This window comes from Chitinophaga terrae (ex Kim and Jung 2007), assembly GCF_900107795.1.
GTDB lineage: Bacteria > Bacteroidota > Bacteroidia > Chitinophagales > Chitinophagaceae > Chitinophaga > Chitinophaga terrae.
In genome coordinates this window covers 1-57,671 of sequence record NZ_FNRL01000010.1, presented here as the reverse complement: position 1 = coordinate 57,671, position 57,671 = coordinate 1, and the positions used below count along the sequence as shown (strand labels likewise).

Annotated in this window: 37 protein-coding genes (1 of these 37 running past the window's edge); 20 read left to right on the top strand and 17 right to left on the bottom strand. The window is 46.8% G+C overall.

Features of this window, described 5'->3' with window-relative positions; translation table 11 throughout:
* The 3 genes from BLV62_RS12520 to BLV62_RS12510 all read right to left on the bottom strand — a co-directional run.
* Window positions 1-335 carry the 5' end (the start) of a hypothetical protein gene (locus tag BLV62_RS12520; RefSeq protein ID WP_089762100.1) on the bottom strand. The gene continues 1,054 nt to the left of window position 1, outside the view, so 335 of the gene's 1,389 nt are visible here — the first part of the coding sequence; it begins with the start codon at window positions 333-335; its stop codon lies off the left edge, out of view.
* Window positions 336-491: 156 nt separating this feature from the next.
* A complete protein-coding gene (locus BLV62_RS12515; RefSeq protein WP_089762098.1) occupies window positions 492-1,379 on the bottom strand; it encodes a beta-1,6-N-acetylglucosaminyltransferase in 888 nt (295 codons plus the stop codon).
* Entirely contained in the window at window positions 1,366-2,703 is a 1,338-nt protein-coding gene (locus BLV62_RS12510) for a lipopolysaccharide biosynthesis protein (RefSeq protein ID WP_089762097.1), read from the bottom strand. Before BLV62_RS12510 ends, BLV62_RS12515 begins: the two co-directional genes overlap by 14 nt.
* A gap of 388 nt (window positions 2,704-3,091) precedes the next feature.
* On the opposite strand from BLV62_RS12510, the gene BLV62_RS12505 reads away from it, so the two are divergent.
* Window positions 3,092-7,837, top strand: coding sequence for a PKD domain-containing protein (locus BLV62_RS12505; RefSeq protein WP_089762096.1), 4,746 nt, complete (start codon window positions 3,092-3,094; stop codon window positions 7,835-7,837).
* Here the strand turns inward: BLV62_RS12505 and BLV62_RS12500 are convergent, their stop codons facing one another.
* Entirely contained in the window at window positions 7,838-9,034 is a 1,197-nt protein-coding gene (locus tag BLV62_RS12500) for a glycosyltransferase (protein WP_089762094.1), read from the bottom strand. It abuts the gene before it with no gap.
* Window positions 9,035-9,164: 130 nt separating this feature from the next.
* Here BLV62_RS12500 and BLV62_RS12495 point away from each other — a divergent pair, with 130 nt between their 5' ends.
* On the top strand, window positions 9,165-10,688 hold the full coding sequence (locus tag BLV62_RS12495) for a bifunctional GNAT family N-acetyltransferase/carbon-nitrogen hydrolase family protein (protein WP_089762092.1): 1,524 nt from the start codon (window positions 9,165-9,167) through the stop codon (window positions 10,686-10,688).
* Window positions 10,689-11,003: 315 nt separating this feature from the next.
* Window positions 11,004-11,516: a PH domain-containing protein gene (locus BLV62_RS12490; protein ID WP_089762090.1), complete on the top strand. Its 513-nt coding sequence runs from the start codon at window positions 11,004-11,006 to the stop codon at window positions 11,514-11,516.
* 39 nt (window positions 11,517-11,555) lie between these two features.
* Here the strand turns inward: BLV62_RS12490 and BLV62_RS12485 are convergent, their stop codons facing one another.
* Window positions 11,556-12,788, bottom strand: coding sequence for a nucleoside recognition domain-containing protein (locus BLV62_RS12485; RefSeq protein ID WP_089762089.1), 1,233 nt, complete (start codon window positions 12,786-12,788; stop codon window positions 11,556-11,558).
* A 67-nt stretch (window positions 12,789-12,855) separates the two neighbouring features.
* Between BLV62_RS12485 and ychF the strand changes: the two genes are divergently transcribed.
* A complete protein-coding gene (gene ychF, locus BLV62_RS12480) occupies window positions 12,856-13,959 on the top strand; it encodes a redox-regulated ATPase YchF (RefSeq protein ID WP_089762087.1) in 1,104 nt (367 codons plus the stop codon).
* Between the two features lie 74 nt (window positions 13,960-14,033).
* On the opposite strand, the gene BLV62_RS12475 is transcribed toward ychF, so the two are convergent.
* Both BLV62_RS12475 and metX read right to left on the bottom strand, forming a co-directional pair.
* Window positions 14,034-16,916: a TonB-dependent receptor gene (locus tag BLV62_RS12475; RefSeq protein WP_089762085.1), complete on the bottom strand. Its 2,883-nt coding sequence runs from the start codon at window positions 16,914-16,916 to the stop codon at window positions 14,034-14,036.
* Between the two features lie 97 nt (window positions 16,917-17,013).
* Window positions 17,014-18,051 (bottom strand): homoserine O-acetyltransferase MetX, encoded by a 1,038-nt coding sequence (gene metX, locus BLV62_RS12470; protein WP_225889529.1) that lies wholly within the window; start codon window positions 18,049-18,051, stop codon window positions 17,014-17,016.
* Between the two features lie 126 nt (window positions 18,052-18,177).
* Here metX and BLV62_RS12465 point away from each other — a divergent pair, with 126 nt between their 5' ends.
* The 6 genes from BLV62_RS12465 to trhO all read left to right on the top strand — a co-directional run bounded on the left by BLV62_RS12465 (window position 18,178) and on the right by trhO (window position 24,824).
* Window positions 18,178-18,597 carry an OsmC family protein gene (locus tag BLV62_RS12465; RefSeq protein ID WP_089762081.1) on the top strand — a complete coding sequence of 140 codons (420 nt, stop codon included), beginning with the start codon at window positions 18,178-18,180 and terminating at the stop codon, window positions 18,595-18,597.
* 21 nt (window positions 18,598-18,618) lie between these two features.
* Entirely contained in the window at window positions 18,619-19,809 is a 1,191-nt protein-coding gene (locus BLV62_RS12460) for a trans-sulfuration enzyme family protein (RefSeq protein WP_089762079.1), read from the top strand.
* Window positions 19,810-20,134: 325 nt separating this feature from the next.
* Window positions 20,135-20,494 carry a hypothetical protein gene (locus BLV62_RS12455; RefSeq protein WP_089762076.1) on the top strand — a complete coding sequence of 120 codons (360 nt, stop codon included), beginning with the start codon at window positions 20,135-20,137 and terminating at the stop codon, window positions 20,492-20,494.
* Window positions 20,495-20,577: 83 nt separating this feature from the next.
* Window positions 20,578-23,103, top strand: coding sequence for a DUF5686 and carboxypeptidase regulatory-like domain-containing protein (locus tag BLV62_RS12450; RefSeq protein ID WP_089762075.1), 2,526 nt, complete (start codon window positions 20,578-20,580; stop codon window positions 23,101-23,103).
* Window positions 23,104-23,495: 392 nt separating this feature from the next.
* The gene (locus BLV62_RS12445; RefSeq protein ID WP_089762073.1) at window positions 23,496-23,702 is read left to right on the top strand and encodes a hypothetical protein; all 207 of its coding nucleotides are present in this window, start codon (window positions 23,496-23,498) and stop codon (window positions 23,700-23,702) included.
* 108 nt (window positions 23,703-23,810) lie between these two features.
* Window positions 23,811-24,824: an oxygen-dependent tRNA uridine(34) hydroxylase TrhO gene (gene trhO, locus BLV62_RS12440; protein WP_089762071.1), complete on the top strand. Its 1,014-nt coding sequence runs from the start codon at window positions 23,811-23,813 to the stop codon at window positions 24,822-24,824.
* Between the two features lie 358 nt (window positions 24,825-25,182).
* Here trhO and BLV62_RS12435 read toward each other — a convergent pair whose 3' ends face one another.
* The 6 genes from BLV62_RS12435 to BLV62_RS12410 form a co-directional block, all read right to left on the bottom strand.
* Window positions 25,183-28,281, bottom strand: a complete 3,099-nt coding sequence (locus BLV62_RS12435; protein WP_089762069.1) for an efflux RND transporter permease subunit — start codon at window positions 28,279-28,281, stop codon at window positions 25,183-25,185.
* Between the two features lie 112 nt (window positions 28,282-28,393).
* Window positions 28,394-29,485: an efflux RND transporter periplasmic adaptor subunit gene (locus BLV62_RS12430; protein ID WP_089762333.1), complete on the bottom strand. Its 1,092-nt coding sequence runs from the start codon at window positions 29,483-29,485 to the stop codon at window positions 28,394-28,396.
* A 4-nt stretch (window positions 29,486-29,489) separates the two neighbouring features.
* A complete protein-coding gene (locus BLV62_RS12425; RefSeq protein ID WP_089762067.1) occupies window positions 29,490-30,782 on the bottom strand; it encodes a TolC family protein in 1,293 nt (430 codons plus the stop codon).
* A gap of 99 nt (window positions 30,783-30,881) precedes the next feature.
* A complete protein-coding gene (locus tag BLV62_RS12420; RefSeq protein WP_139170133.1) occupies window positions 30,882-32,252 on the bottom strand; it encodes a HAMP domain-containing sensor histidine kinase in 1,371 nt (456 codons plus the stop codon).
* Between the two features lie 8 nt (window positions 32,253-32,260).
* Entirely contained in the window at window positions 32,261-32,947 is a 687-nt protein-coding gene (locus BLV62_RS12415; protein WP_089762064.1) for a response regulator, read from the bottom strand.
* 120 nt (window positions 32,948-33,067) lie between these two features.
* Window positions 33,068-35,044 (bottom strand): ABC-F family ATP-binding cassette domain-containing protein, encoded by a 1,977-nt coding sequence (locus tag BLV62_RS12410; RefSeq protein ID WP_089762061.1) that lies wholly within the window; start codon window positions 35,042-35,044, stop codon window positions 33,068-33,070.
* A gap of 136 nt (window positions 35,045-35,180) precedes the next feature.
* Between BLV62_RS12410 and BLV62_RS12405 the strand changes: the two genes are divergently transcribed.
* The 4 genes from BLV62_RS12405 (at window position 35,181) to infC (ending at window position 41,450) form a co-directional block, all read left to right on the top strand.
* Entirely contained in the window at window positions 35,181-35,768 is a 588-nt protein-coding gene (locus BLV62_RS12405; RefSeq protein WP_089762060.1) for a DUF3347 domain-containing protein, read from the top strand.
* A 62-nt stretch (window positions 35,769-35,830) separates the two neighbouring features.
* The gene (locus BLV62_RS12400) at window positions 35,831-38,191 is read left to right on the top strand and encodes a TonB-dependent receptor (protein WP_225889528.1); all 2,361 of its coding nucleotides are present in this window, start codon (window positions 35,831-35,833) and stop codon (window positions 38,189-38,191) included.
* Window positions 38,192-38,697: 506 nt separating this feature from the next.
* Complete coding sequence (gene thrS, locus BLV62_RS12395) at window positions 38,698-40,638, top strand: threonine--tRNA ligase (RefSeq protein WP_089762329.1); 1,941 nt, start codon at window positions 38,698-38,700, stop codon at window positions 40,636-40,638.
* A 161-nt stretch (window positions 40,639-40,799) separates the two neighbouring features.
* Window positions 40,800-41,450, top strand: a complete 651-nt coding sequence (gene infC / locus BLV62_RS12390) for a translation initiation factor IF-3 (RefSeq protein ID WP_089762058.1) — start codon at window positions 40,800-40,802, stop codon at window positions 41,448-41,450.
* Window positions 41,451-41,553: 103 nt separating this feature from the next.
* Here the strand turns inward: infC and BLV62_RS12385 are convergent, their stop codons facing one another.
* Window positions 41,554-42,153: an HD domain-containing protein gene (locus BLV62_RS12385; protein ID WP_089762056.1), complete on the bottom strand. Its 600-nt coding sequence runs from the start codon at window positions 42,151-42,153 to the stop codon at window positions 41,554-41,556.
* Window positions 42,154-42,259: 106 nt separating this feature from the next.
* Between BLV62_RS12385 and BLV62_RS12380 the strand changes: the two genes are divergently transcribed.
* Complete coding sequence (locus BLV62_RS12380; protein ID WP_225889527.1) at window positions 42,260-43,300, top strand: cation diffusion facilitator family transporter; 1,041 nt, start codon at window positions 42,260-42,262, stop codon at window positions 43,298-43,300.
* A gap of 66 nt (window positions 43,301-43,366) precedes the next feature.
* Here the strand turns inward: BLV62_RS12380 and BLV62_RS12375 are convergent, their stop codons facing one another.
* Window positions 43,367-44,581 (bottom strand): serine hydrolase domain-containing protein, encoded by a 1,215-nt coding sequence (locus BLV62_RS12375; protein ID WP_225889526.1) that lies wholly within the window; start codon window positions 44,579-44,581, stop codon window positions 43,367-43,369.
* A gap of 309 nt (window positions 44,582-44,890) precedes the next feature.
* Between BLV62_RS12375 and serA the strand changes: the two genes are divergently transcribed.
* From serA to BLV62_RS12350, 5 genes are all read left to right on the top strand, one after another.
* Window positions 44,891-46,126, top strand: a complete 1,236-nt coding sequence (gene serA, locus BLV62_RS12370) for a phosphoglycerate dehydrogenase (RefSeq protein ID WP_089762323.1) — start codon at window positions 44,891-44,893, stop codon at window positions 46,124-46,126.
* Between the two features lie 171 nt (window positions 46,127-46,297).
* Complete coding sequence (locus BLV62_RS12365) at window positions 46,298-47,056, top strand: hypothetical protein (RefSeq protein ID WP_089762055.1); 759 nt, start codon at window positions 46,298-46,300, stop codon at window positions 47,054-47,056.
* A 30-nt stretch (window positions 47,057-47,086) separates the two neighbouring features.
* On the top strand, window positions 47,087-48,679 hold the full coding sequence (locus tag BLV62_RS12360) for a S41 family peptidase (protein WP_168927748.1): 1,593 nt from the start codon (window positions 47,087-47,089) through the stop codon (window positions 48,677-48,679).
* Window positions 48,680-48,741: 62 nt separating this feature from the next.
* Window positions 48,742-49,494: a helix-turn-helix transcriptional regulator gene (locus tag BLV62_RS12355; protein WP_089762052.1), complete on the top strand. Its 753-nt coding sequence runs from the start codon at window positions 48,742-48,744 to the stop codon at window positions 49,492-49,494.
* A 57-nt stretch (window positions 49,495-49,551) separates the two neighbouring features.
* Window positions 49,552-50,730 (top strand): DUF4932 domain-containing protein, encoded by a 1,179-nt coding sequence (locus tag BLV62_RS12350; protein ID WP_139170131.1) that lies wholly within the window; start codon window positions 49,552-49,554, stop codon window positions 50,728-50,730.
* Window positions 50,731-50,770: 40 nt separating this feature from the next.
* Here the strand turns inward: BLV62_RS12350 and BLV62_RS12345 are convergent, their stop codons facing one another.
* Together BLV62_RS12345 and BLV62_RS12340 are read right to left on the bottom strand one after the other, a co-directional pair.
* A complete protein-coding gene (locus BLV62_RS12345) occupies window positions 50,771-51,061 on the bottom strand; it encodes a phosphoribosylpyrophosphate synthetase (protein ID WP_089762322.1) in 291 nt (96 codons plus the stop codon).
* A gap of 142 nt (window positions 51,062-51,203) precedes the next feature.
* Window positions 51,204-57,560 (bottom strand): gliding motility-associated C-terminal domain-containing protein, encoded by a 6,357-nt coding sequence (locus BLV62_RS12340; RefSeq protein ID WP_211118326.1) that lies wholly within the window; start codon window positions 57,558-57,560, stop codon window positions 51,204-51,206.
* Window positions 57,561-57,671: the final 111 nt, after the last annotated feature.

Sequence of the window (57,671 nt, the reverse complement as noted above, 5' to 3'; positions counted from 1 at the left end):
ATAGGTTCAGCAATAATAACCAGCAAATGTCCCTTAAAACCAGTCTGCGTTTTGGAAATAACAATCTTTCTGATGCTTTTACTACCATTGTTAAGGCCATTTTTGAAAGGATAGGAGACGGTAATAGTTAATGTATTACTGCTGTCTTTTAGAATTTTGGCTTGATCCCAATTCGGTTCGCCAGTTGTATGCGGTACTGCTGCGTACCATTTTTTTGCATCCTCGATCAGATCATCTTGGGCTTTCGGTAAAGAATATTCCTTTAAACAGGAAGATAGACAAGTGATGATTACACATAGGCCATAGGCCAACAAAGTTCGGTTAATCTTAAACATTCAAAATGAGGGTTTACGGGTTAAACCTATAAAAACGGAATCTGCTAACAAGATAGTTTAATTTATCGGAAGATTATATTTTTTGATTGAGAAATGAGCATTGAAAAAGGTCAATCTCTGGCTTCGGAACTTGCCCATATGCAACAAGCATCAGGATTAAGATGTTAAATGACACTGTTGCCTGTCCATCTCCGTATCCAACTTATCCATCAATTCTCCCGACAAATGAAAATCGAATTTCCTGGCAAATGGTTTTCCTGACTGTAATAAGGCATTATAGTCTTCCATCCGGAAAGTTTTCGGATTGGCAAGGCCGGCCGACCAGTCGATATAATGAAGATTGTCTTTAGTGATCTGTTCCCTGTATTTGCTGTTCATCAAAATAGTCTGGAAAATAAATTCATCAGCGCCCCAGGTCAGCTTGAAATAGCGGCGGAGTAAAGGATGTGATCTTTCGTATTGAATGCAATATTCCACGCAGTCCTGTGTCAGCGTCCACCAGGCGGAGCCGCAGTAGAGTTTCAGGCGGTAAGGCGCTTTTCTTCTGGGCAATAATTTAGTGAGAAGTTTACCGAATTTATATTTGCCGGGGAAGTTATATTCCACGAAATGATACTCGTTCATTTTAGTCATCATCGGAGCCAGGGCTTCATCGCTGATCACGTCCATGAACTGGGTATGAGAAGATACATTGCAAAGGAAGTCGTAGATCTCTTCTATTGGCTTCAGGGTATAGTCCTGGCCGCTCATCAAAGTGATGTAGGCGTATTGTTGCCCTGCTGCCAGCACCGCTTCCATGCTGTTAATGGATGCCTGTATGATACCCCAGCCAGCCCAGGTTACATTGGCCCTTTTTGGTACAATGAACACATTGGGCAAATGAAACAGGCTTTCCCAGTCTGCAATGTTGCACTTGGAATCGATATGCAGGAAGCAGTCGACCTGCGGATGATGAAGTTTATCGATCAGCCTCCTGACCTGTGCCGGGTGTTTATGCGCCTGGATGATAAAAGCTAATCTTTTCGGGGAACTATTCGGCTGCATAGTGTTTGTTTCTGAGTTTATTAATTAAGGTTATGCATTCCTGCCAGCCATATACACAGATTTCGCGAATGCTAACTTTCAGGTATTTCTTTATAAAATAATAACCGAAAGCGGCGGCAAATACTACGTTCAGGAGAGAAGAAAAAGCAACGGAACGGATGTCGTTGAAGAAATATACGAACAGCAGGTCGCACGCTACGTTGAGCACCAATTTAAGTATATTTTTATAAAGGTTCACTGCTGGTTTGTTGATCATATCCAGGGTTACGCCTATAAAACGGTCGATAGGCCAGAGGATGGCGGAGAAGAGGAAGATCCTCACTACATCTGTGGCGCCCAGGTAAGCCTTATCGGCCAGGATGATGATCAATGGTTTGGTAAGGATGATCAGTCCCAAAATGAATGGGATGATCAGGATGCTTACCGTTCCTGTATACCTGCAGAAAGCCCGGGCAACTGCCGCATAGTCTTTCCTGTTGGCGGCAGCCGAAAGGGTAGGTTGTGCAGTAGCAACAAAGCTCCTTAAAATGATCTCTATCACTTCCATGAATTTCTGAGGAATGCTGTAGATGGCTACAGCAGCGGGATTCATCATGGTCCTGATCACGAGGTTGTCTGAATAACTGATAAGGGAAGAAGAAACCATACTGCCAACTACCAGTCTTCCAAACCGGAAAAGCTCCATCCCATGTTCCTTGGTTTTAAATGCCAGGGAACGAACGCCCGTCCATTTTGCCAGCAGGGAATATATGCTTGCCAGCGCCATGGATGCGGCAAAAGCATAAAGCACCGACTGGATGGTTAAGGCATGCGCCAGGTATAACACACCAAGGAAGACAAGAAAAGAACCGTTCTGCACCAGGCGGATCTTCACAATATTATCAAAACGATGTTCGGCTTGCAAAACCCAGGTTGCAAAGTTCCAGGGTAACGACAATAAAGTAACGATGCCTATCCATTGCAGGAAGAAATGCCAGGTATCATTAAACTTTTCATAAGCGACAAAATATACCAAAGCGCCCAACACTACATAACTCAATGTCAGGATCAGGCTTATATACCAGGCGGCCCCAATTACTTTCTTTGCAGTAGGCATTTCCACGCCTGCGTAGAATTTGATGATACCTGACTGCAATAATCCTGTACGGATCTGGTCCAGTATATTATAGGTAGCAATGAACAATACCCACTCTCCAAAATCGGGTATGGATAGTACGCGAACCAGTAAGGCAAACGACAATACATTAAAGAATGCTGTCACCAGGTTACCCAGGAACGAATGAAAATGCCGGTTGCGAAACGTCGCCATGAAGTTTAAAGCCATGAATCAACAATTAATTCAAATCAAATTGCTAAATGTTGGTTCTTAAGAGGATATAGATAAAGTGAAGATGGCAGGGGTAAATTAAATTCTTTTACAGCCTGCGTGGCTTAGGTTAAAATTCGGCTGCAATATAGTTCTTTTGTCGTAATTATTTAACACCCTCCAGCTTTATATTATTAAATATTAAAAAATAGAGAGTTATGAATCTGTTTAAAAGATAATTTATTATTAAAAATAATACATATAAATTTTTTTCTTCATTTGTTTATTAAAAGTTTTCTATATTCGGGCATCTGATTATTGCTGACACATGAGCTGAAAGACCGTCTGAACGTCCCCTGGAAAACGCAATAAAAGAACCATTTTTTACGAAAAGCCTAGTCGTCTGGTGAAACAATTTTACACTCCTGTAAGGTTGCTCCTTGCATACCTTATAACCTTATTTATCACAATACCGGCCCTTGCTCAGCAGGTGCCCGTTACCTTACCGCCGAATACCGTTAATAATGTTGCCGGGTATTATGAAGCCCTCCAGCAGGGGTATAATGATAATACCAGCAAAACTTACCCGCTCATCGTGTTTATGCATGGAGTGGGAGAGCTGCAGTATGATGCCGACAACAAACCACCCAGGCCTATGTCTGTGGTGCTAAGGAACGGCATACCTAACCTGATAGAAAGGAACCTGTTTCCTGCTTCCTTTTCCTATAAAGGACAGGACTTTTCGTTTATAGTGATCAGTCCACAGTTTATCAGGTGGCCGGGCGCCGATGATGCCAATAAACTGGTAGCCTACCTGAAAACAAAATACAGGATCGATGAGAACAGGATCTATATCACCGGTTTAAGCATGGGTGGAGGAGTAGCCTGGGGCGCTATTTCCGAAAATGCTGAAAAAGCAAAACAATATGCCGCTGCGGCAATGGTTTGCGGGGCCTATAACCCCAACGACAGGCCCGAACTGGCAGGCGTGATCGCTGCTAACAATACTCCTGTCTGGGCTTTTCATAACAGGACAGATCCCACAGTAGACCCTAATTTCTCCATCACCTGGGTAAAGAAGATCAATTCTTCTGTTCCAGCCCCCAACCCGCTGGCGAAACTTACCCTTTTTCAGCAGGACGGGCACAATGCCTGGGATTCTGCCTATAATCCGAAATACAAAGATCCTGTTACAGGACTTAACGTATATGAGTGGATGTTATCCTACTCTAAAGGCGCCACCGTTCCGCCTCCGCCAACCGGTAATAAAAAGATCATCGTAAAACCCAGCAGCAATGGCAACCAGATCTACTACAACGATGCCATGAACCAACTGAAGGTTTCGCCCGGCGATACCCTTTGCATTCCGGCTGGCGACTACGATTACATACAGTTCGGCAAACTTGCCGGAACAGCGGATAAACCCATCGTGATCATGAACTGCGGAGGCCTGGTAAGGGTAGGCGTTAACAGCACCGCTACAGCCGCATCTTTCGTGTTTTCTACCTGTAGTTATTTCAAACTGGAAGGAACAGGCGATCCATCCCTTAAATACGGGTTCGATATCAACGGAACCAATAAACAGGGCGAAAAAATGTTCGGTCTTTTCTTCGGCGACGGCACCACCGATATGGAAGTACACCACGCTTTCGTTCACGATGCCAGCATGTTCGTACAGGCAAAAACGTTACAATCCTGCTCCCATCCCGAATGGTGGGAGGCTTCCTTCGTAATGCGGAACGTAAAGATCCACGACCTTTTATGCCGGAACTCTACCTGGGAAGGCTTTTATATCGGCAACACCCATTACCTGTACACCAATGGCGGGTGTACAGACATGAAATCCCATCACATCGAGAACCTGGAAGTTTATAATAATGACCTGGAAAACATGGGTAGCGATGGGATACAGATCGCCATGGCCGACCTGGGCGACAATAAAGTATACAATAACCGGGTAGTGAACTATGCGATCGCCAGGAATGGCCCCCATGGTTATGGTATCATGAGTGGCGGCGGCAGCACCCTGAAGATCTACAATAACCGGATCGACAAAGGCTATAACCCCGGCATCCAGATATTCGGAAGCGGTATCAACTACGTTTACAATAACGTGGTTTCCAACATCACTTACGAAGGTATCAACGTGATCGACAAACTTGTTTTTCAACCAGCTACAGGTTATATATATAATAATACCGTTTATAACACGGGTTCCAATGGTTTAAAGATCTATGCGGACCTCACCACGATAGGGCACAAGGTCTATAATAACATCGTGATTGCCCCCGGCACACAGTGGGACTACCCCCAATCCGGTTACTACATCAAAGGTTCGACCCCTGTTAAATTCGATTTCGCCAATAACCTCAGTTATAAAACCCCCGAGGAAGCCGGGCTTGCAGACGCTGCACACGGTAATTTCCGTTTGCTGTCAGGCAGTAAAGCGATCGATGCAGGCCGCGATATGTCGGATATGCCTATGGGTAAAGACCTGGACAATACCAGCAGACCTCAGAACGGCAAATACGATATAGGCGCTTATGAGTACCTGACAGGAAGCAGGAAAGATCCGGTTGCCAATGCCGGCGCCGATATCTACATTTCCGCTCCTGCATCATCCGCAACCCTGGATGGTTCCGGTTCTACCGGTACTGACGGAACCATAACCTCCTGGTCCTGGAAAATGCTTAGCGGTCCTTCAGGCAGCGCAATTGCAGACCCGGGCGGTAAACAAACCAGCCTTTCCGGCCTGGTTCCCGGCGCCTATGTATACCAGTTAACGGTTACAGACAGCAATGGAAAAACAGCGTCCGACGAAGTAAGCGTTTTTGTATTGCCGGGCGAGCCGCGTTTGCCTGTAGTGAAAATGCCATCCAATACTACTATTACTCTCCCTAATAATTCCTTCCAACTCGATGGCAGCAGCTCTTACGATCCTGATGGCGTGATCGTCAGCTACGAATGGACCAAGAAAAGTGGTCCGGTTGCCGCCAGCATCGGCGACCCGACTTCTGCCAACACTACTGTAAGCGGTCTGACAGAAGGCGTATATGTATTTGAGTTGACAGTGACCAACAGTGCAGGTACAAAAGCCAGTGCAACCGTGACCGTTACCGTACAGGACCCTGCCAGCGCCAACAAACCGCCGGTAGCCAATGCAGGGGTAAACATCACGATCACGCTTCCGGTTAATTCTGTGACCTTGGATGGCAGCGCCTCCACAGACCCTGATGGCACTATTGCTTCCTGGAGCTGGGCTAAAGTGAGCGGACCCGCTTCCGGCAACATCGTCAGCGCAACCACAGCAAAAACAAATGTCACCAATCTTATTGAGGGTACATATGTATACGAGTTAACAGTTACAGATAATAAAGGAGCCAAAGCGGCTGCCAGGGTTACCGTTACTGTGTTGCCCGCTCCTCCGAACAAGGCGCCTATCGCCAATGCAGGAAGCAACATCACTGTTACCCTGCCTTCGAACTCGGCAACCCTGGATGGAACGGCATCTAAAGACCAGGACGGAAGTATTGAAAAATGGAGTTGGGTGAAACTGAGCGGTCCAAACGGCGGCGATATCACCAATGCCGCTTCGAGCAAAACCACTATCACCAACCTGTCTGTAGGTACCTATGTTTACCAACTCACAGTAACCGATAATAACAATGCTACTTCCAGCGCAACGGTGAAGGTAACAGTACTGGCGCCGCCAAATAAACCGCCTGTTGCCAACGCAGGTTCCAATATCACCATCACCCTGCCTGTGAACACGGCGAACCTGGATGGTTCGGCATCTTCCGATCCTGATGGCAGCATCAGCAAATGGAGTTGGGTGAAGGTGAGCGGCCCGGCCGGCGGAAATATTTCCAGCGCCGGCTCAGCTAAAACAGCGATCACTGGTCTGCAACAAGGCGCCTATGTGTACCAACTAACGGTAACGGATAACAGTAATGAAAGTGCAAGCGCCACTGTAACGGTAACTGTATTGCCTGAAGCGCCTAAGAACCAGCCGCCTGTTGCCAACGCAGGAGCCGATATCACCATTACCCTGCCTGTGAACACTACGAACCTGGATGGTTCGGCATCTTCCGACCCTGATGGCAGCATCAGCAAATGGAGTTGGGTAAAGGTAAGCGGTCCGGCCGGCGGAAATATTTCCAGCGCCGGCTCAGCTAAAACAGCGATCACCGGTCTGCAACAAGGCGCCTATGTGTACCAGCTAACGGTAACGGATAACAGTAATGAAAGCGCAAGCGCCACTGTAACGGTAACTGTATTGCCTGAAGTACCTAAGAACCAGCCGCCTGTTGCCAATGCAGGAGCCGATATCACGATTACATTGCCTGTGAACACAGCGTCGTTGAACGGCAGCGCATCATCAGATCCTGATGGCAGCATCGCCACCTGGCAATGGACAAAAGTAAGCGGTCCGGCCGGCGGCGCTATAACTGCGGCCACTTCTTCCACGACTTCCATTACCGGCCTGGTAGAAGGAACATATATATATGAACTGAAAGTGGCGGACGATAAGGGAGCTACGGCAACTGCCCGTGTAACCGTTACCGTTTTAAAGGCCCCGGTAACAGGTAAACCACCGGTTGCTGTGGCGGGCGAGGATGTAGTTATCGACCTGCCTGTCAACATCGCCATATTGGATGGCGGACTGTCCTACGATCCCGATGGTACCATCGTTGGCTGGAAATGGAACCAGCTAAGCGGACCTGCAGACGCCAATATTATTGGCGGAACTAACCAGGTAGCTTCCGCGGGAGGTCTGAAGAAAGGAGAATATGTATTCCAGCTTACGGTAACAGACAACGACGGCATGACTGGATCGGCGACCAAGAGGGTGACAGTGAAAGATCCGACTGATGGACATGAAAGCCAGGATTCATTAAAAGTATCGCTTTATCCTAACCTGCTGGTAGGAGGGGCCAAAGCCCGCCTGGTGATCACCAACCGCGAACTGAAAACAGCACAGATAACCATCTATAACAGCCAGGGCGTATCGGTATCCGTACAACAGGTACCGCTGACCAGCGGCGTATATACTACCGATATTTCAGGCGCTCCGCTTGGCAATGGCATCTACTACGTGGAAGTACGGGGCGACGCCGGTTATAAATGGGTAGGAAGGTTAGTGAAAATGTAATTACCTGGATTCAAAAGCTTCAATTGCTTCATACAGCGCGGCAGCAGAACTTTCCCAGGTATGCGAAAGCGCAAACGCTCTTCTGTAAGCAGCCCGCTCAGGCGTTTGGTCGCCAAGCGCCAGGGTGAGCTGCTGCAGGTAGCTCTCCAGGTCTTCGGCCAGGTATACATGGTTCTCGAACAGCTGCATGGTTGGCGTACGTGTAGCCACTACCGGTTTCCCCATCGCCAGGTATTCATCTACTTTCAAAGGGTAATTGCCGATCGTCAGGTCATTCACCAGTTGCGGGTTAATGCAAACATCAAAGTGTTGCACAAAAGCAGGCAATTGTTGCATCGGTTTCCCACCGGTGAAACGGACATTCGATAGCCGGTGCAATTCCGATCCGCTGAAAGCCTCATCTTCATACCCTACAAACACAAACTGCCATTCTGGTCTGGCTTTTGCTAAATTTACGAGCAGAGGAATATCGAGCCGCCAACTTGTTAACGCCCCAACATACCCGATTATCGGAGCTGTAATATCGGCGATCTCGGCTGGCCGCTCCGCTTTCACTGAAGGATCAAACAACGCCAGGTTGCAACCCTGACCGATATAATAACTGTTAGGGTTATACTGTTTCAGGCGGTCTGCCAGGTAAATGGAATTGGCTACGCCAACATCAGCTTTGGCTATATGTTTGGGTTCAATAGCGGTACCGTGCTTCTTCCAGTAATCGACCGCCACAACATAATCCCGGCTGTAATAAACATATACATTGGGTTTCAGGTAGTCTTTAAGGTAAAAACTCCTGAATATATCGTTGTCGTTGAACAAGATGATATTGGAGAATCCCAGTTCCCGGATGGCCGTCCTGATATTGCTGGCAAACCGTTTACTGTTGATCTTATTAAAGAACCCGAAAAGCGGGGTGCTTGGCAACCAGTTGATAGATTCAATAACAGAAGTGGGATAGAGGTTCCACATATTGGGAGCTATCTGAACAAGGGAAGGCGATTCTCCCTTGATGATAGCTTTATGATGCAGGATATCTTCTTCTTTGTTCTGGAGCAATGTCCGCCTGTCGAGGGGCGTATTCACATACAATACGCGGTTATGTTTCGCAAACTCCAGGGCCAGGCTCTTGCAGTTGCTGCCTATTTTAGTATACCAGGGCTGTAAACCCACAATGACGATATCGCGGTCGTGAATTGACATAACAGATCAATAGGTGAACGAATGTGAGGTAGTTCGGTAGGAAGTGGGTAAAATTCGGCGGTGTAAAAGTAAGTGAAATAAACTTTATTATAGAGAAAAAGGTTAATTTATAAATAAAATAATCAGGTATATGTCCGAACCCGTTGAAATTGTAGAAGTCAGGCAGCTGACCGCTGAAGACTATCTGGATCTTAAAGAATCTATGGTTTCTGCTTACGCAGATATGGAAGGAAGTTATTGGAGAGAACCCACCATTCGCCGGTTGATCAGTCTTTTTCCCGAAGGACAGATAGCCGTAACGGTGAACGGAAGAGTGGTTGGTTGCGCTTTGTCTATTATCGTAGACTATGAAAAATTTGGAGATACCCATACCTACGAACAGATAACCGGTTACTATACTTTTAATACCCATAATCCCAAAGGGGATGTCCTGTACGGGATAGAGGTTTTCGTACGCCCCGATTTCAGGGGTAAACGGCTGGCCCGCCGCCTGTACGACGCCCGGAAAGTGCTCTGTGAGCAGCTAAACCTGCAGGGTATTGTTGCCGGCGGCCGTATTCCCAATTACGAAAAGTACTCGGATAAGATGTCGGTCAGGGAATATATAGAGAAAGTGCAGGACCGGGAGATCTATGACCCGACACTCACTTTCCAGTTTGCCAACGATTTTACCGTGAAAAAGATCCTGAGGAATTACCTGCCTAACGACGAGGCATCCAAAGGCTTTGCTACCTTATTGCAGTGGTTTAATATTTATTACGAAAAAGACCAGGACACCATCCGTTACAATAAAAGCACTGTTCGTATCGGACTGGTTCAGTGGCAGATGCGGGATTACGGGAATATAGACGGGTTCCTCCAGCAGGTCGAGTTCTTCATAGACGCAGTAAGCGACTATGGGTCCGACTTCGTGGTATTCCCTGAACTTTTCAATTCGCCGCTGATGAGCGAATTTAACCAGATGGACCCCGCCGGGGCGATCCGTGGGCTGGCAAAACATACGGAGTACCTGAGAGAGGAGATCCAGAAATATGCTGTTGCCTATAATGTAAACGTCATTGCGGGCAGTATGCCGATCGTAAGGGATGAAAGCCTGCACAACATCAGTTACCTGTGCCGCCGGGATGGTACCTACGAAGAATATATTAAAATCCATCCGACCCCGGGCGAGGTGCTGGCCTGGGGAATGAAAGGCGGAGACACCATTAAGGTATTTGACACCGACTGCGGGAAGATCGGTATCCAGATCTGTTATGATGTAGAATTTCCGGAGCCTAGCCGCATCCTGGCAGAGCAGGGGATGCAGATCCTGTTTGTTCCGTTCATGACCGATACCCAGCATGCTTATAACCGGGTAAGGTTTTGCGCGCAGGCGAGAGCGGTAGAAAACGAATGTTATGTAGCGATCGCCGGCTCTATCGGTAACCTCCCCAAGGTAAATAATATGGATTTGCAGTATGCACAATCTTGTGTATTTACCCCATCAGATTTCAACTTCCCGGTAACTGGCGTAAAGGCAGAATCCACACCTAACACTGAAATGGTCGTAATCGCAGATGTAGACTTGGTTTTATTGAAAGAGCTGCATGCATTTGGCAGTGTACAAACACTAAAAGATATACGTTCGGATCTTTACCAGGTAGTAAAAAAGTAAAGTATTAATTATTTGATATTAAGCATATTACGCCTACTTAACAAACCTGTTGCTTTAATAGTAAACAACCTGTTAATGAAGAAATAAGGGGGTAAATAGTAATATATTCTTCAATTAATACTTTAATTAGATTACATAAATAGTTGTTTTTCAATAAGAAATAGTAATTAATAATTACCGTTTTCTATTTAAAGCAAAATTTTAGGTAGAGATAATTTCGTCTATCATAAAAAAATATTACAATCATAAAAAAATTAAATTGGTAAAAGCTAATTATCTATTTTTCCGGTTCAATTAAAAGCGCGAAAGACCCATATGAGATACGATGCAGTTTTGGATGATAACTCGAAGCTTGTTACTCACCTGTCAATTGTTTTGACCCTGATCTTTGCCGTACGACAATTATCTGATGTATCAGGTCACCCCCTTAGTACAACTGCCTTATTGTTCATTTTGATCCCGGTACTGGCAGTTGCCTGGTGCCTCAGTCCCCGTTATTACCAGATAACCGAAACTGCCATCCTGATCAAACGTCCTTTGTTCAGCATTACTATTGGACTGGCGGATGTAGTGAGATTAAAAAGTGTGACGGAGGAAGACCTGGGAAGCAGTTCCCGGCTGATGGCGTTCGGAGGAATATTTGGTTACCTGGGTACTTACTGGTCCAGCGAAATAGGGAAGTACCAGGGTTGGTGCACCAACCGGGCTAACCTGGTGTTGATTGAATCGGCCAACCAGAAATGGCTGATAAGCCCTTCGGCTTCTGAAGAATTTGTAAAACAGGTTAACAGCCGGATCAACATACCAACTTTTTCTACCCAGGAGTAATTCCCGGGCAGAAAAAGCGGTTGTTGTTTTATTATTTAGTTAATGGAAGAAGAGATAACAGAGGAAGATGGCGCAGATCATACCACAGAAATCGGCTATCAGACCTGCTGCCAGGGCATAGCGGGTATGTTTGATGTTAACAGACCCAAAATACACAGCCAGTACATAGAACGTAGTTTCAGTAGTTCCCTGTATCACGCTGGCCAGTTTGCCCACAAAAGAATCCACTCCATGAGTTTTTAAAATATCCACCATCAACGCCCTGGCTCCGCCGCCGCTAAGGGGCTTCATGAACGCTACCGGTAATGCCGGTACGAAATCAGTATTGAATCCCAGCCAGGCAAAGAAGTAGCCGATCGCATTTACCACGTAGTCCAGGCACCCGGTTGTCCTGAACACGCTGATAGCTACCAACATGCCCACCAGGTAAGGAATGATCCGTACCGCTACCTGGAATCCTTCTTTAGCCCCCTCGATAAAAGCGTCGTATACATTTATCTTTTTTATCATCCCTGCAACCAGGAACGCTATAATAATGACAAATATAACCGCGCCGCCAAGGGAAGCTGTTTTAGGCCCGATCTCGTCGGCCGGCAAATGTTTTACCCAGAACCATAGCCCGGCTACAACAGCTGCAAAAGTAGCGAGGAATACCAGCACCGGTAATTTAAAAAGGTTGATACGCTGGTAGGCGGCCACGGTGAACATACCTATAATAAAGGCGATGAAAGTAGAGATAAGGGTCGGGATAAAGATATCGGCCGGGTTGGCCGCTCCCGCCGCTAAACGAATGGCGATAACGGAAGTAGGTATCAGCACCACGCCCGCTGTGTTCAATACCAGGAACATGATCTGCGGGTTGCTGGCTTCCTCCGGTTTAGGATTGATCTCCTGCAGCTCCTTCATAGCTTTCAGCCCCAAGGGAGTAGCCGCATTATCCAGCCCCAGCATAGTTGCGCTGAAGTTCATCATCATCGATCCCATTGCCGGATGCCCTTTAGGCACGTCGGGGAACAGTTTGGAAAAGAAGGGATTCACGAAACGGGAAAACCGGTTTATCATCCCCGCTACTTCCCCTATACGCATTATTCCCAGCCACAACGTCATAATACCCACCAGGCCCAGGGAGATCTCCGCCCCGGTCTTTGCACTGGCGAACATCCCGTTCATGATGTCGCCAAATACACTGGTATCATGTAAAACGATCGATTTAAATACTGCTACAACAAAAGCTATAAGAAAAAATCCTAGCCAAACGTAGTTTAACGCCATTATTAGATTATTGGTTTATATCAACAAATAAACTAAAATAAACCTATCTTTGCGCAAATTTTTAGAAATGGCTTTGCAAGTTGGAATTGTAGGATTGCCGAACGTAGGAAAATCGACTTTATTTAATGCGGTGAGCAACAGCGCTAAAGCGCAAGCCAGCAACTACCGCTTCTGTACTATAGAACCAAATGTTGGTCAGGTAGATGTACCAGACGAAAGATTACAGAAACTGGCAGACCTGGTAAAACCAGACCGCATCGTACCTACAACTATTGAGTTTGTAGACATTGCCGGATTGGTAAAAGGCGCCAGCAAAGGAGAAGGTTTGGGAAACAAGTTCCTGGCCAATATCCGTGAAGTAGACGCCATCGTACACGTGATCCGCTGCTTCGAAGATGATAACATCCTCCGCGAAGAAGGAGCTATCAACCCGGTTGGTGATAAAGAAATTATCGATACCGAACTGCAGTTGAAAGACCTGGAAAGCGTGGAACGCAAAGTTGCCCGCACCGAAAAGATGGCCAAAACAGGCGGCGACGCAAAAGCAAAAGCCGAGTTCGAAGTACTGAAAAGATGCCAGGAACACCTCGAAAAAGGCCGTAATATCAGGGAATTGGGTTTAAGCAAAGAAGAAAGGGTAGCCATCGCTGACCTCTTCCTGCTCACAGAAAAACCTGTGCTTTATGTAGCCAATGTCGACGAAGCCTCTATCCATACAGGAAATAAATTCTCTGAAGCGCTGAAAGAATCCGTAAAAGCCGAAAACGCTGAAGTGATCATCATGAACAACAGTATCGAAGCGCAGATCTCCGAAATGGAAGACCCGGCCGATAAAGAACTGTTCCTCGGCGAATACGGTTTATCTGAACCCGGCCTGAACAGGTTGATCCGCTCCGCCTACAACCTGCTGAGCCTCATCACTTATTTCACTGCCGGCGTACAGGAAGTGAGGGCATGGACCATTCACAAAGGCTGGAAAGCGCCGCAAGCCGCCAGCGTGATCCACACCGACTTTGAAAAAGGTTTCATCAAAGCGGAAGTGATCGCGTACGACGATTACGTAAAATATGGTTCCGAAGCTGCCGCCAGGGATAACGGACGACTGAGAATTGAAGGTAAAGAGTATATCGTTGCAGATGGGGATGTAATGCACTTCCGTTTCAACGTATAATCATAAACGTTTTAAAGCAAAAGGCTGTCTCTACCCGGTAGAGACAGCCTTTTGCTTTTCTTACGAACCCGTTGTTATAAGTTGTAGCCCAGGGATATATACCATTGGGAACCCATGGTAGGGTTGCCCCAGGACTGTATTACTTTCTTGTTCAGGATATTCACCCCTCCTAATTTTACAGTAGTTTTTGCCTTAGGAAAGAATTTGCTTACCATAGCGTCGAGCGTTCCGAATGCAGGGATCTCGCTCAGGGCAAGCGCGTTTACTTTTGGCCCCACAAACGACGACTGCCAGATGAATGACTGCTGCCATTTCCATAATATGTTGAACGCAAAATTGGAATTCGCAATGTTCCTATTTCCGAAATTCAGGCTGTAACGCACTTTTGGCGTATTGTACATCGCCAGGAAAGAACCCAGGCTGCTGGCGTTACTCAACTCGTTATACGAGATGTTGCCCCCGGCAGTAAAGTTGGCAGGCAGGCTGTAATCGACGCCCAGCGCCCAACCCCAGGATTTAACGGTTTCCGTTGCACTGACAGGGATAGAGTAGATGTCAGGATTTGACGGATCGGCGGTTGGTTTTACCAGTACCTGCGTACCATTCATATTTTTGAAATCATTTTTATAGATATACGCATCTATCAGCAATCGCTGGGCAATCAGAGCCTTGTAACCGATCTCGTAGGCCTGTATCCGTTCAGGCAGGAATTCCCTGAAAGTATATTGCTCCGGATGGCCGGCCAGGTACGACTGCAACGTATATACAGGCCCGTTATTCAGGCCATAACGTTCACGCAGGAACGGCAAACCGCCCAGCAGATGGGCCTGGGGCGTTACGAGGTCGATGTACTGGTCCTGGTTATGCGGGATCCTGAAACCAGTTTGGTAAGAAATGCGGATATTATGCGTATTCAGGAAGGTATAAACGGCCGATAAACGGGGGCTGAACTGTCCCTTGAAGTTCATGTTCTTGTCGTAACGGATAGATCCTGTCAGTTTCAGATGCTCATCCGCTACTTTCTTCATTACCTGTAAATATCCTCCGTATTCGTTGATCCGGAATTCGTTGCCGTTGTCATCTACCGCAAAAAGCGTCTTTTCAGAGTTAAGCGCATACCGGCGGTAGTTACCGCCAACTAATATTTCGGCAAAGTGGATCAGTTTATGGAAGTTATACATAAACTCGGCCTGGTACAGGTTAGTTTTATCCGTGAACTTGGCGCCAACGCCGGAAGCGTCTCCCGGTATGGCTTTGTTCTTTACCTTTTCTGCCGCTGCATCAAATTCAGGGGTGCCGGGCAACAACCTGCCTGTTTCAGCTTTGGCGCGGGCGGCCGATGTGTAACCGCCACGGCTCGCATCCAGCTTCGCTTTGGCTGCTGCCATGGCTTCATCAGGGGTTTTGCCGCTTTGAAGCGCGGCGCCGTAAGTGTTGGCAAAATCCAGGATCGCCAACCCGGCATAGGTGCTGAAATATTCCGGGAACCATTGCGTTCTGCTAGGCTTCCATGCCTCGTTGATGCCGGCTGCCAGCGTTCCGCCTGCATAGCTGTCGCCCGATCTCTCCTGGGTCGTATATAAACGAACATAGAAGTCAGGGCTTTTGATCTCCGCTTTATACTGCCCCATGTTAAAATTCCGGAGCGAATACCTGTCGGCCCCTGTATATACCGTAGTACCGTAACCGTAGCTTCCCTGGATGAGCGCTTCCAGGTCTTCCTTTATTTTATAATGGAGCGCTCCATTCAGTTTCAGGTTCTTTGTATTGTAATCCACTACGTCCGCTTCATTATAGCCTGTCCTGGTTACGTCCATATTTGGAATGGCAGCCCCGAGGATCTGCGCTGGCGTGACGAGGTTATTCAGCTTGGCGGCTACCGCCTGCAGCTGCTGGCTGAGTGCCGAAGCGGGGTTGGCTGCCTGGAGGGCCAGGGAGCTGTAGATGTTTGCAGAGTTCTCATCTCCATATATATTCACCCCATTATATCCCTCGTTATTAGCCCTGGTGCCGTCGGCCAGGGTATGGCCATTGGCGAGGCTCTGATCGCGGTGATCGTAGGCCTGCCAGTCCTTAGCCTGCAGGTAACCGATATTGAGCTTGAATGCAAACCTGTTATTAAAAGCCTGGGCATACCTGACAGATACATCGTAAAAGCCCGTGGTAGCGGTTGTACGGCCGTTATCGTTCAGTATACCGGTTTTAACCTGTGCGCTTAGTCCCTGGTATTGGAAAGGATTTTTGCTGTTCATCAGTACAATGCCATTGAGGGCGTTGGGGCCATAGAGGGCGGATGCGGCGCCTGGCAGCAACTCTACGTTATCCAGGTCCAGTTCGGGGATACCAACCATGTTGCCTACGGAGAAGTTAAGGCCGGGGGCCTGGTTGTCCATACCGTCGTTCAACTGGAGTACACGGGTATTACCGTTGCTGTTAAACCCGCGGGTGTTGACAGATTTAAAGGTCAGGCTTTGAGCGCTCATTTCCACGCCTTTCAGGTTGCCCAGCGCATCATAGAAAGAGGGAGCCGGAGATGCTTTAAGGGCCCGGCTGTCTAGTTTTTCGATAGAAACAGGCGATTGTAGGATACTTTCCTGGATACGGCTGGCGGCAACAACTACTTCCTGGCCCAGTACTTCGGTTGGGGTTAGTTCAATTTGCAGATCTGTGGAAGCTGAGGAGAGGGTTCTTTCTTCCGTTTTGTAACCAACATAGGAAAAAACAAGGGTCAACGGGAATGTTTGCACCGTTTTTAGCTGGAAACTTCCGTTGTTATTCGAAACAGTTCCTGCCCTTCCTCCCTTGATTGCTACAGTTACGCCTGCCATGGCATTTCCCGAGCTTTTGTCACGTATGGCGCCGGAGAGGGTTACATTGGTTTGTGCGAATGTTATGCTGCAGGCGCATAATAAAAACAACACAACGCCTAAACCTCGTTTAAAGAGCTTGTTTTTCATACACAGTGGAGTTTGGGTTTAGATTTCGGTTCTAACTAAATATAACTAGTTTTTCCGATATCTGAACTCACTGTTGAAAAACATTTGCGTTATATTTTTAATGATCCCACGACTTCAATATCTGCCCGATCTTCTCGAATTCTATCAGGAAACCATCGTGTCCATAGCTCGAGTCGATCTCGTGGTAGGTCGCGTTGGGAAGGAAGGTGGCCATGAACTGTTGTTCTTCCGGCGGGCAAAGAATATCGCTGCTGATACCTATCAGTAAAGCGGGTTGTTTGATATGGGAAAGGGTAGTGGTAATCTTTTCATGTCGGCCCCGGGCAATGTTGTGACTGTCCATTGCTTTGGTCAACAACCAGTACGATTGTGCATTAAACCGTTTTACGAGTTTCTCGCCCTGGTAGTTGATATAGGAAGAAGCCCTGAAGTTATCTGTCTTCTCTTTATCCGGGTCGGTCTGGGCCTGTACGAAGGTCCGGTAATTCCGGTAGGTGAGCATGCCTATGGCCCTTGCAGCTTTCAAACCTTTGCTTCCGGCATCGGGAGCGGGGTTTTGCCAGGTTTCATCTGCTTCGATGGCCAGGCGTTGCGCGGTATGGATGGCAATGCCCCAGGCGCTTTCTGCGGCGCCTGTACATAAGAGGAACAGGCGTTCAATTACCTCGGGCGCTATCAATGCCCATTCCAGTACCTGGTAGCCGCCCATAGAGCCGCCTATCAGCAAATGAATGCGTTGGATCTGCAAGTGCCGGCGTAACAGTTCATGCGCCTGTACAATGTCCCGGATGGTAATGGTAGGAAAGGTCCTGTACCAGGGTTCGCCGGTTGCCGGGTTAATGGTTTGCGGACCGCTGGTTCCATAGCAGGAGCCAAGTACGTTGGCGCAAACAATGAAATGCCGGGCAGGGTCTATCACTTTGCCATGTCCGATCAGGCCTGTCCACCAATCGGCAACATCGCTGTTAGCCGTCAGGGCATGGCATACCCATACTACATTGCTGCCATCCTCGTTCATGGAGCCGTACGTATGATACGCTATCTGTAATGATGGTAATACCTCTCCGGACTCTAACCGAAATGCTTCTTTACTGTGAAATACCTTTGCCGACAATGCTATGTTAAATTTGCGCAAAACTACAATATCAGAATTAAAATTCATCTACCGGGCATGAAATATTGATTTACAGGTATCCATGGCTATTAATTAGAAATTGGTCTTCTTTTAAATTATCTTTGTTTTTCAGAAACTCAAAAAATCATGAAGATAGCATTACAAAGAGTAGACGACGGATTTAATATGGAAGCAGTAGATGAAGGCGGCCACAAAGTATTGATGGACTCATCTCTGGAAAACGGCGGTAAGAACAATGGTGTAAGGCCTATGCAAATGGTGATAATGGGATTGGGAGGCTGTTCCGCCATCGATGTATTAATGATCCTGAAAAAACAAAGGCAGGAAGTAACAGATTTTAGAATCGAGATCGAAGCCGAAAGAGAAAAGGGTAAAGAACCTTCTCTCTGGGAAACTGCGCACATTGTTTTTCATATCTCTGGTAACGTAGATGCGGATAAAGCTGCACGTGCCGTAGAACTCTCTATGAACAAGTACTGTTCAGTAGCAGAAACCCTGCGTCAGGGTAATACCAAACTGACCTGGGAAGTGAAATTGAATGCCTAACAGCTTTAATTACCATATCCAATGAGCAAAGAAAGCAACAGAAAATATTCCCCTGAAACCAATGCGGTCAGAATTCAGGTGCCGAAGACGGACGAAATGGAACATACTTCACCTATGTTCCTTACTTCCAGCTTTTGTTTTGATAACGCGGAAGAAATGCGCGCAACATTTGCAGACGAAACGGATTTCAATATATACAGCCGTTTCAGCAACCCGAATGTTGATGAATTGATCCGCAAGATGTGTGCGCTGGAAGGCGCCGAAGCAGGCCATGCAACCGCTTCTGGCATGAGCGCTATCTTCGCCAGCTTCATGGCCCTCATGAAAGCCGGCGACCACCTGTTGTCTGCCAGCTCTATTTTTGGATCTACACATACCGTTATTTCCAAGTTCCTGCCTAAATACGGCATAGAAGCTACTTACTTCGATATCAATGATCCCAATGGTATAGAGGCTTTGATCAAGCCCAATACTAAAATGATCTTTGTTGAAACCCCTTCCAATCCGGGCCTCGAAATCATTGACCTGGCATTGTTGGGAGAAATAGCTAACAAACATAACCTGATACTGAACGTTGATAACTGCTTTGCCAGTCCCGTACTGCAACGCCCTATTGAATTCGGCGCTCACCTGGTAACCACTTCCGCTACCAAATGGATAGATGGCCAGGGTCGTGTACTCGGCGGCGTAGTAGTGGGTAAAAAAGAATTGATCAAAGAAATCCATGCCTTCTGCAGGAGTACAGGTCCGGCATTATCCCCATTCAACGCATGGGTGCTCAGTAAAAGCCTGGAAACCCTGCATGTAAGAATGGAAAGACATAGCGGAAGCGCGCTGAAACTCGCTACCGCCCTGGAAGGTAACCGTCACCTCTCTTTCGTTCGCTATCCCTTCCTGCCCAGCCATCCCCAATACGCTGTTGCAACCAAACAGATGTCGGGCGGCGGCGGACTGGTTTGCTTTGAACTGAAAGGCGGATTGCAACAGGGAGTAAGGTTCCTGGATTCGCTGGAACTCCTCTCATTAACCGCCAACCTGGGCGACAGCCGCAGCATCGCTTCGCACCCGGCCAGCACTACCCACGCCAAACTGACCGAAGAAGAACGACTAAAGGTAGGCATCACCCCAGGACTGATCCGTATCTCCGTTGGTCTCGAAAACGTGAACGACATCCTGGAAGACATACTCCAGGCCCTGGACCACAGCGCTTAAAGGTTCACGCAAAGGCGCAAAGAAGCAAAGCCCGCAAAGGATTTTTTCACGCAAAGAAGCAAAGGAGCAAAGCTCGCAAAGGATTTTTTTAAGGGAAATAAGAAAAGCAAAGGGAGTGAAGATTGTTATATAACACATTCTTCACTCCCTTTGCTTTTCTTAAAACTCGCTTCGGTCAAATTCCTTTGCCCCCTTACTCCCCTTACCAAAAATCCTTTGCGGGCTTTGCTTCTTTGCGCCTTTGCGTGAAAAAAAAATCCTTTGCGTTCTTTGCCTCCTTTGCGCCTTTGCGTGAAAAATTCGTGAAATTGTTTAACTTCCGGATATGAAAACGAAGACCTTCGCTCACTTCCTGCTTATTTTGATACTGGCGTATGTTGCCGGCATGGTGATGCCTTGGTGGAGTACCGCCCTGGTTGCCTTCCTGGTTACGATACTGATACCGTTAACGCCGGGTAAGGCATTCAGCAGCGCTTTTATAGCGATCTTTTTACTGTGGTTGGCGCTGGCGTTTTACATGGATGTACGGAATGATCATATCCTGGCAAACAGGATGAGTGAAATGATCCTGAAAGTGCGTAGCGCGCCGCTGATAGGAGTAGTAAGTTCGCTGATCGGCGGACTGGTAGCGGGGTTTGCATCATTGACCGCCGCCTACCTGAGAGCGCCCCGGAAAGTAGCCTAGACTTCTTATCTTGGCTGTTAAAATTCTCCTAAACCAATTTTGCATCTATTCGCCGCAGGAATTAAGCCCTTAGATTTGGGGATATGACAAAATTTCTATCTACCACCCTGTTTGTTGTATTATGTTCGTTGTATTGTCAGGCTGCCCTGGTAAAAGGGACAGTTACAGATAATAACAATCAACCCCTCCCTTTTGCTTCCATATTTATTAAAGGAACTACTACCGGAACAACTTCCAATGCGGCAGGGCAATACCAGCTTGAGTTGCCCAATGGCAACTATACAGTTGTCTGCCAGTATATCGGTTATAAAAAAACTGAGGTAAAAGTAGCGGTAACAGCAGCTGAACAGCAGTTGAATTTCCGCCTGGAACCGCTGCAAATGCAGATCAAAGAAATAGTGGTGAAGGCCGGAGGAGAAGATCCTGCATATGCTATTATCCGGGAGGCAATTAAAAAAAGGAAATTCTACCAGGAACAGGTATACGAATACTCCTGTACTTCCTATATAAAAGGGAGTATTGGGGTCCGCAACGTTCCTGAAAAGTTCCTGGGCAAGAAGGTAGATAAGAAAGATGTGGGGGTCGACAGCACAGGCAAAGGAGTGGTGTTCCTTTCCGAATCCCTTACCAAAGTATATTGCCGGCAACCGGATAAGATCAAGCTGGATGTAATTTCCAGCCGGGTAAGCGGGGGAGGACTGGGACTCGATTTTCCGGCGATCATCAGCTTTTATGATAACAACGTATCTGCCGTTATTACGCAAATGGGGCCCCGCGGATATATTTCTCCCATCGCAGAAAATGCGCTAAGCTTTTATAAATACAAACTGGAAGGAACTTTTATAGATGATGGTAAAACAGTGAACAAGATCCAGGTGATCCCCAAACGAAAGCATGAGCCCCTGTTCAGCGGGTCTATTTTCATAACAGACGGCGATTGGAGGATCTATAGCGTGGACCTGCTGCTGACCGGCGACTACCAACTGGAGATCATCGATACCCTTAATATCCGTCAAACGCATGTAGAGGTGACGCCCGAAGTATGGAGAACCAAAGACCAGGTACTCCATATTGCCCTGGATAAATTCGGTTTTGCTATGGCAGGCAACTTCGTGAACGTCTACAGCCATTATAACCTGGACCCTAAATTAGGTCCTAAATTCTTCGATAATGTACTGATCAAATACGATTCATCTTATAACAAACAGCCTCACGGTTATTGGGACAGTATCAGGCCGGTGCCGCTGGAACCTTTGGAAGTAAAGGACTTCCACGAAAAAGACAGCGCAGCCCAGGCAAATAAAAAAGCGGCTTTGTCGCCCCGGCATATCGACTCCCTGCAGCATGCCCAGAAGAAGATAACGGTCGCGAATATATTATGGAGTGATGTGAGCCGGAAATATTACTTCTCCCGCGACAGCGCCGTGCTCTTTAATTCGTTGAACATAAAAGGCCTTGTCAAAGCCCTGAAATATAACACGGTGGAGGGCCTGGCTTTAGCGCTGGAACCGACGCTTTACTTTAACACAAGCGACGAAACCAGCCTGGTGATCCGGCCAAATATCCGTTATGGCTTAAGCAATACGCATCTGAACGCGTTTACCCGGATCGATTTCGGCAAACGATCGAAAGTGGCGAATAAAATCGGAAGGGATACCTGGAGTATAGCAGGCGGAAAACGCATTATGCAGATCAACCCGGCCAACCCCATAGGTAACTTAATGAATGAATTATACACTCTTGTTTTCAAAGAGAACTACATGAAGTTATATGAGAACTGGTTCGGTAACCTGGCCTATGGCCGGACCTTCCAGAATAATAGCCGGCTGGCTGTGTCCCTGTTGTATGAAGACAGGATGCCGCTGGAGAATACAACGGATTTCGTGCTGTTTAAGAACGACAAAAAGTCGTTTACCCCGAATCATCCTGAAGAGTTGAGTAATATCCCATTCACCAGGCATAAGGCTTTTGTGGCGAGTATAGGATTCAGTTTCCAGCCAGGTCAACAGTTTGTGGAATTTCCTGATCGGAAAATTTCCATCGGATCCAAATACCCGACTTTCACTGTTCAGTATATCAAGGGGATACCGAATATCGCTAACAGCGTAGTGGATTATGATAAATGGAAGGTTGCCGTATACGACAATATGAACTTCAAGCTGTTTGGCGAATTCAGGTACCAGGTATCGGCTGGCGGATTTTTGAACGATAAGAATGTGCAGTTGCCGGATTACCAGCACTTTAACGGGAACAGGACTTTTTATAATGACAGATACCTGAACAGTTTCCAGCTGGCGCCGTATTACCAGTACAGTACCACGGCTTCGTTCTATGCAATGGCAAACTTGGAACACCACTTCAATGGGTTGCTGACGAATAAGATACCGTTGCTGAATAAGCTGAAATGGAACCTGGTGATCGGTTCAAATGCGTTCTATGTAAATCAGCGGAATAACTATATCGAGGCTTTTGCGGGGCTGGAGAATATCTTTAAAGTGGCGAGGGTAGATGTGGTAGCCGGCTATCAGAGCCAGGCGCCTACGCGTGTAGGCGTTAGGGTTGGTTTCGGAGGGGTGATAGGAAGTGCGTTAAAAGCAGCTATTGATTAACACTTTCGGGGGCCTTTATCACTATGTTGCTGAAATAAAGGCCCGCGGCCAATCACACAGTTTTATTTTTTCCGGCTTTTAAGCTCTTTCTTTTCATCGAAGTAATAAGCCAGCAATCTATAAATCCAGATACCAATGATTGCGTAAACAAAGTAAGTAATGTAATGCGTCATAACCTTTTAATTTTTTGGGTTCAACAATAATTTGCGTTCTCAGAAATGAAAATTCAAAAAGGGTGCCAAGAGGGGTTGTAACTTGGTCACAAAGTTATATACAATAATTGTCAAATAGTTATAAAAAAATAAATATTCTTTTTTTTGTTTGTAGAACTTTTTCTTTATATCTTTCGTATATAACATTGTGTATCACTTACCGCAGTAACCTTCACAGTCATGAATAGAATAGCTGTTTTCGCACTCATCTTAGGTATTATTCTCGCTGCCGCAGCCTATTACACCGATTTTTACGATTTGCCGGGAGCTATGGCTTTGAGTGTGCCGGGTTTTGTGGGTTATATATTTATTATCAGCGCTTTGGGTTGGTTCAGCCTCAACACATTACACCAGTGGGGAAGGGAAGCCCGGGTTTATTATTCCTGATTTCCAAGGTTTTTTGCTACTTTTGCACCCTAATCATATTTTCTTAAAAGAGAAATTTGATTGAAGTTTTGTTCAGCAGGTAACTGTCCTTAAAATTTCAAGCAAAAAATGGCATTACACAACAGAGTATCAGCCACCGAGCTAAAGCAGCGGTTGGCGCAGGAAACATTTAAACGCGTTACTATTTCTTTCTACCAGTACGCGAAGATAGCTGACCCAAAAGCCTTCCGGGATCAGCTCTACCTCACACTTAACAATTTGGGTACATTCGGCCGCGTTTATGTGGCAGCTGAGGGAATTAATGCCCAGGTCAGCGTGCCTGAACACAATTTCGAAGCGTTTAAGGAAGCATTATATGCGATCGATTTTCTTAACGGCGTTCGCCTGAACATCGCAGTAGACGACGATGGCAAATCATTCTATGTCCTTAAAGTTAAAGTGCGTGAAAAGATCGTTGCAGACGGCATCGACGACCCAACCTTTGACATGAGCAACCGGGGTAAATACCTGGACGCCCAGGCCTTTAACGAATTATCCGGGAACCCCGACACCGTGATCGTAGACATGCGCAATCATTACGAATACGAAGTAGGGCATTTCGAAGGCGCTATAGAAGTACCTTCTGATACCTTCCGTGAACAGCTTCCAATGGCCGTAGAAATGCTGGCCGACCAGAAAGACAAGAACATCATCATGTATTGCACCGGCGGTATCCGTTGCGAAAAAGCCTCCGCTTACATGTTGCATCACGGGTTCAAAAACGTATTCCACCTCGAAGGCGGCATCATCGAATACACCAACAAAGCAAAAAAAGAGGGACTCCCCATTAAATTCAAAGGGAAAAACTTCGTGTTCGACGATCGCCTCGGCGAACGCATCAGCGACGATATCATCAGCCACTGTCATCAATGCGGGGAACCCTGCGATACTCATGTCAACTGCGCTAACGATGGCTGTCACCTGCTCTTCATCCAATGCGATAAATGCAGGGAAAAATATAACTCCTGCTGCAGCGAAGAGTGTAAAAATATTCACGCCTTACCTTTAGAAGAACAGATCGAACTGCGTAAAGGCGTAGTAAAAGGCATACAATTCAATAAATCCCGCCACCGGCATTTGTAGTTTCACGCGAATGTTTCACGCAAAGGGGCAAAGAAGCAAAGCTCGCAAAGGATTTTTGGTAAGGGGAATAAGGGGGCAAAGGAATTTGACCAAAGCGGATTTTAAGAAAAGCAAAGGGAGTAAAGATTATGTTATATAACACATTCTTCACTCCCTTTGCTTTTCTTATTTCCCTTAAAAAAAATCCTTTGCGGGCTTTGCTTCTTTGCCCCTTTGCGTGAAACATTCGCGTGAAAAAAAATCCGCCCCGCGTGGTTTCCTCTCGGCAGGGCGGAGTAGGATGATCATTACTGACCATTCTATCAACCTATATGCGAACTAAAAAAAGGTTAGCCGGAGGCCCTCCAGTACCAATTTCTTATAGCGGAACTTTTTTCGCTTTATATGCTCCGTAAAAAATGATGGGGAACACTAATAATGTTAAGACGGTAGCTGTGATTAAACCCCCTATTACCACTATCGCCAAAGGTTTCTGGGTTTCGGAACCGATACCATGCGACAACGCCGCCGGAACAAGGCCTATAGCCGCCATCAGCGCGGTCATCACAACCGGCCGGACCCTGCTCTGAACCCCCAGTTTTATAGATTCATTCAAGGTAATTTTTTGTTCGAGGTTTTTGTGGAATACCGAGATCAGGATCACCCCATTTTGTATACAGATCCCGAAAAGGGCAATAAATCCTACACCCGCAGAGATGCCAAAGTTCATACCCGTTACATGCAGGGCCAGGATCCCGCCTATCAGCGCAAACGGAACATTCATCAGTACAAGGCCGGCATCTTTTACATTACCCAGCATAATAAAGAGGATAAGGAAGATGGCAACGATGCTGATAGGCACTACCTGTCCCAGACGTTGGGTGGCGCGTACCTGGTTCTCGAATTCCCCGGTCCAGCCAATGCTGTATCCTTTCGGCAGCTTAATGGCTTTATTGATCTTCTCCTGCGCTTCTGCTATGGTGCTGCCCAGGTCGCGGTCGCGTACCGAGAATTTTACCCCTATAAACCGTTTGTTGTTATCCCTGTAAATAAAGGCCGGACCAGTGATGGTGGTGATCTCGGCGATCTCTTTCAACGGGATCTTGTTATTGTTGATGGTAGGTACCATCAGGTTGGCCAGGTCATCTTCCGTTTTACGGTAATTCTCGTCGTACCGGATACGGATATCAAATTTTTTCTCCCCTTCGTACAACTGGGTAGCGGTTTTACCACCGATAGCCATTTCAATTACAGCCTGTGCATCCGCTGTGGCTACTCCATACTGCGCCATCTTGTTATCATCCAGGTTGATACTCATTTCCGGCTGACCGATATTCCTGATCACGCCAAGGTCTTTAATGCCAGGTACTGTTCTTAACTGCGCCATCGCCTGTTGAGATAATGCTTCCAGCTTCACCAGGTCATCTCCATATATCTTCACGCCATTAGCTGCTTTAAAACCGGCTACCGCTTCCGAAACGTTATCACTGATCGGTTGAGAGAAGTTAAGGATGATGCCGGGATACTTTTTCAGACGCTGCTCCATTTCAGAGATCAGCTCGTCCTGCGTGATCTTCCTTTTCCATTCCTCTTTCGGCGCCAGGTCTACCTGGTACTGCACAAAGTAAAACCCGTTAGGATCGGTTCCGTCATTGGATCTTCCAACCTGCGACAATACTCTTTTCACTTCCGGGAAACCGCCCAGGTCCTGGCGGATGTCATGCGCCATCTTCGTGCTTTCGGTCAGCGACATACTCATAGGCAGCTCCGTTGTTACCCATAACGAACCCTCGTTCAGCTGGGGCAGGAATTCTGTTCCCAGGAATTTGGCTGAAAAGAAGGTGAGCACCATAAAGGCCAGGGCCAGGGTAAGACTGAGTTTCTTATTGCGATAGGTCCATCCGAACCCTTTCATTACCGTTCTGTCAAAGAAATTAACGATCACGTTATTCTTCTCTTTAACATTTTTGTTCAGAAGGATGGAACATAATACCGGCACCAGGGTAAGGGTAAAAAGCAAGGCTCCCAACAACGCAAAACCGAGCGTCCAGGCCAGGGGCGAGAACATCTTACCTTCTACTTTCTGGAATGAGAAGATAGGCACCAGGGAAATGATGATGATCAGTTTGGAGAAGAAGATCGCTTTCGCAAGATCTCCGCCTGTTTGCTTGATCCAGCCCAATTTTGCCATGCGGTTGAATTTCTCCATCCCATATTTATGCGCCTTGTGATCCAGCATTACAAATATTCCTTCTACCATCACCACCGCTCCGTCGATAATGATACCAAAGTCGATCGCGCCCATCGACAGCAGGTTAGCGCTCATACCCTTGAGCCGCAGGCACATAAAGGCAAACAGCAGGGCCAGCGGGATGATGATGGAAACAATGACAGTAGTTCTCCAGTCGGCCATGAAAAGGAAAACGATCACCGTTACAAATATGATACCTTCTGCAAGGTTGTGCATGACGGTATGGGTACAGAACCTCATCAGGTTATCCCGGTCGTAGAATGTTTCCATTTTAACGTCGTCGGGCAATATAGTTTCGTTCAGTTCTTTCAGCTTATCTTTCAGCCGTGCCAGCACTTCCGACGGGTTTTCCCCTTTTCGCATTACCACGATGCCTTCTACCAGGTCGTCCTGCTTGTCGATGCCCACCTGGCCCACTCTTGGCGCCGATGCTTCCCGTACATTGGCCAGGTCTTTCACCAGCAGGGGAACTCCATTGTTGTTCTGTATGATGATATTGTTGATGTCCTGTATGCTGTTCAGCAACCCGATTCCTCTTACCACGTATGCCTGGCCGTTCTTCTCGATCACATCTCCGCCTACGTTCACATTGCTTTTGGTAACTGCCTGGTAAAGCTCCAGCGGGGTTATATCGTATTTGGCTAAACGAACCGGGTCGGCCGATATTTCATAGATCTTTTCCTGGCCGCCGAATGCCACTACGTCTGCCACCCCCGGAACGCTGCGCAGCTGCCTGTCGATCACCCAGTTCTGCCAGGTAAGCAGATCCCTGGAATCCCGTTTGTCGCTTTTCAGGTAATACCTGAATATTTCGCCGGTCGGACCATAAGGGGGCTGCACTTCCGGTTCCGCTCCTTCGGGAAGGCTTACGCCCGCCAGCATGTTGTTCACCTGTTGCCGTGCAAAAAAATCTTCCACATCATCTTCAAACATGATCTTAACAACAGACAATCCAAACATGGTTACAGAGCGTACGCTGGTTTTCTTCTGCACTGCGTTCATCGACACTTCAATGGGAAGTGTCACAAACCGCTCAACTTCCTGCGCACTCCGGCCATTCCACTTCGTAACAATAACGATCTGCGTATTGGTTACATCCGGGAATGCTTCAATGGGAGTATGTACGAAAGAAAATACTCCCGCTGTTATTAATACGGCTACACCAATGAACACGAACAATTTGTTCTTCAGTGAAAAGGCCACAATATTTCTAATGAACTTATTCATATATCCTCTTCGTTAGTATGATACGCTTGATCTTCAGTTCTGTCAAGGAAGTTCCTGGATCGGCAGTCCTGGCAGGACAGCCGGTCCGGCAACCGGATCAGCAGGCACTGTTTTAATCTTTCAGTGCATCATAGATGAGCAATTGATTTTTAGAGATCACTTTCTCACCTGCGGCAAGGCCTGAAGAGAGGTAAGTAATATCTCCCGATGTTTTAGCCACTTCTACCTGGCGTACAGCGATATTGAATTTATCTTTGAATACCAGTACATAGTTTTTGCTGTTATCAAATATCACAGCGGCTGAAGGCACCGCGATCTTCTGGTCCTGGTCTTCGTATTTCACATACACGGTTGCAAACATTTCAGGCTTCAGCAGCATGTTCTTATTATCCAGCCGTATCCTTACCTGCATGGTTTTGGTAGTAGGGTCCAGGAAATTATAGATCTTGTCTATCTTCCCGTGGAACGGCTGATCGGGGTAACTTACGGTCACCACATCGGCATCATATCCTTCTTTTATCCGGCTGATATCTGTTTCGAACACATTAGCCATTACCCATACATCATCCAGCTCGGAAATAGTGAAAATGTTGCTGCTGTTATCCGTACGGATCTCCATATTGTTGTTGATGTTCTTTTCTATAACATAGCCGGAGATAGGGGCGGTAACCAGGTAGGTAGCGCCTTTTCCTTTCCTGTATATTTTAAACAGATCGTTCAGGCGGGCGATCTCTGCATCTGATTTCTGCAACTCGCCTTTGGCATTCACTACGTCTTTTTCAGTGCTCAAACGACTGGCGTAGAGGTCTTCCGCTACTTTCAGGTTTTTGTCGGCCACGTTCCTGTCAGACTTTGCCTGTATGAGTTGCTTCTCATAGTCTGCAATTTCCGCACTGTGTATCACCGCCAATACCTGTCCCTTCTGCACATAGTCGCCCAGTTGTACTTTAATGTCTTCTACATAGCCGCTCACCAATGGATATACTTTCAATACTTTGCCGCCGTTGGGAGTTACTTTACCGGAAAGGCGAAGTTCGTTTTTCACAGGCTCCATCCGGGCGGTGTCAATGCGGGTATTTTTCAGCATGGTATCGCTAAGCACAAATGTTGTTTTCTCTGCACCTTCCGCCTGGCTTGGTTTACAGCTAGTCCATGCTCCTGCTGCGAGCAGCGAGAAACCAATGATCAGAATAGGCTGCTTCATAAGTTTATTTTTTAAATAATTCTTGTCCGGTTGCATAATTGAGTTCTTCGTACGCGTTTACCCGTTTGGATAAGAACGTGTTTATATTTTTTGCGTTATCACTGTAACTGTTGAAATAATCGATGAACTGGAGCAGCGTGATGTTGCCTTTGCTGAAGTTCTTCGCTACTTCCTCTATCAGCGTGTCGAATTCGTTCTGGAAAAGATGCAGGTCAAATCCTTTGTAGCGCTTTTCCAGTGCGAGGATCTGTTGCCAGGCGTTGAGTACTTCCGTTTGCGCTATGGATTGTTGCTGTAGTAATTGTTGTTGTGTAGCGTTTACCTGGAGGGCGGCAGATTTGATGTTGCCCTGGTTCCTGTTCCAGAGGGGGAGATCTATGCCCAGCGTAAGGCCAACGAAGTTATTGACATAACTTCCCTGCTTGTCGTAGGTGGCGCCAACATGGAGGTCGGGAACCGCCATTGCTTTCTGCAGGCGGTAATTTAACCGGGATGTCTGCAATTCCATATCCGCCACCCTGACGTCGGGGCGGTTAACCGCGGCACTGTCCAGGAGTTGCTGCAGTTGCAGTTTATCAAGGTTGTAAGCAACAAGGTCGGAAGGCGAAAGAGTGGCTTCATAGAAATCCTGCGAGTGTAATAACTGTTGCAGGTTCTTTTGCGATTCCAGTTCCTGTTGTTTCAGATCCAGGTAATCGTTTTCCAGTCCTACCTGCAAAGCCTGCAATCGCACCAGGTCCGCATGCGCTACGCTTCCTTTCTGATCCGCTACCACATATGCTTTCACGATTGTTTCCAGGTTGTCCAGCTGCTCTTTCAATATCTTCGCTGTCTGCTGCCGGTAGTACAGGTTATAGAAATTTTCCCTGAGCTGAAGTTTAAGCGTACGTAACAATTCATCGAAAGTCGCCTCGTTCATCCTTGCGGCAGTTGCCGCTAACTGTACATTCTTATTTCGTTTTCCTGCCAGCTGTATCAACTGGTCAATGTTGTATTCTGTTTGCCCGTTTGCACCAACTGCAAATGGCCGGAAATTATTTGTACTTCCAAATCCAAGTACGGTGCTGAAAGTGGGATTGCTCCATATTTTCGCCTGCCTGATAAGTGCTTTGGATGCATCGATCTGGTAACGTTGAGCAAGAAGTGCGTAGTTTCTGACAATGAAAGAATCTTCTACAGCCTGCAGTGTGATAGGTGTTTTGGGTGTTTGTGCCTGCGTCGTTTTGCTAAAGCCCAGGCAACTGATCATTACTCCGAAGAGCAGTATCCTGAATGTCCGCATAATGCCAAATTTCATGATACAAAACTCAGCAAGTAGAATTAAAGGGGCCTTTAAGGCAAATTAAAAAAGACTTAAAATGAATTAAGATAGAGATTAACGGAGATTAAAATAAGATTAGAGATGAGGCAGCATCACGGTAAAAGTGGTGCCCTCCTGCGATGTGGAAGTAACTGTGATATGCCCGTTATGAAGCTGTACTATTTTTTTGCAGATAGATAAGCCAAGTCCATGGCCGCGGATCTGCAAGGCATTTTGACCGCGGTAAAAGGGTTCAAATATTTTATTGATCTCGGCAGGAGGGATGCCTATCCCGGTGTCTTTTACCTGTACTAAGATATATTGAGTGAAGAAATCAATGGTTACAATGGCGGTGTTGTTATCGGAAAACTTACAGGCGTTGTCTATCAGGTTAAGGAAAAGTACTTTCAACAGGTTCTCGTTGCCATGGCAGGTTACATCGGAATCGTTGTCAGGCACTTTTACAAAATGTATGTCTACCTTGCTGGTATTCTTCTGTTTTAACCTGATCAGCGTTGGCATTTCAAGCAGCAGCTCATCTATTCTTACATCCGTGAATGCAAATCCTTCCTGGCGCATTTCAGATTGCGCCAGCTGAAGCAGGCCATTGGAAAGGTCTGAAAGGTTTTCGGCATCTTCCAGCAAAGAGGTCAGCAATGCCAGGTATTCTTCTTTGCTGCGCTCTTTAGACAGCGTTACCTGCAACTGGCTGATTATAGCGGCAAGGGGGGTACGAAGTTCATGCGATGCGTTACTCACAAAACTTTTCTGCAGGTGGAACGATTCGCTCAATCTTTGCAGCATGGTGTTGAAATTGGCGCCCAGCTTGGATATTTCATCTTTCCCTTTTACTGCTACCTGGGTATCCTGTAGATTATTGGCATTAATGCTGTCTACCTGCTCCACCAGTTTGTCTATTGGCTGCACCATTTTCCGGGCGAAGAAATAACCCACGCCAACCAATATGCCAATGGCAATAAGGGCTTCGATCAATAAGATGCGCCGCAGGTTCTGAAGGTTCTGGAAGCCGTATTTATCAAAGGAGGCAACGATCACGATCACGGACACCGTGCCTTCTGTATAATATACGCCCACTACTTCTCCATTGCCTTTATCATAACTATACAGTTTATTTTCTTTTATATAGGTGAGAAGGGCCTGGTTGGTCCTGATGGTGGTGTCTTTAAGGTTGCTGTAAAGCAGGTCGTAGTTGGGGTTGTATACGAGGATGGTTTCTTTGTACAGGTCCTGGAACGTGGTCCTGTCAAGCTTCCTCAGAAGATCCACTTTTACATTTCCATCTTCAATGATCACATTGGCAATAGAACGGGCCCTGTATTCCAGCCTTTCCAGGTATTCGGCTTTCCTGGATTTCGCAGAAAAATAATAGGCAAACCCTGCAAAGGCAATCAGCATCAGCGTAGCCGACAGGGTATAATAAAGCGCTATTTTGTATTTAATCTTCAAGGACTGGCTTATTCTTCCGACAGGTAGTAGCCCATACCGGTTTTGGTATGCAGCAGTTTCTGGTCAAAGTCTTTGTCTATCTTCTTCCTGAGAAAGTTCATGTATACTTCGATCACGTTGGTACCGGTGTCGAAGTCGATATCCCATACTTTTTCAGCAATGGTGAGTTTAGAGATAACTTTTCCTTTATGCAGTGCAAGAAATTCCAGCAATTGATATTCTTTGGCGGTGAGGGTGATTTTTTTACCGCCACGGGTTACATCTTTTTTTTCGCGGTCAATTTCGAGATCGGCGATGCTGATCTTGTACTGGGTGCCATGTGTGGCTTCAGATCCGGCCCGTTTAAGGAACACCCGGATACGGGCGAGCAATTCCCGGAAATCGAAAGGTTTTACCAGGTAGTCATCGGCGCCCAGCTCAAAGGCCTGCATTTTGTCTTCCATGCCGCCCAGGGCAGTGAGCATGATAACCGGAACTTTGTTGTTCTTCTGCCTGATCACTTCACAAAGTTCGTAACCATTATTGTGAGGAAGGTTGAGGTCCAGTATGACCAGGTCGTAATGGTTACTGGTGGCCAATCCTTTGCCTATACGCCCATCGTAGGCAACATCCACTTCAAACCCGTTTTCTTCAAGGCCTTTTTTAACGGCATTGGCTACTTTAACCTCATCTTCAACTACCAGTATTTTTTGCATACACAAAATTTTTATTAGCTCGCAGAGAAGCTGCGAAAACAAAGAAGCATAAGGTTATTAATAAATATAGAAAATATATTCAAAAAAACCTTATGCCTCTTTACTTCACTGTAAGGAACCTTAACTGTTGAGGTTTGCCTCCAGTTCCATGATCTTTTCAAAAAGTTGTTCGTATTGTTGGTTTGCTTTATCCAGTAATTTCTGTACTTCCTGGTACTCGCTTTCTACCTGGGCAAACTTAACTTTATCGCTGTATGTCTCCGGCGCGCCAAGAGAGTTTTCCAGGCTGGCTTTCCTGTCTTTCAGGCTCGCAAGCTGGCTTTCTACCTGGGCAAATTGCTTCTGCTGCTTTTGCAGTTCTCTCTGCACTTCCTTATTGATAGCCGTTTTATTGGCCGCAGGGGCGGGAGCGGGGGCAGGAGTAGGTTGCTGTTGTGCAGCGGCCTTTTGCTCTTTCCTGTTCTCGTTACCGGCTTTCGCTGCGCCTTGCGCCTGGGCCGCCATGCGTTTTTTCCATTCTTCGTATTCGGTGTATGTACCTTTAAATTCCTTGATCTGCCCGTCTACGATCTCCCAGATCTTATTGGCGGTCTGGCTGACGAAATAACGGTCGTGCGACACCAGTACATAACTGCCCTCGTACTTATTCAGCGCGTCTATCAGCATCTGAACGGAGTTCATATCAAGGTGGTTCGTAGGCTCGTCGAGCATGAGGAAGTTGGCCTGGCTGATGATGGTCTTAGCCAGGGCTACCCTTGCTTTTTCACCTCCTGATAATATCTTGATCTTTTTAAATACATCGTCGCCTGTAAACAGGAAGCAACCCAGCAACTGGCGGAGTTCCAGCTCTGTGCGTCCGCTGCCGAAGTTCTTCAGTTCATCCAGGATCTCGCTCGACATATCCAGCGATTCCAGTTGGTGTTGCGCATAAAAGCTGGTCATTACGTTATGGCCGGGAATTCTTTCACCTTCCATTTCTTCCATCCCGAAAATAATGCGGAGGAGAGTAGACTTACCCTTACCGTTGGCGCCTATCAGGGCAATTTTATCACCGCGGTTGATCTCTGCGCTGGCATTTCTCAGGATGCTGATATTGCCGTAGCTTTTGCTTACGTTGTTAAGCGTACATAAGATCTTGCCGGGAGTTTTATCTACAGTAAAGTTGATGCGGATCTTGCTCGGACCATTATCTACCTGTTCAATCCTTTCCAGTTTATCCAATCTTTTTGCAATACTCTGCGCCTGCGCGGCTTTAGAGGCTTTCGCCTTAAACCGCTCAATAAACCTTTCCTGCTGGCGGATATAGTCCTGCTGGTTTTCGTACGCTCTCTGCTGCATTTCCCTGCGCAGTTCCTTTTCAACTTCGTAGTCGGAATAGGAGCCGGTATAGTGATGGAGCTGCTGCTGGTACAGTTCTACGATCTTGTTCACCATCCTGTCAAGGAAATAACGGTCGTGCGATACGATGATCACCGCCCCGTTATAACCAACCAGGTAACGCTCCAGCCATTCGATAGACGGGAGGTCGAGGTGGTTCGTAGGCTCGTCGAGCATGAGTACATCGGGTTGCTGCAGGATCAGGCGGGCCAGCAGTACGCGCATTCTCCAACCTCCGGAGAACTCGTTGTAAGGCCTGTCCAGGTCGGACGTGGTAAAACCAAGACCTTCCAGTACCTGGGCTGTTTTATGTTTCATGTTGTAGCCGTCGAGGGCTTCAAATTCATGCAGTTTATCGCTGAATTCGTGCAGCAGGGCATCTGTTTGATTTTCTTCCAGTTCCTTCGTGATACGTTCAATATCTTTTTCCAGTTCCAGCGCCTTTCCAAAAGCCATCATACCAACAGTCAGGATCGATTCGTTGGTTTCAAAGCTTAACAGGTCCTGGTTAAAGAACCCGATGGTAAGGTTTTTACTTTTATTAACGCTTCCCTTGGAAACAGAATATTCGCCGTTTATGATACGCAACAGGGTAGATTTACCGGTTCCGTTCAAACCAATAAGTCCTACCCGGTCGCCCGGTTCTATATGCCAGGAAGAATCTTCCAGGATCACCCTGGAGCCAAACTCAAACGTAATATCCTGTAATGCGATCAACATAAAAAATCAAAAAATTGAGTAAAAAACGTGCAAAGTTACACATTTTTGTGGTATTCCATGGCCGCTGCATCCCTTCTGCCAGGTTATTCTTGTGGTCGTAGTAAATTTCCCTAGTTTTACAGGAAAGCATTTACAGATGAATTTTAAGATATTCGTAACCGTTGCCGGCCTGGGACTCGCCACAGCGCTGGTTTCCTGCCAGCAGAACAGTCAATCGGCCAATGACCAGAACGAGGTAAGCGCCCAGGCGTTGCAAGCGCCTTATAACCCGGTTTTTTACGATTCTTTAAAGGTTGCCTTGAATTCTTATTACCAGTTAACGGAGAAACTGGTGGCAGACGACAGTTTGGGCGCCAACACTGCGGCAAATGAACTGAAAGGGCATCTCGATAGCTTGCCTGTAAATTTATTGCAGATGGACAGCGCAAAACTGGCGGATATCACCGGCATCACCGGCAGTATGAGCGCCGAACTGGTCGGCATGGTTGGCGAACAGGGGATAGACGGGAAACGGGCTTCTTTCCAGATGGTATCGGATATGTTATTCGATCTGATCAAAAACACCGGTATCAAAGGAGATACGGTGTATCACCAATTCTGCCCAATGGCGTTTAACGACAACGGCGCTTTCTGGCTCAGCAACAAACCGGTGATCCGCAACCCATATTTTGGTAAAGAAATGTTAACCTGCGGAGAAACCAGGGATACGCTTATTTATAAGTAACTTAAGGTGATATCATGAACAGTAATTCGTAACTTCCGGATCACTGTTCATGATTCACGGATATGATGAAACGTTTTTACTGCCTATCCCTTTTGTTGCTGATCATTGTGCGCGCAGGCGCACAGCAGTTTACAATAAGCGGGTTTGTGAAAGACAGTACAAACGGCGAGGCCTTGTCAGGAGCCACTATCCAGGTGTTAAAACCCTTTGTGGGCGTACAGTCCAATAACTACGGCTTTTATTCCATCTCACTGCCCCCGGGGAATTATACCTTTCTCTTTTCTTACCTGGGTTATACGTCCAGGGTTATTACACTCGAGTTAACAGGAAATATAGTCCGGCACCAGGAACTGGCTCCCCGGTCTTTTACCGCTAAAGAAGTAGTGGTGCAGGCTACGGTCAGCAAAGATGCCAATGTTCAAAGCACCGACATTGGCAGGATTGGGTTGTCAGTGGCTACAGCAAAGAAATTGCCTTCCATGTTGGGAGAGGTGGATATACTGAAAGCCTTGCAGCTGATGCCGGGCGTACAAGCCGCAGGAGAAGGGAATTCGGGCATGTATGTCAGGGGAGGAGCGCAGGATCAGAATCTTATCCTGCTCGATGAAGCGCCGGTTTATAATACCGGTCACCTCTTTGGTTTTTTCTCGGTATTTAATGCAGATGCCATCAGGAGCGCCACCCTGATCAAAGGAGGAATGCCGGCTAACTATGGCGGGCGGCTCTCTTCCGTGGTGGATGTTTCCATGAAAGAAGGCAATAATAAAGAGTTGCAGGGAGAAGGAGGAATTGGTTTCATCGCTTCCAGGCTTTCTGTACAGGGGCCTATCCGGAAGAACAAATCCTCATTTATTATTAGCGGCAGGCGTACCTACCTGGATCTGATCACAAAGCCATTTATCAATAATACAAATTACAAAGGTTCTGGGTATTATTTCTATGATCTGAATGCGAAGGTGAATTTCAGGTTGTCGGATAAAGATCACCTGTATGTAAGCGCCTATACAGGAAAAGATGTATTCAGTTTCCATAACAGCGACAGGTCTTTCAATGTCAGGATCCCCTGGGGCAATACCACAGCTACACTGCGTTGGAATCATGTTTTCAACAGCAAATTGTTCATGAATACCTCGCTGATCTATAACCGGTATAAATTCCAGGTGAGCGCCCTGCAGAATTATTTTGATGTTAAGATCACTTCGGGGATCAATGATGGCAACGCGAAACTGGATTTTGATTATTACCCGCATGCCCGCCATCATATTAAGTTTGGGGGGAATTATATCTACCATACTTTTACTCCCTCCACGATCGGCGGGCAACAGGATAGTGTAGTATTAAGCCCAGACAATGCAGTCAGGAAGTATGCCCATGAAACAGGACTTTATGTGATGGATGACTGGGAGATTTCCCCGCATTTCAGGCTGAACCTGGGTTTGAGACATAGCGGGTTTATGCAGATCGGCCCTTATACCCGGTATTTTTACGACAGCCGGGGAAAAAAACAAGACAGTGTGGTGTATGGGCGTGGCAAGGCGGTAGGTACTTATAGCGGCTTGGAACCAAGGATCATACTGCGTTACGCCTGGAAAGGCAACCAGTCGGTAAAGGTGGCCGCTACACGGCATCACCAGTTTATACATCTCGTATCAAATGCCGGTACCACCTTACCAACGGATGTTTGGGTGCCCAGTACCTACCTGGTGAAGCCGCAGATCTCCTGGCATTATACGGCGGGTTATTTCAGGAACTTTAAAGACAATGAGTATGAGTTGTCTGCAGCTCTTTATTATAAGCAGATGGATCAGCAGATCGAGTACCGGGAAGGGTATACGCCTGCGCTAAGCGACCCCGAGAACGATTTTATTTTCGGCAAGGGAGAGGCTTATGGGATGGAATGGTTTCTTAACAAAAGCCAGGGCAGGTTAACAGGATGGGTGGGTTATACCCTTGGCTGGACCTGGCGGCAGTTCCCGGGGTTGAACGACGGGAAGCGTTATCCCGCGAAGTACGACAGGAGGCATGATCTCTCGGTAGTGGCGAGTTACGAGCTCAATAAACGCTGGACTTTTTCAGGAACTTTTATTTATGGAAGCGGGAATGCCACTACGCTTCCTGAAACCTTCTATTTCATGGAGGGTACGTTGATTCAGGGGTATAGCCGGATCAATGCTTACCGGATGGCGGCTTATCACCGGTTGGATCTGGCAGCAGTATATAAGCCGGCAGCCGGGAAGAAGCGGCGTTTTAAAGGCAGCTGGACTTTCTCCGTTTATAATGTCTACAACCGGAAAAATCCTTATTTCATTTACTTCGACCAGGAAACTAATGGGGTGAGGAGTGCGGGTACAGTGAAGATGACGGCGAAGCAGGTGTCGTTGTTTCCTGTGTTGCCTTCGGTGACGTATAATTTCAGCTTTTAAGGCCTTTTGAAATATAACTCAAGGATAGTCAAAAGGTAGTTAACGCCGGCAGATGAAAATAAAGAGTCCGGGTGTTTAAAGGACTTTTTCCAAACGGTTGCTGTATGATGCGCCCTTGCCCCGGGGAGTTTAAGATCATGTTGAAATAATGCCACTAATTTCATATCGAATGATTTGATAAATTGTAGAAATTCTTTTATGCTTTGAATGGTTAAATCTCTTCCTTATCCAAAGCTAACGTTCTAATTATTAAAAATATTTATTACTATAAAAATGATTGATAATAAATGTTTTAAAGAGATATAAATACTGTTAATGTGATCCTGTAATTAATTGCCCGACATTGTTTTACACTGAAACAGGGCCGCTGTCCCGTTATTTATTTTTAAAATCCTTAAGTTCAACATGATAGTTCACAAAAAGCTAACGAACTATTTCTTAACTTCGCAAACATTTTATTAAGGATACAGCTCTTTAAAAACAACTTGGAGCTCACAGAAAAACGTATGATAAATATCACTTTTCCGGATGGCGCAGTTCGTCAGTATGAATCAGGAGTAACTGCATTGGACATTGCCAAATCCATCAGCGAGGGATTGGCACGCAAAGTATTAGCCGCAAATGTTAACGGGCAGGTAGTGGATGCTACACGCCCGATATTGACGGATAGCACGCTCCAATTGCTGACGTGGGTCGACAAAGACGGAAAAGCCACTATGTGGCACTCTTCTGCCCACCTGATGGCTGAAGCCCTGGAAGCGCTCTATCCCGGCGTAAAACTCGGATACGGCCCTGCTATTGAAAACGGATTTTACTACGATATTGACCTGGGCGACCGCACTATTTCTGAAGAAGATCTGAAAAAGATCGAAGCAAAAATGGTGGAACTCTCCAAACATAATAGTGAATACGTTCGTAAAGATGTCAGCAAAGCAGATGCTTTAGCATATTTCACAGAAAAAGGAGACCCTTATAAAGTAGAAACGATCAATGAACTGGCCGACGGTCAGATCACTTTCTATACCCAGGGCGGCTTCACCGACCTGTGTCGCGGACCTCATATTCCCAACACCAGCTTCATTAAGGCGATAAAGCTGACCAGCATTGCCGGCGCTTACTGGAGAGGTAATGAGAAGAACAAGATGCTGACCCGCATCTATGGAATTACATTCCCTAACCAGAAGGAGCTGGACGAATATGTTACCCTGGTAGAAGAAGCTAAGAAACGTGACCACCGCAAACTGGGCAAGGAACTGGAACTCTTTACCTTTTCTGAAAAGGTAGGACTCGGGCTCCCTATGTGGTTGCCGAAAGGCGCCCTGCTCCGCGAGCGCCTGCAACGTTTCCTGCAGGAAGCGCAGCTGGAAACAGGCTACCTGCCGGTAGTGACCCCGCATATCGGGAACAAAAACCTGTATATCACCAGCGGACACTATGAAAAATATGGTAAAGACAGTTTTCAGCCTATCCACACGCCGGAAGAAGGCGAGGAGTTCATGCTGAAACCAATGAACTGTCCGCACCACTGCGAACTTTATAAAGCTTCCCCTAAGTCATATAAAGACCTTCCTGTTCGTTTTGCTGAATTCGGAACCGTTTACCGTTACGAACAACATGGCGAATTGCACGGGCTGACAAGGGTACGCGGATTTACCCAGGACGATGCGCATTTATTCTGTCGTCCCGACCAGGTGAAGGAAGAATTCCAGAAAGTAATAGACCTGGTAATGTATGTATTCAACAGCCTTAGCTTTACAGAATACACTGCACAGATTTCCCTCCGTGATAAGGAAGACAGGAGCAAATACATTGGTTCCGAAGAGAACTGGGAACTGGCAGAAAGAGCGATTATCGAATCTGCCGCCGAAAAAGGCCTGAACACCGTAGTAGAATACGGTGAAGCAGCTTTCTACGGTCCGAAACTGGACTTCATGGTGAAGGATGCGTTGGGCCGTAAATGGCAGTTAGGTACCATCCAGGTAGATTACAACCTGCCTGAAAGGTTCGAGCTGGAATACATCGGCGCCGACAACCAGAAGCACCGCCCGGTAATGATCCACCGTGCGCCGTTCGGATCCCTGGAACGTTTCATCGCCGTATTGATCGAACACTGTGCAGGAAAATTCCCGCTTTGGTTAGCGCCTACACAGGTGAAGATCCTCCCGATCAGCGATAAAAGCCAGGCTTACGCAGAGAAGGTGGCAGAATTGCTGAAAAAAGCGGACATTCGCGCAGAGATCGACGAGCGAAGCGAAAAAATTGGAAAGAAGATCCGCGAAGCAGAACTGGCCAAGATCCCTTACATGCTGGTACTGGGTGAAAAAGAGGCTGCAGATGAAGTGGTGGCTGTACGCCGCCAGTCAAAAGGCGACCTGGGAACCATGAATGTCGATGCCTTTATCAAACTGGTCAGCGACGAAGTAGCTAACAAAAAACCAATAGAATAAAAATTGCGGAAAACAGGCATATAGTCAATGAACTTAACTTAAATAAGGTATGTTTATTGCTACGAATTTTCCACTATTTTTGCAAAAGTTGTTTTTGATCCGAAAAGAAAAAACGGTCAGACTCAATAGAACCATATAATTCTTAATTTTTATAATTTTTAATGCAACAAAGACCCAAACCAAGTTTTGGCGGTGGTAACAACAGGGGAAGAAACCCCAACTTCCGCAGGGAACAACAACAGGAACATCGTACCAACAGGATGATACGTGTTCCGGAGGTAAGACTGGTAGGTGACAACATTGAAGTGGGCATCTACAAAACTGACGAAGCCCTTCGCATCGCCGAAGATATGGGACTCGATCTGGTTGAAATATCACCTAATGCTGTTCCGCCTGTCTGCAGGATCATCGACTACAACAAGTTCCTCTACGAAAAGAAGAAGAAGGAAAAAGAAATGAAGGCAAAGGCGCACAAAAGCGAAGTAAAAGAAATTCGCTTTACGCCAAACACCGACGATCACGACTTCGACTTCAAAGCAAAACATGCTGAAAGCTTCCTGAAAGACGGTAACAAAGTGAAAACTTATGTTCAGTTCAAAGGACGTGCGATCATGTTTAAAGAACGTGGTGAACTGATCCTGTTGAAATTTGCTGAGCGATTGGCAGAAGTAGGCAGCCTCGAAAGTATGCCTACCATGGAAGGTAAGAGAATGATCGCCATTTTTGCTCCTAAAGCCAGCAAAAAGAAGGAAAAGGAACCTAAAGAACCAAGAGAGCCTAAAGCGTCTCCTTCTGAAAAGGAATCAGAATAATCGAACTTCCGTTTTAATATCTAATTAGAAAAGCAGCATAACAGGGCTACAAAGTCCTGGAATGCTGCTTTTACTTTTTTGATACTTACTAACCGGTTTATTATTATTCTGCAACTTCGCTGTTTTCCTGCAGGTGCGCCAACAGGTACCGGAAGGTCCTGTCTTTCATCCTGTCGACATCCGAAGGGTTAACAGGGATGTTGGCGTCTTTCCCCATGTCGTCCCAGATCCGGAGCTGTATGTACTGGTGAAACAAAGGATCGCTTTTAAAGGCTAAGGCCTCTTCCTCTGTCATAGGTCCTCCCTGGTAGATAAGGGTTTGTTTGCTGGCTTCCGACAAAGTCTCGTAATAGGCGCTGTCGAACCAGGTCAGGTAGCGTTTGGCGGCAACATGACTTCCCACCAGTTTCGCCATCCGTTCAGGGAATCCTACCTCCAACAGGTAGCTGCTTCCCAGGTTGTCGTGCGCCCTGGTACCGTATTGATCCATCTGTTCTTCCCCTTCAAAAAAGTGTCCTATGTCGTGAAGAAAAGCCGCAATCACCATTTCATCATTGAAGCCGGTCTGCTCGGCTATCACCGCCGCCTGCATCATATGCATCAACATCGTTACTTGTTCTCCATATTCGGAATTTCCGTGGCGTTCATAGAGGTCAAAGATCCGGTCAACTACCTGCCTTGCATATTGTTCTTTATCAGTCATTTCGTACGTAGATTAGGGTTAGTGAATAGTTACTTGCAGCAAATGTAAAAGTGCAGGCTGCTAATAGGAGCAGTTATACTGTTATGTTTTTATTAAACCCTTCATTTTGAAGCTGGTCAACAATATTCACGTACCTTTGTTCCTTTACAACACCAAATACATCCGGCCATTGCTTAAGAAAGAATTAAGGGTAATCCTGGTTTCCCTCTTTATTAGTTTCCTGATAACAGGGGCCAAGTTCGCTGCATATTTTTTAACCCACTCGGTAGCGATCCTCTCAGACGCACTGGAGTCTATCATCAACGTGGTGGCGGGCGGATTTGCCAGTTACAGCATTTACCTGGCCAGCCAACCGAAAGACGAGAACCATCCTTACGGCCATGGAAAGGTCGAATTTTTCTCTATCGGCTTCGAAGGCGCCATGATCTTTATTGCCGGCATACTGATCCTGTTCAAGGCAGTGCAGTATTTTATTTACCCCCGTGAACTCTTCCGGATGGAAAGCGGCTTGTGGGTGCTGGGCATCACAACACTCGGTAATCTCTTCCTTGGATTATATCTCGTTCGTTCCGGTAAACGGCTTTCTTCGCTCACTATCAGCGGCAATGGGCAGCATATTATGACCGACGTTTATAGCAGCCTGGTTCTCATGGCCGCCCTGATCACCATTCATTTTACCGGCTGGACACTGATAGACCCGATTGTTTCCCTTGTAATGGGCGTCCTTATCCTGAACAATGGTTATAAGCTGATGCGGAGGTCTATTTCCGGGCTGATGGATGAAACAGATATGAAAGTAGTAGACAAGGTGATCACCATCTTATCTGCCAACCGGAGAGAGAACTGGATAGACATTCACAATATGAGGATACAGCAATATGGCAATAATTATCATATAGATTGCCACATCACTATGCCGTACTACCTGGAGCTGAACGATGCCCACGATGAAATGAAAAGGGTAGAGGTGCTGGTAAATGAAGGCTTTACAAACAGCGATGTGGAGTTCTTTATTCATATGGACCCCTGTATCCCTTCCTGTTGCCATTATTGCCTGAAGTCGGCCTGCCCCGTACGCAGCAATGCCTTTACAGGTGAGATCACCTGGACCCGTGATAACGTTCTACCTAACAGGAAACATGGTTAGGAAGCCGAAAAAAAAGAGGCTGCCTGGTATCAGACAGCCCCTTCAAACTATAATTATTTACCTGGTTTATTCTTCTCCTGCTTCTTCTCCATCGCCATGTCCTAATATCTCCCTGATGGGCTTTACCGACTGATAAATAGCCCTGTCGTATTTATTGCCTAATATGATAAGGGTGGTACTATCCTGGATGAACCTGTAGAAAACAGTATTGTTGCCATGCCACCAGCCGTTGTGATACACAATGTTTTTAGTAGCGTCCGGATATACCATCAATCTCCATCCCAATCCATAATTTCTTACTCCCGGCTTTTCGTTGCTGTAAGGGGTATACGCCATTTTCAGGATGCTATCGTTCAAGAGCTGGCCTGAATAAAGGGCCTGGTCCCATTTCAGCATGTCCTGCACTGTGCTGTAGATACCTTTATCGCCCATTACGCCGTCGAAATACGTATCCGGTTCAAACTGGCCATTGTATTTATGGCTTTGAGTCTGATGCGGATGAGCAATAGTGCCGGGTTGAAAAACAAAAGTATTGTGCATGCCCAGTGGTTGGAAAATGGTTTCCTGCATGAATTCAGGGTATTTCTTGCCCGAAACTTTTTCGATGATAGAGGCCAGCAGCATATAGTTGGTATTGCAATACTGGAAATGGGTACCGGGCGCATGCTGGATCTTCGGTTTATGCACTTCCATCAGCCGTATCACGTCTTCATTGGTCATATACCTGGAAGGATCTTTCCATAAGCTGTCGCAGAAATAGAGGTAGTTGGGAAGTCCGCTCCTGTGGTTCAGCAGCATTCTAACGGTAATACCTTTGTATGGAAAGTTGGGAAAGAATTCCTGGAGCGTGGCATCCAGGCTTAGTTGCCCGTTCTGAACAAGCCAGAGCGCTGCCCCGCCTGTAAAGGTTTTGGATACTGACGCCAGTTGGAAAGAAGAACTGTCGATAACCGGGGTCTTACTCCTGGAGTTTTCGTACCCGTGATATTTTTCGAAAATAACAACGCCTTTTTTAGCAACCAATACGGCGCCGTTGAAACCGGTTCGCAATAATTTATTTGTATAATAGGCTTCCAGTTCGCGCTGAATCTGCTGGGTACGCGGAGAATTTAAAATGGCATTCTTTTCTGCGTCGCTTAAATTCAGTGTATACCGGCTGCTGTCGGAACTTACGGCCCTGTGGCTATTTGTTTTGCTGCTTGCTGAATTACTCTGACAACTGGTAACTATTGCTATTCCCGATAGTGTTAAAATGATCCTGACTGCTTTCAATCGCTTCATTAGAGGTGTGTAACTAACTTACTTAATTCATTTGATCCCGAAACAAGGCGCTAAAATTAGAGTGCTTAGAAATGATCACCAAATAAAAACGACCTATTCAATAGCTTTTAATAGGTTTTTAAGCTATAAAAGCTAAAAAACTTAAAAAATAACTATTGTTACCCTGCTTTTTTTGATAAAATCGAATAGATTCTCACAACTATTTGAATATTCCTGAACATCGAGTAGGTTTGTGCCCTGTTTCCCCGCTAGCAGCAATTATTAAGCCAATTGCAGCATACAGATACATATATAACCAAGAATAATATTATGGACCAGCAAAAGTCGACTAGTTATCCAAAAGAGAAGATCAACATTTTGTTACTGGAGAACATCAGTGATGCAGCAGTAGCAGAATTTACCAACGCCGGATACCACGTTCGTAAGCTTTCGGGTGCACTGAATGAAGAAGACCTGATCAACGAAATCAAAGACGTACATCTTCTGGGAATCCGCTCTAAAACAAAGGTAACACGTAAAGTGCTGGAATCGGCCCGAAAACTTCAAGCTATTGGCTGTTTTTGTATCGGTACCAACCAGGTTGATCTTAAAGCCGCCACCGAACATGGCGTAGTAGTATTCAACGCTCCGTATTCCAATACAAGGTCGGTAGCCGAACTGGTTATAGGATTATCGATCATCCTCATCCGCCGTATCATTGATAAGAACAATGCCGCGCATAACGGCATCTGGCTGAAGGAAGCTACCGGCAGTTTTGAGCTGAGAGGCAAAACCTTAGGTATAGTAGGATATGGTAATATCGGAAGCCAGGTAAGCGTGTTGGCTGAAGGAATGGGTATGAATGTGATCTATTATGATGTAGAAACCAAGCTGCCTTTGGGAAATGCAGAACAACAACGTACGCTGAAAGAAGTTTTCCAGAAAGCAGACATTGTTTCCCTGCACGTTCCAAGCAATAAAACAACCGCTAACTTCATCAATAAAGAAGTACTGGCCGACGCGAAGCCAGGCCTGATCTTCATTAACTACGCCCGCGGGGAAGTAGTGGACCTGGACGCACTGAAAGATGCCCTGCAAAGCGGCCAGCTTTCCGGCGCAGCCATCGATGTGTTCCCGGTTGAACCTGAAAAGAATGGTGCCGCTTTCTCTACCCCGTTACAGAAGCTGCCTAACGTGATCCTGACGCCGCATATCGGGGGCAGTACCGAAGAAGCGCAGCATAATATAGGACTCGACGTTAGTGCCAAAATGCTGAATTACCTGGAGAAAGGCGCCAGCTTCGGCTCTCATACCGTGCCGCCGATCAGCGTACCGCCAATCGAAAACACCCACAGGATCCTGCATATTCACCAGAACGTGCCCGGGGTACTGTCGGCCATCAATACCGCGCTTTCCAGCAGCAAGATCAATATCCTGGGCCAATACCTCAAAACCAACGAAACCATTGGTTACGTGGTGCTGGATGTTGATACCCGCTTGTCCCAGGAAGCATTGTCGCTCCTGCGTGAAGTGCCTAATACCATCAAAACGAGGCTGCTGTATTAATACAGCGAATTCATACAAAAAAGGAAGGCCGGTCAGGCCTTCTTTTTTTTTGCCGCCAGTGATCCGGTATTTCCCGTCATTCACCGATTCTTTTCCCGCACAGGCGTTTTTTTTGAGCGATTTTCAAAATTCTTTGTTAACCTTGTAGTATAACAGCAATTGTATTAAAAAATGAAATTAAACAAGGCACTGGTAGCAGGCATAGGTATTTGGGCTGGAATGCTGTCGACCACTCTTGCTACCGCACAGGACGAACCCAATAAATGGGCGCCCGAAGGTATTAAGATCGACGGACAGGCAACAGAATGGCCGAAACCATTACAGTTCTACAATAACACCACCAAACTGTTTTATACCATAGCGAACGACCAGGAAAACTTATATGTTATAATAAACGTACCTGATCAGCAAAGCCAGATGAAAATATTAAGGTCAGGTTTTACGTTTTCAGTTAATACAAGCGGAAAGAAAAAGAACGGCCCGAGTGTCACTTTTCCATTGGTAAACGAAGTGAATCCCGGAAGTCCTGATGCGCCGGAGTCGTCCCGCGCCCTCATCGCCGGCGAAGTGAAAAAGCAAATGATTGCTAATGCAAAAGAAATCAAGGTTGACGGGTTTGAGAATATTCCCGATGGAAAAATTCCCGTGCAGAACTCATACGGCATTCAAACAGCCGGATCTTATGACGCTAACGGCAATTTAGTCTGTGAACTGGCTATTCCTTTTAAAGTATTAGGAATAACGCCAGGATCCAATTCCCCCATCGCTTATCATTTTAAGGTAAATGCAATGAGAAAAGAGGATAAGAAAGAACTGGAAACCAAGAGGGAAAAAGGACAGCAAGCTCCTGTTCCTGGTTCTCCGCAGGATACATTTACCTTGTACTATTCGACCGATTTCTGGACCAGGCAAACACTGGCTACTCGTTAGTAGCCGGTTCATGATCGCTTAATGTTTTTTATGTATAAAAGGTTACTTTCTCCAGGCATCAAGTGCTTGTTAGCAGCTTGCATCTGCGCCGGTATTGTTGTCGGATGCCGTAAAGACAACAAGAACACGGGTCCTTCAGGCAACAACAATAATAATGGCAAGGATACCGCCGCCATTAAAGAAGATTCGCTCCGCTATCTGATGTACCAGATTATGCAGGTGACGTATGCCGACGGGGGAAGAACCCCCGACAAAGGATTGCCGATGTATTATTGGTATGCGCAGGTGCCCTCAATCAACCCCTTCGATACTAAATATGCAAACGCGGATTCATTGCTGGAAGCCATGAAAAGGTATGCCATTAACCCCGCAACGAAAGCGCCGTACGACAGGTATAGTTTCCTGGACAGAACCGGGGATCTTACAAACCGCCTGCAAAATGGTATTTCTGCAAAATCAATTATGGCCACTTCTGGCGATAACGGGATTCAGTACGCTCCTGTGCTGGATGACACTGATCCCAACAAAATAAGGCTCTTTGTTTTGTATGCAGATAAGAATAGCCCTGCCGGCCAGAAAGGAGTTACACGAGGATGGGAGATCACAGGAGTAAATGGCGTTACCAGCTTTACAAATACCAATTCTTCTTTAAGCTATGTCTATAATTCAATTGTCGGGGCATCAAGTGTCACACTACAGTTCAGAAGACCAGATAACAGCAGTGTAACCTACTCGCTGGATAAGGCTTCTTACCATATCAACCCTGTATTATTTGATACGGTTATGAACGTGACTGTAAATAACATACAGCAAAAAGTGGGATATTTCGTCTTCTATACTTTTGCTGATACTTACGATACCAAAGGAACGCCAACAACAACTAAGATAGAGCTGGACAAAGTTTTTACCAAATTCAAAGCCGCCGGTATCAAAAACCTGGTAGTGGATCTCCGGTATAACGGGGGCGGTTCAACGAATACTGCCGAATACCTGGACAGCGCTATTGCGCCTGCCTCGGCCGGTGGAAGGATAATGTACAACTACCTGTATAACGATAAGCTGACCCAGCACCTGAGTACGGTAGGGTTGCCGCCTTCGGTTAGTTTCCCTGCCCAGACGGGGGGATTGAACCTGGCCAACGTATTTTTTATAGTAAGCAGAAATACGGCCTCGGCGAGCGAGCTAACCCTGAATAACCTGAAGCCATATATGAACGTGAAGCTGGTAGGCGATTCTACTTATGGTAAACCTGTTGGATTCATCGGGTTTAACATTTCGATGTACGACGAGAATCATAAGGAGAAATACCTGGCAGATCTCTATTCCATTAATTTCGAAACTACAAATGCAAATAAAGAGGGCGGTTACTATACCGGCATAGGGCCCGATGCCAAAGCAGTGGATTATGTAAACCTTCCGTGGGGAAATGCGGGCGACCAGAATTTGAAGCAGGTAATTTCCTACATACAGTCGAACAAGTTTATCACTGCATTTCCAAATGGCAGGCTGGCGAGAGAAGCAGGAACAGAGCTGTTGTCGCCGATCTCGAAAGCTACCCCTCTCAGCACTTTCAACGGAATGGTTGATTTCAGGTTAGGCAAGAGGATTGTTGGCGGAAGATAATTCAACACATCATATTTTTACAGGGCTGGCTTAATAGCCGGCCCTTTTAATTAAACGGAATTATGAGTGCATTTAAATACAGCAGGCTCCAGGTATTCGATAACCTCGAACTCTTTGCCTCAGAAGATGAAGTTGCGTACTTCCCGTTTCACTTTCATGAATATTTCTGCATATCAGTGATCACCAAAGGAACGGAACAACTTTTTGGTACAGAGCAATCCTATTTTATCCCTGCCGGCTATATTGGTATCACTCAATATAACGAAGTACATAGGAATACTTCCTGGTCGGAAGAAGGATATTCTTATAAAACTATTTACGTACATCCTTCGCTGTTAACATATTTCAATAACGGGCAACCTGTCTATGAGCTGGAACGGGCCATATTCAATCCTTCTCTTTTTCAATTGCTGAACAGCCTCATTTCTCACCCCGGTAGTCCGATAACCCTCTGGGAGCAGGCCTTCCGGCAGTTGGTCAGGTATGCTGTTACCCCATCTCTCTCGAAGTTGCGCAATTTTACACTGGCAGATGAGTTGCTGGCAGAAGAACCATCTGCAAAAATTGAAACCGGTTGGCTGGCCCGCCAATGTTTTATGAGTAAATTTCATTTTATCCATGAGTTCAGGAAGGCGAGGGGTATCACTCCCCAGACCTACATTATGATCAAACGGTTGGAACTGGCCAGGAAAGCTCTGCTGCAGGGCGGAACAATGAAAGAGGTGGCGTTTAACCATGGGTTCTATGACGCCAGTCATTTTGCTACGGCTTTCAGGCGCTACTATGGCGTAACTCCTCATCAATACAGGAAATAGCAATTTTATACATTCGTTTTGAGCTGGTTTAAGATATGTTTGTATAAAAAGAACGAAATGACTTCAGGAAGATTATTGGCCTGCTGTTTATTGTTTTCGGCAAGCGTGGCAGGGCAGCAACAGACCACAAAATTGAATGTCGCCTGGCATCCCAATATCGAAACCTACTTTATAGCCGAAAGACTGGCAGTGGAAAGACTGGGAAGGTACGGGTATATTACCCGGGAAACCAGCAATGCACACCAGCCAATGGTAAGCGCGGCATTTAAACAGTTTGGGTCTTATAAAGATTCAACCATTGGTATTAAAACCGCCGAAACGCTGGACGCACTGCGTCGGCAACATTACTTCAATGACCTGATCGTGGAGGTTTTGCTATATGCCCGGCAATTTCCCGATACCGGTTATCGTTACCCCCTTGAACAGATGGTAGATTACGACCAGAAGAAAGCCGCCTTACCGCTGGTTAAATCGCTTATCGGGGAGTTGCGGGCGTTTTATGTAAATGCCGCTGTAGATAGTTTTTTAAGAGCTAACCAGTTTTTTTACGAGGGAGCAGTGAAAGAAGTGAAGAAAGATATTCCGCCGGCCATTGACCGGCATATGGAAAAGTTTTATGGAGAAAAGGCGAATGTTTTCACGGCGCTGGTGAACCCTACTATGCCTATTGCGCCAGTAGAAGGGGATTTCCGGGGGATAGGCCCTGTAGTAAGGACATCGGAAGGCAATTTGCCTTTCATGATCATGAGTACTATAAACATGTTGCCTCCCAGGGCATCGTTAAGGGATTACAATCATTTTGGTTTCGACAATCCCGGGCATACCCGGATGTTAACGGTGCATGAGTTTGGGCACTCGTTTGTGAATCCGCATACAGTTCCCAAAACAGCAGAGATCAACCGGTATAGCTACCTCTTCACTGATTCTTTAAGAAAAGTGATGGAAGCCCAGGATATTTATAGTTGGTTTGTTTGTATAACGGAACACCTGGTAAGGCTGGGGGAGATCAGGATTGCGGAGCAGATGCATGATACCGTACAGGCGAGATGGTTAAGGGATTTGCATATCAAGACCTGTAAGTTCATTTTTATTCCTGCGTTGGAAGAGAAGATAAAGGTTTATGAATCCAACAGGAAGAAATACCGGACATTTGCCGATTTCCTGCCGGAATTGTTGAAGGTCATTGAGGCATTTACACCAGCGCAGGTAGATGATTTGCTGCAAAAGGTCAAATAACAAAAGGCTGTCTGTACACGCGCAGAGACAGCCTTTCCAATTACTTCAGTTTCCGGATAAGATCTTCGGACATATCTTCAGAATAAACTCCATAGCCATACATCAACACCCCTTTTTCGCCGTTCTTTGTCTCAATTCCATAAACTACGGCTTCATCTCCCGGGTCTGTTGCACCTTCGAAGCGATAGGTCTCCTTTATTTCAAAATCTTCCGGGTGTACCTTGCTGCTGGTCTTTGACTGGATACTATCGAACAGCAGGTTAAAGTCAGAGGTATACCCCCGTTTACGGAGATCATTGATCGCGTCTGTTACAGTTTCATATACTTTCATAGCAAAAAATTGAGCAGGTACTAAGATAACAAATCTGTTGTAGACTGACTTCAGAACAAACGGGATCATAGAAAAGTTAATAAAAGGAAAGGGTCTCCACACCTGCGGAGACCCTTTCTTATCTGTTTGCTTACTTATGAACTTATCTGATCACGGTTACTTCGCCTTTCAGGACATTGGAAGCGCCGCCTGGTACTTTCTTGTAAGTCAGCCACCAAACATAGGTTCCAACATCTACAGGTACTCCTTTGTATGTACCATCCCATCCTTTATGGTTATCGGAGGTCATGAAGATCAGCTCGCCCCAGCGGTTGAAGATCCGCAGTTCGTAGTCGAACATCTGGCCTCTTACAACTGGTCTGAACACATCGTTACGTCCGTCGCCATTCGGAGAGAAGGCATTTGGCACTACCGGTTTAGGTTCGCACTGAACGAAATCAACTGTGATGTTATCCGTAGCGGTACCGCAATCATTGAACACGGTCACGGTGTATGTACCGCCATTGGTTACAGGCAGGGTTGGGGAGGTAGAACCGTTATCCCAACGTACACCTGTGATTCCGCCGCCTTCTGCGCGGAGGAGAAGCGTTTCTCCTTTACAGAGGGTAGTGTCGCGTCCCAGGTTGATCTTCGGTAAGCCGGTGATGTTTACATTCACACTGTCTATGAACACGCGTTGACAATACCTGTCCATAACCGCCAGTTTGTATTTACCTGGCTTGCTGATGGTTTTTACCGGGTTAGTATCGCCATCGCTCCATAGGTAAGAAACTGCATCCGGGTTGGTGGCGTCTATTGTTACGCTGCCACCAGGACAGATATTCCTGTCAGGTCCCAGGTCTAATGCCAGGGTAGGTTTCATACGAACGTTAACGGTATCTCTCACCACGCAATTATCCCTGCTTACCGCAACCCAGTAGTTTCCTGGTTTATTTACGATAATTGAATTGCTGCTTTCGCCTGTCTGCCATTGGATACGTCCGCCGTTCGAATTAACTGTCAGCATAATAGACTGGTCAGGACAGATAGCAGTATCGCGGCTCAGGCTAATATCCGGTGGCGGATTTACACTCACTTTCACGGTATCGATTGTGATACATCCGGCTTTCATCACTTTTACCCAGAACTCTTCCTGTGTGCCTACCAGGATGGAGGAATTGGTAGAACCAGTGCTCCACAGGTAGGAAGCGCCGTTCACATACGCATCCAGTTTAACGGTTTGACCGCGGCAGATGGTGGTATCAGGTATATCAACCAGCGGAGTCGGGATCAGGCCTACATGGATGGTATCGGTTGTCGCACATTGACCATTGCTTACATTCACCCAGTAAGTACCAGCCTTATCGATCTTGATACGCTGGGTTGTTTCACCGGTCGACCATTTAATGCTGTAAGCGAAGTTGGCCGCTCCGGCATCGAGCACCAGGCTGTTACCGCCGCAGATGGTGGTATCGTTACCCAGGTTCACAACCGGTTTCTGGATATAAGACAAGGCGTAGGTCACGGTATCTGAAGAACAACCTGTTCTGCTGTCGGTGATGATGAACGAAGCAGAAGTTGCGCCATTCAGGTTGAACACATTGTTGCTTTGAGTGATCGGTAAACCTGTTACCACGTTGGCTGGCGTTACAGCCACCAGGGTGAAGGTAGGCAGGTAAACGTCGCCAACCTTGCGGAGCGCTATCCTGCCATTGTCTGAACAGTTGGATGGCAGCGTAGCTTCCAGTTTAGGTTTGTCGCAAGGTTTAACGATCACGCGTTGGATCACTTCATCAGCTTTGTTGCCGCAGGCATCTGTAATATTCCATCTCCTTATGATCGTATATCCGTTACAGATATCCGCTACGTACGGATCTTCAGTATAGATAGCACGTTTAGGGAATGAAGGATCACAGTTGTCGGTTGCTGACAGAACCGGCGGAGCGGGAACCTTATCCTGGCAGTAGATCACCACATCGTCAGGAGCGGTGGTTATAACCGGGCGGGTAGTGTCCTTAACGGTTACAACCTGGGTAATGCTGCTAGTGTTTCCACAGGCATCTTTCGCGGTCCAGGTACGGATGATGCGGTAGTTGCTTGCGCAGGCTCCAGGAATTGCTTCCGTAGTGATCCGGCGGGTTACCGTCAGGCCATTGCCAATGCTGCTGCAGTTATCCGTTACCTGTACGTTGGTAGCAGGGGCCGGGATATTATCGCAGCTTACGGTAGTATCAGCAGGCGGCGGTATGGTGAACACTGGTCTGGTGGTATCCTGGACAGTTATTACCTGCTTCATGGTGGAGGTGTTGCCACAACCATCTGTTACTTTCCAGGTGCGGATCTCCTGGTAGTTGCCTGCACAGCTGCCGGAAAGTTTGATTGTCTGGCTGCTGGTGATCACGTCAACATTCACTGTACAGTTATCGGTTGCGGTGATGACTGGCCATGCTGGAACCTTGTCGCAATCCACAACGGTATCTTTCGGTGCAGGCATGCTGAATACAGGTTTAGTTGTATCCTGAACTGTTACATGCTGCAGGAAAGTGGCCTCATTGTTACAATCATCTACCGCATACCATGTCCTGGTAAACGTATAGGCGTTCGGACATCCAGGGGTGAGGGTCTTCGGACTATCCTTGAAGGTGATCTTCACGTTGGCAGCCGGAGAGCAATTATCAATTGCGGCAATTGGCGCCTTGTCAAGTCCCGCTACTTTGTCGCAATCTACGGTGGTGTCAGCGGCTGGTTTCACGGTAAATTCAGGCGCTGTTCTGTCTACTACCGTTACATGCTGTTTGATGGTGGTTGAGTTACCGCAACCGTCTGAAGCTACCCAGGTCCTGGTGAAGGTGTAGCCGTTCACACAACCTGCTGTTGGCACTTTCAGCGATTCGCTGTAGGTAACCTTGATCTGGTCGGCAGGCGTACAGTTGTCAGTAACTGTGTACTTCACATCGGCAGGAGCAGGCACTTTATTACAATCCACTGTAGTATCGGCTGCTGGTTTCAGCGTGAATACAGGCGCTGTTCTGTCTACTACCGTCACTTTTTGGGTCATGGTAGCAGAGTTGCCGCATCCGTCGTAAGCGATCCAGGTACGGGTGAATGTATAGGCGTTTGCACAACCCGGAGCCGGTACTTTGGCTGACTCGCTGTAATCCACTTTAATGTCAGGAGTCGGAGTGCAGTTGTCTGTAACTGAGTAAGAGATATCCTCTTTCTGCGGCACCTTATCGCAATCCACGGTCGTATCGGCAGCTGGTTTCCAGGTGAATACCGGCGCTTTCCTGTCGATCACGGTTACATTTTGTTTGATCACAGTGCTGTTGCCGCATCCGTCGTATGCTGTCCATGTTCTGGTGAAAGTATAGGCGTTAGCACATCCCGGAGTTGGCACTTTGGCTGATTCGCTGTAATCAACTTTGATGCTGGTGGTTGGCGTACAGTTGTCTGTCACCGTGTAATGAATATCATCTTTCGCTGGAACATTATCACAGTCTACAGTGGTATCGGCAGCCGGCTTCCAGGTGAACACCGGAGCGGTTCTGTCAATTACTGTTACATTTTGGGTAATGGTAGCGCTGTTGCCGCAACCATCTGTGGCTATCCAGGTTCTTACAAAGGTGTAGGCATTGTCGCAACCCGCTGAAGGTACTTTAGGCGATTCGCTGTACGTAACCTTGATGTTGCCGGACGGCGTACAATTGTCAGTAACCTTGTATTGCAGGTCTGATGGTTTTGGTACTTTATCACAATCCACAGTGGTGTCAGCAGCTGGTTTGAGGGTAAATACCGGTGCAGTTCTGTCTACCACGTTTACATTTTGTTTGATAGTGGTGCTGTTGCCGCATCCGTCAGTTGCTACCCATGTTCTTACGAAAGTATAGGCATTCGCACAGTCCGGAGAGAATACCTTCGCGGATTCGCTGTAGGTCACTTTAATGTTGCCCGCTGGCGTACAGTTATCAGTCACTATGTATTTCACATCTGCCGGTGCTGGTACTTTATCGCAATCTACAGTTGTATCGGCAGCCGGAGTCAGTGTGAACACCGGAGCGGTTCTGTCTACCACGTTCACATTTTGTTTGATAGTAGTACTGTTGCCGCATCCATCGGTTGCCACCCAAGTTCTTACGAAAGTATAGGCGTTGGCACAACCGGCAGCAGGTACTTTAGGCGACTCGCTGTAGGTCACTTTTATGTTACCGGCAGGAGTACAGTTGTCTGTTACCGTGTATTTCACATCGGCCGGTGCAGGCACTTTATCACAATCCACGGTTGTATCTGCAGCCGGTTTGAGGGTGAATACAGGAGCGGTCCTGTCTACTACTGTTACATTTTGCTTCATGGTAGCGCTGTTGCCACAACCATCTTCCGCAACCCATATCCTGGTAAAGGTATAGGCGTTGGCACAACCGGCAGTAGGTACTTTAGCTGTTTCGCTGTAGGTTACCTTGATCTTGTCAGAAGGCGTACAGTTATCAGTTACCGTATACTTAATGTCGCCAGGCGCAGGCACCTTGTCGCAATCTACCGTTGTATCGGCCTGTGGTTTCCAGGTGAATACCGGCGCTTTCCTGTCTACTACTGTCACATTCTGTTTAATAGTTGCCGCATTGCCGCATCCATCTTCAGCTACCCATGTTCTCACAAAAGTATAAGCATTGGCACAGCCGGCAGTTGGCGTTTTAGCGGATTCGCTATACGTTACCCTGATCTTGTCGGAAGGCGTACAATTGTCTGTCACTACATATTTCAGGTCAGCCGGCTCAGGAACATTGTCGCAATCTACAGTGGTATCGGCTGCTGGTTTAACAGTAAATACCGGTGCAGTTCTGTCTACAACGTGAACTGTCTGGCTGGTTTGACTGGAATTGCCGCAGGCATCTGTGGCTGTCCAGGTCCTGGTGAAGGTATAGCTGTTTGCGCAGCCTGGTGTCGGAACCGACTGGCTGTCGGTGATCTTCACCTGGATATTTCCAACCGGCGTACAGTTATCGGTCACGGCGTATTTCACATCTGCAGGTTTCGGAACAGTATTACATTCTACCGTTGTGTCAGCCGCTGGTTTCCAGGTGAATACCGGAGCGGTTCTATCTACTACGGTTACTTTCTGTTCGATGAATGAGCTGTTGCCGCAACCATCTGATGCAACCCATTTGCGGGTGAAGGTATACCCGTTAACACAGCCAGGAGTTGGCACTTTGGCGGTCTCAGTGTACACCACTTTGATGTTTGCAGTTGGAGTACAGTTATCAGTTACTGCGTATTTCACGTCGGCCGGCGCAGGCACCTTGTCGCAATCTACAGTTGTATCAGCTGCTGGTTTTACAGTGAATACCGGAGCGGTTCTGTCGATCACTGTCACATTCTGGCTGGTGCTGGCGCTGTTGCCGCATTCGTCTGTAGCGGTCCAGGTACGGGTGAAAGTATAAGCGTTTGCACAACCCGGTGTCGGTGTTTTCGAGCCGTCTTTAATTACCACTTTGATCTTATCGGTAGGCGTACAGTTGTCGCTTACCGCATATTTCACATCTGCCTGTGCAGGCACTTTATCACATTCTACCGTAGTATCTGCTGCCGGTTTCCAGGTGAATACCGGTGCAGACCTGTCTATTACTGTTACGTTTTGAGTGATAGATGTTTTGTTGCCGCAAGCATCCATTGCTAACCATGTACGCGTGAAGGTATAGCTGGCATCACAGGTTCCTGATGGGATCTTCGGTGTTTCGCTATATACCACTTTAATATCAGCGGCAGGTGTACAGTTGTCGTTCACCACGTATTTCACATCGGCTGGTGCAGGCACCTTATCGCAATCTACTGTTGTATCGGCCGCTGGTTTCAAAGTAAATACCGGGGCAGTTCTGTCTACAACGTTGATTTTCTGAGTGGTTTCTGCGAAGTTGCCGCATTCGTCGGTTGCTCTCCAGGTTCTTACGAAAGAGTAGGAGTTGGCGCAACTTCCTTGCGTTTTAGGTCCATCGACAGGTACAACAGTGATACCAGCCGGAGCAGAGCAATTATCAGTTACAGTTGGCTTGATTGCATTAGCTGCCGGCACTACTTTATCACAATCTACGGTAGTATCAGCTGCAGGTTTCCAGGTGAAAGTAGGCTTCGTTCTATCTACCACATTAATTTTCTGGGTAGTTTCAACGTAGTTGCCACATTCGTCGGTTGCTCTCCAGGTTCTTACAAAGGAGTAGGAGTTAGCACAAGCACCTGGAGTTTTAGGCCCATCCACCGGAACAACCTTGATATTTGTTGGAGCAGAGCAGTTGTCGGTAGCTATCGGCTTAATAGCGTTGGCTGCCGGTACAACTTTATCACAATCTACAGTGGTATCCGCTACAGGCTTCCAGGTGAAGGCAGGCGGTGTGTTATCAATAACATGGATGGTTTGTTTGAATTGAATGGAGTTGCCACATTCGTCGATAGCAGTCCATGTTCTTACAAAAGAGTAGTTGTTAACACAGCTTCCGTTCTGGCGTGTCCCATCTTTGAAATCTATCTTCACTTTACCGGCAGAACAGTTATCAGTTGCTTCCGGTCTTCCCACTGATCCATCCGGCACCTTATCACACTGTACGGTGGTATCAGCCGCCGGAGTCCAGGTGAAGGCAGGCGG

Coding starts and splice junctions, on each gene's coding strand:
- BLV62_RS12510 (WP_089762097.1), bottom strand. CDS start 2,703: ATGGCTTTAAACTTCATGGCGACGTTTCGCAACCGGCATTTTCATTCG.
- ychF (WP_089762087.1), top strand. CDS start 12,856: ATGGCTTTGCAAGTTGGAATTGTAGGATTGCCGAACGTAGGAAAATCG.
- BLV62_RS12410 (WP_089762061.1), bottom strand. CDS start 35,044: ATGTTGATCGCATTACAGGATATTACGTTTGAGTTTGGCTCCAGGGTG.
- BLV62_RS12385 (WP_089762056.1), bottom strand. CDS start 42,153: ATGACTGATAAAGAACAATATGCAAGGCAGGTAGTTGACCGGATCTTT.
- BLV62_RS12350 (WP_139170131.1), top strand. CDS start 49,552: ATGACTTCAGGAAGATTATTGGCCTGCTGTTTATTGTTTTCGGCAAGC.
- BLV62_RS12465 (WP_089762081.1), top strand. CDS start 18,178: ATGAAGATAGCATTACAAAGAGTAGACGACGGATTTAATATGGAAGCA.
- BLV62_RS12415 (WP_089762064.1), bottom strand. CDS start 32,947: ATGCAAAAAATACTGGTAGTTGAAGATGAGGTTAAAGTAGCCAATGCC.
- BLV62_RS12430 (WP_089762333.1), bottom strand. CDS start 29,485: ATGAAGCAGCCTATTCTGATCATTGGTTTCTCGCTGCTCGCAGCAGGA.
- thrS (WP_089762329.1), top strand. CDS start 38,698: ATGATAAATATCACTTTTCCGGATGGCGCAGTTCGTCAGTATGAATCA.
- BLV62_RS12450 (WP_089762075.1), top strand. CDS start 20,578: ATGACAAAATTTCTATCTACCACCCTGTTTGTTGTATTATGTTCGTTG.
- BLV62_RS12345 (WP_089762322.1), bottom strand. CDS start 51,061: ATGAAAGTATATGAAACTGTAACAGACGCGATCAATGATCTCCGTAAA.
- BLV62_RS12425 (WP_089762067.1), bottom strand. CDS start 30,782: ATGAAATTTGGCATTATGCGGACATTCAGGATACTGCTCTTCGGAGTA.
- BLV62_RS12400 (WP_225889528.1), top strand. CDS start 35,831: ATGATGAAACGTTTTTACTGCCTATCCCTTTTGTTGCTGATCATTGTG.
- BLV62_RS12460 (WP_089762079.1), top strand. CDS start 18,619: ATGAGCAAAGAAAGCAACAGAAAATATTCCCCTGAAACCAATGCGGTC.
- BLV62_RS12405 (WP_089762060.1), top strand. CDS start 35,181: ATGAATTTTAAGATATTCGTAACCGTTGCCGGCCTGGGACTCGCCACA.
- BLV62_RS12490 (WP_089762090.1), top strand. CDS start 11,004: ATGAGATACGATGCAGTTTTGGATGATAACTCGAAGCTTGTTACTCAC.
- trhO (WP_089762071.1), top strand. CDS start 23,811: ATGGCATTACACAACAGAGTATCAGCCACCGAGCTAAAGCAGCGGTTG.
- BLV62_RS12485 (WP_089762089.1), bottom strand. CDS start 12,788: ATGGCGTTAAACTACGTTTGGCTAGGATTTTTTCTTATAGCTTTTGTT.
- BLV62_RS12495 (WP_089762092.1), top strand. CDS start 9,165: ATGTCCGAACCCGTTGAAATTGTAGAAGTCAGGCAGCTGACCGCTGAA.
- BLV62_RS12375 (WP_225889526.1), bottom strand. CDS start 44,581: ATGAAGCGATTGAAAGCAGTCAGGATCATTTTAACACTATCGGGAATA.
- serA (WP_089762323.1), top strand. CDS start 44,891: ATGGACCAGCAAAAGTCGACTAGTTATCCAAAAGAGAAGATCAACATT.
- BLV62_RS12515 (WP_089762098.1), bottom strand. CDS start 1,379: ATGCAGCCGAATAGTTCCCCGAAAAGATTAGCTTTTATCATCCAGGCG.
- BLV62_RS12365 (WP_089762055.1), top strand. CDS start 46,298: ATGAAATTAAACAAGGCACTGGTAGCAGGCATAGGTATTTGGGCTGGA.
- BLV62_RS12360 (WP_168927748.1), top strand. CDS start 47,087: ATGTATAAAAGGTTACTTTCTCCAGGCATCAAGTGCTTGTTAGCAGCT.
- BLV62_RS12355 (WP_089762052.1), top strand. CDS start 48,742: ATGAGTGCATTTAAATACAGCAGGCTCCAGGTATTCGATAACCTCGAA.
- BLV62_RS12435 (WP_089762069.1), bottom strand. CDS start 28,281: ATGAATAAGTTCATTAGAAATATTGTGGCCTTTTCACTGAAGAACAAA.
- BLV62_RS12445 (WP_089762073.1), top strand. CDS start 23,496: ATGAATAGAATAGCTGTTTTCGCACTCATCTTAGGTATTATTCTCGCT.
- BLV62_RS12475 (WP_089762085.1), bottom strand. CDS start 16,916: ATGAAAAACAAGCTCTTTAAACGAGGTTTAGGCGTTGTGTTGTTTTTA.
- BLV62_RS12455 (WP_089762076.1), top strand. CDS start 20,135: ATGAAAACGAAGACCTTCGCTCACTTCCTGCTTATTTTGATACTGGCG.
- BLV62_RS12500 (WP_089762094.1), bottom strand. CDS start 9,034: ATGTCAATTCACGACCGCGATATCGTCATTGTGGGTTTACAGCCCTGG.
- infC (WP_089762058.1), top strand. CDS start 40,800: ATGCAACAAAGACCCAAACCAAGTTTTGGCGGTGGTAACAACAGGGGA.